General features: G+C 49.1%; 56 protein-coding genes (2 of these 56 cut by a window edge). 28 read left to right on the top strand and 28 right to left on the bottom strand.

Annotated features, from left to right (window positions below; translation table 11 throughout):
- A protein-coding gene (locus NZM01_07100; protein ID MCS6959801.1) for a hybrid sensor histidine kinase/response regulator crosses the window boundary here: on the top strand, positions 1 to 1,005 show its 3' portion. Its footprint begins 99 nt before the window's first position; 1,005 of the gene's 1,104 nt are visible here — the last part of the coding sequence; the start codon falls outside the window, past its left edge; its stop codon occupies positions 1,003 to 1,005.
- On the top strand, positions 965 to 1,534 hold the full coding sequence (locus NZM01_07095; GenBank protein ID MCS6959800.1) for a hypothetical protein: 570 nt from the start codon (positions 965 to 967) through the stop codon (positions 1,532 to 1,534). The genes NZM01_07100 and NZM01_07095 overlap by 41 nt, the downstream gene beginning before the upstream one ends.
- On the opposite strand, the gene NZM01_07090 is transcribed toward NZM01_07095, so the two are convergent.
- On the bottom strand, positions 1,515 to 2,159 hold the full coding sequence (locus NZM01_07090) for a Crp/Fnr family transcriptional regulator (GenBank protein MCS6959799.1): 645 nt from the start codon (positions 2,157 to 2,159) through the stop codon (positions 1,515 to 1,517). The genes NZM01_07095 and NZM01_07090 overlap by 20 nt on opposite strands.
- A gap of 52 nt (positions 2,160 to 2,211) precedes the next feature.
- On the bottom strand, positions 2,212 to 2,754 hold the full coding sequence (gene rfbC, locus NZM01_07085) for a dTDP-4-dehydrorhamnose 3,5-epimerase (protein ID MCS6959798.1): 543 nt from the start codon (positions 2,752 to 2,754) through the stop codon (positions 2,212 to 2,214).
- 62 nt (positions 2,755 to 2,816) lie between these two features.
- Here rfbC and NZM01_07080 point away from each other — a divergent pair, with 62 nt between their 5' ends.
- Both NZM01_07080 and sir read left to right on the top strand, forming a co-directional pair.
- The gene (locus NZM01_07080) at positions 2,817 to 3,485 is read left to right on the top strand and encodes a response regulator transcription factor (GenBank protein ID MCS6959797.1); all 669 of its coding nucleotides are present in this window, start codon (positions 2,817 to 2,819) and stop codon (positions 3,483 to 3,485) included.
- Positions 3,486 to 3,585: 100 nt separating this feature from the next.
- Entirely contained in the window at positions 3,586 to 5,469 is a 1,884-nt protein-coding gene (gene sir, locus NZM01_07075) for a sulfite reductase, ferredoxin dependent (protein MCS6959796.1), read from the top strand.
- Here sir and NZM01_07070 read toward each other — a convergent pair.
- The gene (locus NZM01_07070) at positions 5,438 to 7,465 is read right to left on the bottom strand and encodes a glycosyltransferase (protein MCS6959795.1); all 2,028 of its coding nucleotides are present in this window, start codon (positions 7,463 to 7,465) and stop codon (positions 5,438 to 5,440) included. The two genes, sir and NZM01_07070, sit on opposite strands and share 32 nt — an antisense overlap.
- 5 nt (positions 7,466 to 7,470) lie before the next feature.
- On the bottom strand, positions 7,471 to 7,824 hold the full coding sequence (locus NZM01_07065) for a hypothetical protein (GenBank protein ID MCS6959794.1): 354 nt from the start codon (positions 7,822 to 7,824) through the stop codon (positions 7,471 to 7,473).
- Between the two features lie 61 nt (positions 7,825 to 7,885).
- Between NZM01_07065 and NZM01_07060 the strand changes: the two genes are divergently transcribed.
- Together NZM01_07060 and NZM01_07055 are read left to right on the top strand one after the other, a co-directional pair.
- Positions 7,886 to 8,152 carry a PipX family protein gene (locus NZM01_07060; protein ID MCS6959793.1) on the top strand — a complete coding sequence of 89 codons (267 nt, stop codon included), beginning with the start codon at positions 7,886 to 7,888 and terminating at the stop codon, positions 8,150 to 8,152.
- 14 nt (positions 8,153 to 8,166) lie between these two features.
- A complete protein-coding gene (locus NZM01_07055) occupies positions 8,167 to 8,448 on the top strand; it encodes a hypothetical protein (GenBank protein ID MCS6959792.1) in 282 nt (93 codons plus the stop codon).
- Here the strand turns inward: NZM01_07055 and NZM01_07050 are convergent.
- A complete protein-coding gene (locus NZM01_07050; GenBank protein MCS6959791.1) occupies positions 8,445 to 8,786 on the bottom strand; it encodes a hydrogenase maturation nickel metallochaperone HypA in 342 nt (113 codons plus the stop codon). The genes NZM01_07055 and NZM01_07050 overlap by 4 nt on opposite strands.
- A 66-nt stretch (positions 8,787 to 8,852) precedes the next feature.
- Between NZM01_07050 and NZM01_07045 the strand changes: the two genes are divergently transcribed.
- Positions 8,853 to 10,199: an Ig-like domain-containing protein gene (locus NZM01_07045; GenBank protein ID MCS6959790.1), complete on the top strand. Its 1,347-nt coding sequence runs from the start codon at positions 8,853 to 8,855 to the stop codon at positions 10,197 to 10,199.
- Here NZM01_07045 and NZM01_07040 read toward each other — a convergent pair.
- Positions 10,196 to 10,918, bottom strand: coding sequence for a DUF4115 domain-containing protein (locus tag NZM01_07040; protein ID MCS6959789.1), 723 nt, complete (start codon positions 10,916 to 10,918; stop codon positions 10,196 to 10,198). The genes NZM01_07045 and NZM01_07040 overlap by 4 nt on opposite strands.
- A gap of 45 nt (positions 10,919 to 10,963) precedes the next feature.
- Positions 10,964 to 11,668 (bottom strand): rRNA pseudouridine synthase, encoded by a 705-nt coding sequence (locus NZM01_07035; protein MCS6959788.1) that lies wholly within the window; start codon positions 11,666 to 11,668, stop codon positions 10,964 to 10,966.
- Between the two features lie 3 nt (positions 11,669 to 11,671).
- Here NZM01_07035 and NZM01_07030 point away from each other — a divergent pair, with 3 nt between their 5' ends.
- From NZM01_07030 to purS, 4 genes are all read left to right on the top strand, one after another.
- Positions 11,672 to 12,313 carry a histidine phosphatase family protein gene (locus NZM01_07030; protein ID MCS6959787.1) on the top strand — a complete coding sequence of 214 codons (642 nt, stop codon included), beginning with the start codon at positions 11,672 to 11,674 and terminating at the stop codon, positions 12,311 to 12,313.
- Positions 12,313 to 12,912: an aminodeoxychorismate/anthranilate synthase component II gene (locus NZM01_07025; protein MCS6959786.1), complete on the top strand. Its 600-nt coding sequence runs from the start codon at positions 12,313 to 12,315 to the stop codon at positions 12,910 to 12,912. Before NZM01_07030 ends, NZM01_07025 begins: the two co-directional genes overlap by 1 nt.
- Before the next feature lie 306 nt (positions 12,913 to 13,218).
- Positions 13,219 to 14,109 (top strand): 2-carboxy-1,4-naphthoquinone phytyltransferase, encoded by an 891-nt coding sequence (gene menA / locus NZM01_07020; protein MCS6959785.1) that lies wholly within the window; start codon positions 13,219 to 13,221, stop codon positions 14,107 to 14,109.
- A complete protein-coding gene (gene purS / locus NZM01_07015) occupies positions 14,099 to 14,380 on the top strand; it encodes a phosphoribosylformylglycinamidine synthase subunit PurS (protein ID MCS6959784.1) in 282 nt (93 codons plus the stop codon). The genes menA and purS overlap by 11 nt, the downstream gene beginning before the upstream one ends.
- Here purS and NZM01_07010 read toward each other — a convergent pair.
- Positions 14,336 to 15,655 carry a 3-isopropylmalate dehydratase large subunit gene (locus tag NZM01_07010; GenBank protein ID MCS6959783.1) on the bottom strand — a complete coding sequence of 440 codons (1,320 nt, stop codon included), beginning with the start codon at positions 15,653 to 15,655 and terminating at the stop codon, positions 14,336 to 14,338. The genes purS and NZM01_07010 overlap by 45 nt on opposite strands.
- Before the next feature lie 102 nt (positions 15,656 to 15,757).
- On the opposite strand from NZM01_07010, the gene NZM01_07005 reads away from it, so the two are divergent.
- Positions 15,758 to 17,260: an FAD-dependent oxidoreductase gene (locus tag NZM01_07005; protein ID MCS6959782.1), complete on the top strand. Its 1,503-nt coding sequence runs from the start codon at positions 15,758 to 15,760 to the stop codon at positions 17,258 to 17,260.
- A gap of 24 nt (positions 17,261 to 17,284) precedes the next feature.
- On the opposite strand, the gene NZM01_07000 is transcribed toward NZM01_07005, so the two are convergent.
- Genes NZM01_07000 through efp form a run of 4 tightly spaced genes read right to left on the bottom strand, consistent with a single transcriptional unit; the run spans position 17,285 to position 19,506 of the window.
- Positions 17,285 to 18,250 carry a hypothetical protein gene (locus NZM01_07000; protein MCS6959781.1) on the bottom strand — a complete coding sequence of 322 codons (966 nt, stop codon included), beginning with the start codon at positions 18,248 to 18,250 and terminating at the stop codon, positions 17,285 to 17,287.
- Positions 18,250 to 18,492 carry a hypothetical protein gene (locus tag NZM01_06995; GenBank protein ID MCS6959780.1) on the bottom strand — a complete coding sequence of 81 codons (243 nt, stop codon included), beginning with the start codon at positions 18,490 to 18,492 and terminating at the stop codon, positions 18,250 to 18,252. Before NZM01_06995 ends, NZM01_07000 begins: the two co-directional genes overlap by 1 nt.
- 3 nt (positions 18,493 to 18,495) lie before the next feature.
- The gene (gene accB, locus NZM01_06990) at positions 18,496 to 18,939 is read right to left on the bottom strand and encodes an acetyl-CoA carboxylase biotin carboxyl carrier protein (GenBank protein MCS6959779.1); all 444 of its coding nucleotides are present in this window, start codon (positions 18,937 to 18,939) and stop codon (positions 18,496 to 18,498) included.
- Positions 18,940 to 19,506 carry an elongation factor P gene (gene efp, locus NZM01_06985; protein ID MCS6959778.1) on the bottom strand — a complete coding sequence of 189 codons (567 nt, stop codon included), beginning with the start codon at positions 19,504 to 19,506 and terminating at the stop codon, positions 18,940 to 18,942.
- A gap of 107 nt (positions 19,507 to 19,613) precedes the next feature.
- On the opposite strand from efp, the gene NZM01_06980 reads away from it, so the two are divergent.
- Positions 19,614 to 20,498, top strand: coding sequence for a 2OG-Fe(II) oxygenase (locus NZM01_06980; GenBank protein MCS6959777.1), 885 nt, complete (start codon positions 19,614 to 19,616; stop codon positions 20,496 to 20,498).
- A 92-nt stretch (positions 20,499 to 20,590) separates the two neighbouring features.
- Positions 20,591 to 21,475 (top strand): DMT family transporter, encoded by an 885-nt coding sequence (locus NZM01_06975; protein MCS6959776.1) that lies wholly within the window; start codon positions 20,591 to 20,593, stop codon positions 21,473 to 21,475.
- On the opposite strand, the gene NZM01_06970 is transcribed toward NZM01_06975, so the two are convergent.
- Both NZM01_06970 and NZM01_06965 read right to left on the bottom strand, forming a co-directional pair.
- Complete coding sequence (locus NZM01_06970) at positions 21,472 to 22,587, bottom strand: CO2 hydration protein (protein ID MCS6959775.1); 1,116 nt, start codon at positions 22,585 to 22,587, stop codon at positions 21,472 to 21,474. The genes NZM01_06975 and NZM01_06970 overlap by 4 nt on opposite strands.
- 23 nt (positions 22,588 to 22,610) lie before the next feature.
- Positions 22,611 to 23,216, bottom strand: a complete 606-nt coding sequence (locus tag NZM01_06965; GenBank protein ID MCS6959774.1) for a pseudouridine synthase — start codon at positions 23,214 to 23,216, stop codon at positions 22,611 to 22,613.
- Between the two features lie 23 nt (positions 23,217 to 23,239).
- Here NZM01_06965 and larC point away from each other — a divergent pair, with 23 nt between their 5' ends.
- Positions 23,240 to 24,397: a nickel pincer cofactor biosynthesis protein LarC gene (larC, locus tag NZM01_06960; protein ID MCS6959773.1), complete on the top strand. Its 1,158-nt coding sequence runs from the start codon at positions 23,240 to 23,242 to the stop codon at positions 24,395 to 24,397.
- Here larC and NZM01_06955 read toward each other — a convergent pair.
- A complete protein-coding gene (locus NZM01_06955) occupies positions 24,368 to 25,180 on the bottom strand; it encodes a hypothetical protein (GenBank protein ID MCS6959772.1) in 813 nt (270 codons plus the stop codon). The genes larC and NZM01_06955 overlap by 30 nt on opposite strands.
- A gap of 84 nt (positions 25,181 to 25,264) precedes the next feature.
- Here NZM01_06955 and NZM01_06950 point away from each other — a divergent pair, with 84 nt between their 5' ends.
- Positions 25,265 to 26,647: a site-2 protease family protein gene (locus NZM01_06950; GenBank protein ID MCS6959771.1), complete on the top strand. Its 1,383-nt coding sequence runs from the start codon at positions 25,265 to 25,267 to the stop codon at positions 26,645 to 26,647.
- Here the strand turns inward: NZM01_06950 and NZM01_06945 are convergent.
- Positions 26,630 to 30,391 carry a GAF domain-containing protein gene (locus NZM01_06945; GenBank protein MCS6959770.1) on the bottom strand — a complete coding sequence of 1,254 codons (3,762 nt, stop codon included), beginning with the start codon at positions 30,389 to 30,391 and terminating at the stop codon, positions 26,630 to 26,632. The genes NZM01_06950 and NZM01_06945 overlap by 18 nt on opposite strands.
- 104 nt (positions 30,392 to 30,495) lie before the next feature.
- Here NZM01_06945 and trpA point away from each other — a divergent pair, with 104 nt between their 5' ends.
- A complete protein-coding gene (gene trpA / locus NZM01_06940; GenBank protein ID MCS6959769.1) occupies positions 30,496 to 31,296 on the top strand; it encodes a tryptophan synthase subunit alpha in 801 nt (266 codons plus the stop codon).
- Between the two features lie 12 nt (positions 31,297 to 31,308).
- On the opposite strand, the gene NZM01_06935 is transcribed toward trpA, so the two are convergent.
- Genes NZM01_06935 through cpdA form a run of 4 tightly spaced genes read right to left on the bottom strand, consistent with a single transcriptional unit; the run spans position 31,309 to position 35,124 of the window.
- Positions 31,309 to 31,971 (bottom strand): DnaJ domain-containing protein, encoded by a 663-nt coding sequence (locus NZM01_06935; GenBank protein ID MCS6959768.1) that lies wholly within the window; start codon positions 31,969 to 31,971, stop codon positions 31,309 to 31,311.
- 40 nt (positions 31,972 to 32,011) lie between these two features.
- Positions 32,012 to 33,610 (bottom strand): NB-ARC domain-containing protein, encoded by a 1,599-nt coding sequence (locus tag NZM01_06930; protein MCS6959767.1) that lies wholly within the window; start codon positions 33,608 to 33,610, stop codon positions 32,012 to 32,014.
- Positions 33,611 to 33,643: 33 nt separating this feature from the next.
- On the bottom strand, positions 33,644 to 34,372 hold the full coding sequence (locus NZM01_06925) for a hypothetical protein (protein ID MCS6959766.1): 729 nt from the start codon (positions 34,370 to 34,372) through the stop codon (positions 33,644 to 33,646).
- Positions 34,369 to 35,124 (bottom strand): 3',5'-cyclic-AMP phosphodiesterase, encoded by a 756-nt coding sequence (gene cpdA, locus NZM01_06920; GenBank protein ID MCS6959765.1) that lies wholly within the window; start codon positions 35,122 to 35,124, stop codon positions 34,369 to 34,371. Before cpdA ends, NZM01_06925 begins: the two co-directional genes overlap by 4 nt.
- Positions 35,125 to 35,198: 74 nt before the next feature.
- Between cpdA and NZM01_06915 the strand changes: the two genes are divergently transcribed.
- A complete protein-coding gene (locus NZM01_06915; GenBank protein ID MCS6959764.1) occupies positions 35,199 to 36,437 on the top strand; it encodes an HD domain-containing protein in 1,239 nt (412 codons plus the stop codon).
- A 2-nt stretch (positions 36,438 to 36,439) separates the two neighbouring features.
- Here the strand turns inward: NZM01_06915 and NZM01_06910 are convergent, their stop codons facing one another.
- Complete coding sequence (locus NZM01_06910) at positions 36,440 to 37,060, bottom strand: NYN domain-containing protein (GenBank protein ID MCS6959763.1); 621 nt, start codon at positions 37,058 to 37,060, stop codon at positions 36,440 to 36,442.
- Between the two features lie 110 nt (positions 37,061 to 37,170).
- Complete coding sequence (gene metG / locus NZM01_06905; GenBank protein MCS6959762.1) at positions 37,171 to 38,688, bottom strand: methionine--tRNA ligase; 1,518 nt, start codon at positions 38,686 to 38,688, stop codon at positions 37,171 to 37,173.
- 112 nt (positions 38,689 to 38,800) lie between these two features.
- Here metG and NZM01_06900 point away from each other — a divergent pair, with 112 nt between their 5' ends.
- From NZM01_06900 to NZM01_06880, 5 genes are all read left to right on the top strand, one after another.
- Positions 38,801 to 39,289, top strand: a complete 489-nt coding sequence (locus tag NZM01_06900; protein ID MCS6959761.1) for a bifunctional nuclease family protein — start codon at positions 38,801 to 38,803, stop codon at positions 39,287 to 39,289.
- A gap of 118 nt (positions 39,290 to 39,407) precedes the next feature.
- Positions 39,408 to 39,746: an STAS domain-containing protein gene (locus NZM01_06895; protein MCS6959760.1), complete on the top strand. Its 339-nt coding sequence runs from the start codon at positions 39,408 to 39,410 to the stop codon at positions 39,744 to 39,746.
- A gap of 107 nt (positions 39,747 to 39,853) precedes the next feature.
- The gene (gene psbB / locus NZM01_06890) at positions 39,854 to 41,380 is read left to right on the top strand and encodes a photosystem II chlorophyll-binding protein CP47 (GenBank protein MCS6959759.1); all 1,527 of its coding nucleotides are present in this window, start codon (positions 39,854 to 39,856) and stop codon (positions 41,378 to 41,380) included.
- Between the two features lie 3 nt (positions 41,381 to 41,383).
- On the top strand, positions 41,384 to 41,497 hold the full coding sequence (locus NZM01_06885) for a photosystem II reaction center protein T (protein MCS6959758.1): 114 nt from the start codon (positions 41,384 to 41,386) through the stop codon (positions 41,495 to 41,497).
- Positions 41,498 to 41,562: 65 nt separating this feature from the next.
- Positions 41,563 to 42,204, top strand: a complete 642-nt coding sequence (locus tag NZM01_06880) for a CIA30 family protein (protein MCS6959757.1) — start codon at positions 41,563 to 41,565, stop codon at positions 42,202 to 42,204.
- A gap of 57 nt (positions 42,205 to 42,261) precedes the next feature.
- Here NZM01_06880 and NZM01_06875 read toward each other — a convergent pair whose 3' ends face one another.
- From NZM01_06875 to NZM01_06865, 3 genes are all read right to left on the bottom strand, one after another.
- A complete protein-coding gene (locus tag NZM01_06875; GenBank protein MCS6959756.1) occupies positions 42,262 to 43,581 on the bottom strand; it encodes an MATE family efflux transporter in 1,320 nt (439 codons plus the stop codon).
- Between the two features lie 75 nt (positions 43,582 to 43,656).
- The gene (locus NZM01_06870) at positions 43,657 to 44,538 is read right to left on the bottom strand and encodes a glycosyltransferase (protein ID MCS6959755.1); all 882 of its coding nucleotides are present in this window, start codon (positions 44,536 to 44,538) and stop codon (positions 43,657 to 43,659) included.
- 32 nt (positions 44,539 to 44,570) lie between these two features.
- Complete coding sequence (locus NZM01_06865; GenBank protein MCS6959754.1) at positions 44,571 to 45,473, bottom strand: DUF1517 domain-containing protein; 903 nt, start codon at positions 45,471 to 45,473, stop codon at positions 44,571 to 44,573.
- 92 nt (positions 45,474 to 45,565) lie between these two features.
- Here NZM01_06865 and NZM01_06860 point away from each other — a divergent pair, with 92 nt between their 5' ends.
- Positions 45,566 to 46,897, top strand: coding sequence for a TrkH family potassium uptake protein (locus NZM01_06860; protein ID MCS6959753.1), 1,332 nt, complete (start codon positions 45,566 to 45,568; stop codon positions 46,895 to 46,897).
- 66 nt (positions 46,898 to 46,963) lie between these two features.
- A complete protein-coding gene (locus tag NZM01_06855) occupies positions 46,964 to 47,458 on the top strand; it encodes a porin family protein (GenBank protein MCS6959752.1) in 495 nt (164 codons plus the stop codon).
- Here NZM01_06855 and NZM01_06850 read toward each other — a convergent pair.
- The 3 genes from NZM01_06850 to NZM01_06840 are packed head-to-tail and all read right to left on the bottom strand — an operon-like array spanning position 47,455 to position 51,411.
- Positions 47,455 to 48,174, bottom strand: a complete 720-nt coding sequence (locus NZM01_06850; protein ID MCS6959751.1) for a pentapeptide repeat-containing protein — start codon at positions 48,172 to 48,174, stop codon at positions 47,455 to 47,457. The genes NZM01_06855 and NZM01_06850 overlap by 4 nt on opposite strands.
- The gene (locus NZM01_06845; GenBank protein ID MCS6959750.1) at positions 48,128 to 49,456 is read right to left on the bottom strand and encodes an IctB family putative bicarbonate transporter; all 1,329 of its coding nucleotides are present in this window, start codon (positions 49,454 to 49,456) and stop codon (positions 48,128 to 48,130) included. Before NZM01_06845 ends, NZM01_06850 begins: the two co-directional genes overlap by 47 nt.
- Positions 49,444 to 51,411 (bottom strand): serine/threonine protein kinase, encoded by a 1,968-nt coding sequence (locus NZM01_06840; GenBank protein ID MCS6959749.1) that lies wholly within the window; start codon positions 51,409 to 51,411, stop codon positions 49,444 to 49,446. Before NZM01_06840 ends, NZM01_06845 begins: the two co-directional genes overlap by 13 nt.
- Positions 51,412 to 51,473: 62 nt before the next feature.
- Between NZM01_06840 and NZM01_06835 the strand changes: the two genes are divergently transcribed.
- From NZM01_06835 to rpoC1, 3 genes are all read left to right on the top strand, one after another.
- Positions 51,474 to 51,965 carry a hypothetical protein gene (locus tag NZM01_06835; protein MCS6959748.1) on the top strand — a complete coding sequence of 164 codons (492 nt, stop codon included), beginning with the start codon at positions 51,474 to 51,476 and terminating at the stop codon, positions 51,963 to 51,965.
- Between the two features lie 118 nt (positions 51,966 to 52,083).
- A complete protein-coding gene (gene rpoB / locus NZM01_06830; protein ID MCS6959747.1) occupies positions 52,084 to 55,377 on the top strand; it encodes a DNA-directed RNA polymerase subunit beta in 3,294 nt (1,097 codons plus the stop codon).
- A gap of 23 nt (positions 55,378 to 55,400) precedes the next feature.
- Positions 55,401 to 57,065: the 5' portion of a DNA-directed RNA polymerase subunit gamma gene (gene rpoC1, locus NZM01_06825; protein MCS6959746.1), read on the top strand. Its footprint extends 369 nt past the window's final position; 1,665 of the gene's 2,034 nt are visible here — the first part of the coding sequence; its start codon is at positions 55,401 to 55,403; its stop codon lies beyond the right edge, outside the window.

Genomic DNA, 57,065 nt, shown 5'->3' with positions numbered 1-57,065 from the left:
GCCCGCAATGGGCAGCAGGCGCTGGAAATTATCCCCAGGGAATTACCTGACTTGATTTTATTGGATGTCATGATGCCGGGTATGGACGGCTATGAGGTAACGCGGCGGGTGCGGGCGATGGAAAACATCCCCTTTATTCCCATTTTGCTGATTACTGCCTATGACCAACCCAGTGCCGTGCGGGGGTTAGATTTGGGGGCAGATGAGTTTATCCGTAAACCAGTGGAGGCAGATGAGTTGGTGGCACGGGTACGCTCTCTGTTGCGCCTTAAACACAGTATTGCTGAGCGGGATCGGATTGAGAAACAACGGCAGGATTTTGTCTATCGCTTGACCCATGACCTGCGTACTCCTTTGGTGGCGGCAGACAAGATGTTAGAACTACTGCAAGAGGGAGTATTAGGGGAAATTCCCCCGGAAGCGAAGGAAGCGCTGGCGGTGATGTCCCGCAGTAACCGCGATTTGTTGGAAATGGTCAATAAGCTCCTAGACATCTATCGCTACGAGTCGGGCAGTAAAACCCTCAATATGCAACCTATTGACCTACGGGAACTCCTAGAACAGGTGGTCAGCTCCCTTCATCCCATCGCTTTTTCTAAACACATTGATCTGTCTATGCACTTGCCCGATCGGTTACCCATGCTGCAGGGGGATCGGTTAGAGTTAATGCGGGTCTTCAACAATATTATTGGCAATGCTCTCAAATTTACAGATAGGGGCAGTGTGCAGGTGACTGTAGCGGCAACAGAGCGGGAAACCGTGGTGTCCGTCATTGATACTGGTCCTGGCATTCCCCTGGCGGAGCAGAAATCATTGTTCCAGCGCTTCCAGCAGGGCAAGCACCACAAACAGGGCAGTGGGTTAGGTCTATATCTTTCCCATTACATTGTCACTGCCCACGGTGGTAGAATCACAGTGCAGTCTACGCCCGGCAGCGGTTCCTGTTTCTCTATTCATTTGCCCCATGCTTGCACCCCAAGTCTTGTACGAAACTCTGCTGGCTGATTACTCCAATCACCAGGATGCCATCGATCTGTTGCGCCGTTACCGCCCCTATTTTGAACTCATACCTAGCCTGCGCCGTCCAGCGGAGAGTGTAATCAGTCTGCCCTTGCCAGTTGTGCGGGTGGTGCAGGTCAGCGATCGATCGAGTGTGCATCAACAATTAAGTTGTGACATTGCTCTGTTGCTCTGTGACCCAGAATGGAAGGTCAAAACTGACCATGAAATTTTTATCTTTATTCATCGCCCCGAAGAGGATTTTTCGGGTTTGTTGACCAGGTGGCGGCAGATTGAAATTTTAGTGGGGCAAGAATATTCCTGGGTAATGCCTTGGAAACATCGCCATATTATCAGCGAGAAGGGCAGGTTACATTTTCCCTTGTTTGTGACTATGACCTACACCCCTGAACGGATCAGGCGGGGTCTTGTAGGAGCGGGTTTACCCTTTGTCGATGTAAAAATGCCGGAGTTTCCTATCGCTACTCCCCCTGAGGACATCCCAGCAGAAACCTCTACGGAAGAACAAACTTAGGTGTGAGGATAAAATGACGGTCTTTATCGATGATGAGGCTGCCTTCCCTCTGCAGTTGTCCCAATAGACGGGTAACGGTCACCCTAGTGCTGCTGATGGCATTGGCAATAGTTTGATGGGTCAGACGGCAGGGCAGACGAACACCCCGTTCTACTTTTTGCCCTAGTTCCCTGTGCAACAACCATAGAAAATGGCGTAGGCGTTCCTCCACCCGCTGGCAGTTGGCAATGGCGAGAAAAGCTTCTGTCTGGCGCTGGCGATGGAGGAGATACCAAAATAAGCTCTGACTGAGTTTAGGGGAGTGGGCAATCTCTGTCACCGTCAGACTCATTAAGTTTACTTCCGTAATTGCCAAAGCGCGATAGGGAGACAGCGTAGTCAGGGGTAAGCCAAAGGGCATGGCAGGTACAGCAAAGCCCACAATTACCTCCTCTCCCTGCCAGTGGAGTGTACTCAACTGCACGATACCCCGATAGACTACCCAAACCTGACCCGGTAACAACTCAATCCCCGCCCCCGCGGCAAAGGGTTGTAAGCTCCGCCCTTGATAGACTTCCTCTAGGGACCAGCGCTCTGGCTCCGCCTGGCTTGCCCAGCTCTCCCGCAATACAGTATAGTAGTCCATAGGCGTAAAAATAATCCTAGTGTCATCTTATCGGGGTTAGATTAAGGTGAGGTTAAGGGTAGAGGTCAGCCTCTGTAAACAGCTTGCCTGCCTGGTCTTTGGCCGAGAGAATGGGATCGCTACAGCCCCAGTTAATGTTTAGGGTAGGGTCGGACCACAGAATACACCGATCGTATTGGGGGGCGTAGTAATCGGTAGTTTTGTAGAGAAAGTCGGCAAATGGTGAGAGGACTAGAAAGCCATGGCCAAAGCCAGGGGGAATCCATAGCATGCGTTTATTTTCCGCCGAGAGGATGACGCTTACCCATTGCCCACAGGTAGGGGAAGACCGCCGTAAATCAACTGCTACATCTAAAACTTCTCCTGTCACCACTCGCACTAGTTTCCCCTGGGGCTGCTGAATTTGATAGTGAATCCCTCGCAATACTTTGTAGACCGATCGGGAGTGATTGTCCTGCACAAAGCTGCAATTGAGTCCTGTCAGGGCGGCAAATTTCTGTTGATTAAAACTTTCTAAAAAGAAGCCCCGCAGGTCGCTAAAAACGATCGGTTGGAACAGGAGCACATCAGGGAGTGAGGTCGGGATTACTTCCATAGAATACAGAAGACATAAGTATGGGACAATGCCAGGATAGCCGATAATTATGCCCCTCTATCATGGCTGTGACTGTGCAGATTGTAGAAAGTAATCTTAATTTAGGCTCTCTCCTGCGCTGGCATCTGCAAGAGGCAAATTATAGGGTCTATCTTACCAGTAATATACAGCAGGCAAAGGAAGTATTTAGCAGCAAATTTCCTGCCGTAATTGTCATTGATACAGATTTAGCAGACGGCAGTGGTATTGATTTGTGTAAGTGGATATTTCCCCAAAATCGTGCTGTAGTCATGCTCATTTCTAATCAAACTAAAGAAAGTGACATTATCAAAGGCTTAGAGGCAGGAGCAGATGACTACCTAAAAAAACCCTTCGGTCTAGGAGAATTTCTCGCCCGGGTTGCTGTTTTAGCCCGCCGTGCCCGCCGCCTTGCTCCCCCTGCTATTTTAGAATTACCTAATCTCAGAATTGACCTCATCCAAAGGGTGGTGAAGTTCCGCGGCAAAACGATCGAGCTGACCCCCCAAGAATTCAGCTTATTATATGTTTTAGCCCAAGGGGGCGGTACACCCTTATCCCGCCAAGAATTATTGCAGCGAGCTTGGGATGGGACTGTGAAAAATCACCGCACCGTTGATAGCCATATCCAATCCCTACGCAAGAAACTAGACCCTAGCTTAATTCTGACAGTGCGCAATGTTGGTTATGCTTTCAACCATCAATCTAAGTAGCTGAGTATTTCTGCTATGTTAAGTAACATTTCTAAGTCACAAGTGGGGCATTCAGGTTATCCTATAATTTCCTAAAAATTTTGGCATTTTGGCAAAGGATATGACGGACACGGTAAGACGCTCACGGGAAGAAGGGATCAAAGAACGGAGTCAGTTCCTCAGGGGAACGCTGCCGACGGAGCTAAACGAGCCTACGCCTGCCTTTAGCCGCGATGCCATGCAGATTCTCAAATTCCACGGCACTTATCAACAACGGGACAGGGACCACAAGGGAGATGCGCCCTACATGATGATGCTGCGCACACGTACCCCTGCGGGTGTGGTTGCCCCGGAGTTGTATCTTACCCTGGATACCCTTGCCGATCGGTTTGCCAATGGTACTATCCGAGTTACGGACAGACAGGGCTTCCAGTTACATGGGGTGTTGAAAGCAGACCTCAAAACTGTGATTCAGGAAATCGTTCATCATATGGGGTCAACTTTAGGTGCCTGTGGCGATGTCAACCGCAATGTCATGTGCCCGCCGCCACCATTCAAAAATGCCCCTGCCTACAACTACGCCCGTACCTATGCCCGCAATATTGCTGACCTGCTCCGCCCCCAGACCTCTAGCTATTACGAAATCTGGCTGGATGGGGAAAAGTTTGCCACAGCGGAAGCCCCAGAGGTTACTGCTGCGCGTCAACAGATGGGGAGGGGGAGGGTCAATACTAACATCCCTGACTGCCCAGAGCCAATCTATGGTGTCCACTACATGCCCCGTAAATTCAAAACTGCCCTCACGGTGCCAGGGGATAATTCTGTGGATTTATTTACCAATGACCTGGGTTTGGTGGTGATTGTGGATGAACAGGAACAACTCAGGGGCTTCAATGTGTATGTGGGGGGAGGATTGGGACGGACGCACCGCGACGAACAAACGATCGTGCGCTTAGCGGATGGGATTGGCTTTGTCCCCGCTGATCGGATTTATGAAGTAGTCAAGGCAGTAGTGGCGTTGCAGCGAGACCATGGCGATCGTCTCAATCGCAAACATGCCCGCCTGAAGTACCTGTTACACGACTGGGGGGTGGAGAAATTCAAGCAGGTACTCAAGGACTACTATCCCGATGACCTAGAACCCTTGGTGGAGTTGCCCCCCTTTACCTATCAGGATTACTTGGGCTGGCATGAGCAGGGGGATGGCAACAAGTTTCTGGGTATTTCTATCGAAAATGGCAGAATTGCCGATCGGAACGGCTGGCAACTGAAAACAGCCCTGCGGGAGATTACGGAGCGCTTCCACTTGCCTATGCACTTGACTCCCCAACAAAATGTGCTGTTGTGTGATATTAGCCCTGAGATTGAAAAGGAAGTGCAGCGTATTTTGACCGATCGGGGGGTGTTGATGGCGGAGGCAGTTGATCCCATTGTGCGCCAGAGCATGGCTTGTCCCGCCCTCCCGACCTGTGGGTTAGCGGTGACAGAATCAGAGCGGGTGTTACCAAGTGTGCTGAGGCGGATTCGCGCTCTGCTGGAGAAGCTCAACTTGGGCAAGGAAAGCTTTGTGGTGCGGATGACAGGGTGTCCCAATGGCTGTGCCCGCCCCTATATGGCGGAGTTGGGTTTTGTCGGCAGTGGGATTGGTGAATACCAAGTGTGGTTGGGAGGTACACTCAATAGCACAAGACTGGCAGAGCCGTTTATCGATCGGATGCCCCTGGACAAGCTAGAAGCGACTTTAGAGCCCTTATTTGTCTGTTTCCGCGAAGAACGGCAACCAGGGGAGCTATTTGGCGATTTCTGCGCCCGCAAGGGCATTGCCTACCTGCAGGAGTTTGCCCAAAACTACGTTCCCCCCAAACCAAAGGATATGCGCCACCGCGTCACCCTGTCTCCCCCTGTGTATGAACGTCTTAAGGAGGCAGCTCGCACTACTAACCGATCGATGAAGGAATTAGTAGAAGCTGCTCTCAAGGAGTATCTAGGCAAATTGACCGACTAGACAACAACTCCCGCAGAGTTTCGCCAATTAGGGGAGCAATGGCTTCAGGGGTATACTGTCTAATAAAGTCATAGCCAGCCCTGGAAAGAGAACGCCAACGATCGGGGTCATCATACAAATCTAAGACAGTAGCGGCAAATTCTGGAGGAGTATCGGCAATCAAAACGTTCTTCCCCGCCTCTAAGCCCATGCCTTCCGCCCCGATTGTAGTTGTCACCACAGGCAACCCAAAGGACAGGCTATGACCAATTTTCCCCTTCATGCCCGCACCGTAGCGCAGAGGAGCGACAAACAGACGATGACTAAGGAAATAACTGGACACATCAGGCACATAGCCGGGCACAGTAAGGCGGGGGTCTTGGGCTAGGGCTTGCACAGAGGCAGGGGGATTACTACCCAGCAAAGTGACAGTGATGTCAGGGCGTTTTGCCCAAATGATGGGCATGATCTCGGTTGCCAACCAGATTACCCCATCAACATTAGGAGCATGGTAATAGCCACCGATAAATAATAAGCCCTTGCGCTGGACAATATCGGGAATTTCCCCGCTGTAAATCGGATGGATATTGGGAATGACCTTAATGTTTATTGCTCCATCTGATACTAATTGCTGCAGAATCTGTCGTTCCTTGGCAGTGACCACGATCGTTACATCTGCTTGCTGGGCACATTTGACTTCTAGCTGTTGCATCTGCTGCCATTCCCTGTCGTCTTTGCCCTGTAATTCTGCTTCCCGTTGGAGGCGGAGAAAATGTAAATCGATCGTGTCATAAATTAATTTAATATGACGATTTTGTTGCAGGAGGGGAAAATATTTAGCTGCCAATTCAGGGCGACAGACCCAAGCAACATCAATATAGTTAAGGCGCTGTTGTAATCGTTTTGCCCAGTCATATTGCTGATAGGTAAAATAAAGCACTTCGATACCCAAACTTTCCAATTCCGAGGTGTAGGGTTCTTGTTCATGCCCATAGTCAGGCAGAAAAATGACACTGTAACCCTGTTGGAGGAGAAGCAGTAAAATTTGATGCAGGCGAAAGGCCCCTGATTCCTTGTCGTAGGGGGGAACTAACGTATCAATCACCAAAATTGTTGGTTGCTTAATTGCTTTACGGGAATGGAAAGGTGGGCTAGGTGTACCCCAAAGGGACTGCCACAGCAAACGATCGGCGTTGTCAACCCCTGGCAGTTGGGCAGAGCGATAGACAAGCTGACTCTTGGGTTGATAGATGGCGGGGATATTGGCAGCTGCCAAGCGATAACACAAATCGGCAAAAGCATAGACAGGGCAGCAGAACTTCTCCCCCAGTCCCCCCACCTGCCAAAATAGACTAGCACGAATGGCAAACCCCCACGGGACAAGGGCTTCTGCAGGGCGGACATAGTTGTAGCAGGGTTCCCCTGGATAGTCCCGATCGCCAAAATACACAGGCGTTTCAGCCATGATCACCCCCGCACTAAGAAGATGGGTATGCTCCGAGATGACTTTTGCCCCCACACCGTAACCCCGCTCCAGGAAGGGGAGCAAACGATCGAGATAATTGGGTGTGACTTGACAGCGGTCATCTAAGAAGAGCAGGTATTGCCCCCTTGCCTTCTTTGCCAAATAATTCCATGCCTGCACTGCCCCCAGGGGGTAGGGAGAATAGAGCCACTGCACACCGCCAACAGTCAAAAGCTCAGAGGGGGGTGGAGTACCATCTAGCAAAACCATGACCTCTATACTGTGGTGGGCTGCCAAACACGCCTGCACATAGTAGAGACAGTTAAACAGTTTGTCCGCCCTGCTGTAAATGAGGACAGAAACAGTAGCATCCCAGGTAATTTGCAGTTGGAGGGGCTGAGGCGTAGCTAGAGGAGAGACAAAAGTAGCAACTGGCGCTGGGCGTTGGGCAGAGTGAGTAAGGGATAAAAACTTGCGCCAAGCGCGGGAAATCACACCCTTGACACCCTCTGTTTGCCAGACTGTCTGGAGTTTGTACCAGTAATTAGTCATCCAAACTAGTAACGGGTTCCTAGGGGTGTGTCAGCGAACAAAAGGGGAGCAAGAGCAGCTGCTGTAGCCAGAGTAGTATCGCGGTTTTCCTCTAGGCTATAGAACTGGTCAAGACGGTCACAAAGTCCTGCGGGGGTAAGAGTCTGGACACCATGACTGATAATGTAGCTCTGGGCAGGCGATCCCCGAAAGGCAGCAAAAGCTTGTCGACAATAGCGGAGTTGAGTGTCCCCACTCAGTTTTTGCCACTCCCAGCCTGTAATTTGCCCACTGGGTATAACAGGTTTAGCTGCCGCCACATTGCCCCCTACTAGACAGAGCAACAGAATTGTAAGGACTTGACAAATCCAGCGTCCCATTGTTGTAAAATGCAATACTAATTACCTCATATACTACTGCGAATAGAGTTTAGTTTAACCCGTGACGGAAACCTATCTCAATCATCCTACCTTTGGTCTGCTGTCGCGCATCTGCGTTTTGGATGAGCAGCGCAGTTTATTTACCACTTTATATGCCCACCGCCTCTTTTTCATTATCACCACTGCCAATGGTACTACCCAGTTTGAACCCTTGACACGGGGGGATGCTAAGATGCTGGTGGAAACAAAGCTGCGCAATTTACGTCGAGAGGGTAATCACACTGACTTGGAAGAACTCCAACATATTTTTAAGCGCACTTTTGCCTAGGAGGAAGTAGGGGAATGATCAAACGATGGATAGGATTGTTGCTCTGGAGTATAGGGGGACTAGCCTGGGCACAGAGCGTCACGATTCAGGACACAAAAACGGAAGCACAAAAAGCCCTACAGGAACAGGTGATTGACTTGTCAGGGAGCAGAAGCCTCAATGAGTTAATTCACCGCGCTAACCTTGCCAATCGCCGATCGTTACAGCAGTTTCAGGCTGACCAGGAGGAGTCCTTTCAGGAAGCAGTGAAAGCTTTCCGCCAACAACAAAGGGAGAGATTACAAAAGCAGCCCTAGTCGACTGTTTGTACTTCTACATCGATCGTGCCAGGAGGAGCAATTCTGGTAAATTTCCCCTGGCGGACTTCTAGGGGTTCACCGCAGGCGGGACAGATAAAGGAGTGGTCTTTCATAGCCGTGGAGATATGACCGCACACAGGGCAGCTAGCGGTGACAACTCGTGTGCGCAACCAGATTTGTAGCCCCAGGAGCAGCAGGATTGGTGCCAGGACTAACAGCAGGAAAATAAATAGCAATGATTGCACCAGCCAACCTAGCCCCAGGGTACCCATGAGGGTTACAAAGAGGAGCAATCCGAGCCAGAAACGGATGCCATCAAGTTGATAGTAGGACATAGCTGTTTTCCCGCAATTTCATCTATCATAGCCCCTGGAGAATTAGGCTGACCAAATTAAGAAATTATGAAGCTTTTACCCCTCGATCGGGCAGTGCTGCTGGTGAGTTTACTACTAACAATAGCGATCGGGGTATTGGGGTGGCAGGGAGATCAAACTGTACCCCAGGTGCGGGAATTTACGTGGCACAATCGCCAAGTTACGGGGCAGGCGGAAATGTTTGTGATTACTTTCAGTCGCCCCATGGACACTAAAAGTGTGGAAACAAACCTGCAAATTACACCACCATTACCAGGGAAATTTAGTTGGGCAGGGCGGCGCATGGCTTATACCCTTACTAGACCAATTCCCTATGGACAAAAATTTGAATTAAGCATAACAAATGCCACCGATCGCTATGGCTCAACTAGGTTGACAAATCGTCGTCAATTAAATTTTAGCAGCAGTTTTACCTCTCCCGATCGGGCTTTTGCCTATATTGGCACCCAGGGGGAAGAAGCGGGTAGACTTGTGCTCCACAATTTGACACAAAATAAACACACAATTCTAACGCCAGCGGCACAGGTAGTCACTGATTTTAGAATTTATCCCGATCGTGCTCACATTTTATATACAGCGATACCTAGGGGGGAAACATACAATCTACTCGACCAGGAATTGTTTACAGTTACTACAGGCATCGGCAATGTTCCAGGGCAGGTAGATAAGATTTTAGACAACAGGGAATACCAAATTTTTCGCTTTGACTTAGCAGGGGATGGGAGCAAAATTGTGCTGCAGAGATTAAATCGATCGGTGCCTGGCAGTTATGGTCTTTGGCAGATTGCTGAGCAAAAATTAACACCCCTACGCCAACCACCAGGGGGAGAATTTATCATTGCCCCTGACCACAATTCCCTTGCCATTACCCAAGGGGAAGGAGTTGCCATTTTAGCATTGACAGAGGGAGCAGAACCCCTAGATTTCCTCCCCAAATTTGGCAATATTTTGTGTTTTAATCGCAATGGTTCCCAAGCAGCTATGGTTAAATTTAATAAGGACTATACCCGATCGTTATTTCTCGTCACCAATCAGGGACAAGAGCAGGAACTAATGCGCATTCACGGCTCATTCCTAGGCGGACAATTTGATTTCACAGGTAACCTGCTCTATCTATTACTGACAAATGTGGCACAAACCCAGCCTATTTATCAAGAACACCCCTACCTGGCAGTGATGGACTTGAGCAAGCAAAGAGTAACACAGATTCTCGATCTCAAGGGGCATAAAAACGTCAGATTTCACCTTGCCCCCGATAACCAGGCCCTTTTAGTGGCCACCGATACCTCTCCCCTTCAGATGGTGCAGGCAGATGCCCCCTATACCATCACCCAGCTGGACTGGTGGGGAAAACAACCCCAATGGTTACCCTAGGGCTGGGGTCTAATACCCTTGCGATCGAAGACAACTTCGACCACTTCCCCTTCCGCACCCAGTACCTGGGGAGGAGCCTGATTGAACTGCAACCGGACTGCTGCGGCATTGCCCACCCTTAAATTCAACTGTTGTGCTGCTGTCCAGGTCTGGCTAGTTCCCTCTGTTAAAATGCCTTCAAACAAAACATTGCCATCGGCGGTCACTCGCAGCCAGGATTCCCCTTGCATTTCCACCTTGACATTTACAGGAGCTAGGGCATTCGCAGGGGAAACAGGGGGTGACAGAGTCTGGGGTTGGGATTTCGTTTCGGTGACGGGGGGGCTAGTCCTAGCACGGCGGGGAAGGGGTTCCTGAAAAAACACAGCCAGCAGGCTGATCGAAGTAACCACGAGGGCTACATAGAGGGCGTAGAGATGCCAGGGGCGCAGTTCAGGTCTGCCCTGGGGCAAATCTTCTACAGGGGTTACAGCAGGCGGAAACTCATCGGCAATATCGACTATGCCTACAGCCTGACCGTACTTGCGGATAAACCCCTGGACATACACCAGTTCGGGTAGGTGGTCGAGGTTGCCCTCCTCGATCGCCTGCAAATGGCGTTTAGAGATCAGGGTTTCCGCTTGGAGTTGCTCCAGGGTGAGGTCTTTGGCTTCCCGCACCTGCCTTAGTTGTGCGCCGATCTCCGCTAATTTTGCCGCTAGTTCCACTTGGTTTGTCACTGCCCATTCCACGATCGCGCCTATTTCTAGCTTAGGAGATAGCGGTTAAATTGCCAAGATTTGACTAGGGGAGAGCACCCTATAGTGCCCACTAGGTATACCCGCGATGGAGAGATGTCCGATTTGGGTACGGTGTAACCTGACCACAGGATGCTGTAGTAGTGCTGCTACACGGCGGATTTGCCGATTGCGCCCTTCCCGTAATACTATGTATAGAAGGGTTTGCCCCCCCTGGTAATCCAGAATTTCTACGTCAGCGGGTAGGGTTAAACGATCGTCTAACATCACTCCTGCCCGCCATTGTGCCACTGTAGCAGTAGATACCTTGCCTCTCACCCAGACTTGGTAATGCTTGGGGATGTGGTGGCGGGGGTGAGTCCAGCGGTAGGTGAGGTCGCCGTCGTTGGTCAGTAACACAGCCCCACTACTGTCCCTGTCTAGCCTGCCCACGTAAAACAAATGGTGCAACCTAGTAGGGAGGAGGTCATAGATAGTTTTGCGCCTCTGGGGGTCATGGCGGCTACAGATTACGCCCACAGGTTTGTGGAGCAGGACGTAGCAGAGTTGGGGTAGCGGTTGTAGAGGTGCGCCATCAATTTCGATCGAATCCCGATCGGGGTCAGCGGTTGTCCCTAACTTGGTTACGATTTCCCCATTGACCCGCACTCTTCCTGCCAGAATCATTTGTTCAGCGCGGCGGCGGGAATTTACCCCATAGCGGGCTAAAATTTTCTGTAACCGCTCGGGCATACTATGTCTAACCTCACTCTCTACTTTTTACGGCACGGCGAAACCACCTACTCCCAGGTGGGGGGCTACTGCGGCAATCTCGATCCCCATCTTACTGAGGCAGGCACCGAGATGGCACAGGCATTTGCTGACTTCTATGCTGATTTCCCTTGGACAGCTATCTATGTCAGTCCTATGACCCGCACGATCGAGACTGCCCAACCCCTCTGTGACAGGATCGGCAAGGAGATGATTTTACGGCAGGGACTAAAAGAGATTGCCTACGGGGAGTGGGAGGGGATGATGCCAGAGGAAGTGAAAGAAAAGTACCACGATGCCTATTTGCTCTGGTTAGCTGACCCTGGCTGGAATGCTCCTGTGGGGGGAGAACGGGCGGTGGATATTGCGCGGCGGAGTGGAGCAGTGATCGCGGAAATTCAAGAGACATTTACTAGCGGCAATGTGTTAATTGTTTCCCATAAAGCCACAATTCGCATTATGCTGTGCAGTTTGCTGGGAATTGATGTGGGACGCTTTCGCGACCGCATTGCTATTCCCGTTGCTTCCGTCAGTATTGTGGAGATGGCAAAGCGTGGACCTCTAGTGCAGGTGATGGGCGATCGTTCCCATCTACCCCCCCATTTACGCCAAAGGGAAGGACACTAATGCTCATCGTCATTGACAATTACGACAGCTTCACCTACAACCTGGTGCAATATTTGGGGGAATTGCTGCCTGAATTTCCCCACCTCCAAAACATTCTGGTCTATCGCAACGATGCTGTCACGATCGAGCAGATAAAAGAGCTACAACCCCTGGGCATCATCATTTCCCCTGGTCCCGGACATCCCACCGAGTCGGGTATTTCTCTCGATGTGATTCAGCAATTGCGGGGACAAGTACCAATCCTGGGAGTATGTTTGGGTCATCAAGCCATTGGTCTTATGCACGGTGGACAAATTACCTCTGCCCCCACCCTCATGCACGGGAAGACTTCCCAGATTTTCCACAACGATCGGGGTGTATTGCAGGGGTTACCCAATCCCTTTATTGCCACCAGGTATCACAGTTTAGTGATTGACCGTAGCACCTTACCCGTCGAGTTAGAACTCACTGCCTGGACGGAAGATGGGACAATTATGGCAGTCCGTCATCGCTACTACCGCCATTTGGAAGGAGTACAATTCCACCCAGAAAGTATTTTAACGACGGCGGGCAAACAAATTTTACGCAACTTCCTACGAGCCACCAAGCCAGAGGGATAACCTATATCGAAAGGTAGTACAGGCGGGAAGTGCTCAGGTGCATGACCAGTTGTTAACTTGCCAGACTGCTTTATTGTCTTCTGCCACAGGACTTTGCTAATGCAGACACTTTTAAGTGTTACCAAGTAGCTTTAGCAGGACTTCTGTTCAATTTCTCTCTGCTTGTGTATTTCCGCTAACCACACTCACTTGGGCAAGTACACATGAGTTTTGCTATCTTTCCACTGTCCATAGAGATATATCTCAGTAACCATGCCCACCTAATCTTTCGGATATGATTCAATCATGAGAGATTACCAAGTTCTAATGTTAACAACCGATCGGCGTAAATTGTGGCAAGCAGCAATCAAGCTCCCCATGTACAGTGTGGCAGTGATGCCTATTGGTTTGGGTAGTGCACTGGCTTGGTATGATAAAGGGGTTTTCCATTGGCAGAGGCTAGTTTTGTTTTTGCTAGCAGCTGTTTTTCTGTTAGCCTGGGAGAATCTCTGTAATGATGTCTTTGATGCTGAGACAGGGGTAGATGAACATAAATTCCATTCCGTGGTGAAGTTGACAAATAACAAAACAATCGTTTTTACTATCGCCAATCTGTTTTTAGTCTTGGGTCTTTTATGTTTAGGTGGGTTGGTCTGGCAACAAGGGGATATAACTGTCCTGACCTTGGGTTTGCTCTGTTGTTTGTTGGGGTATGTGTATCAGGGACCGCCCTTTCGTCTGGGTTATCAGGGAGTAGGGGAAATCCTGTGTTTTTTGGCCTTTGCCATTGCTGTAGGCGCGGCTTATTACAGTCAGGGGCAGTCTTTTAGCCCATCTTTGTTTCTCCCCTCTGTTATCAATGGTTTGACTACTAGTTTGATTCTCTTTTGTTCCCACTTTCATCAGGTGGAAGACGATCGCAAAGCTGGCAAACTCTCCCCCATTGTGCGTTTGGGCACAAAACGATCGGCGCAGTTAATCCCCTGGTTCTGTGGGCTTATCTACGGCTTGGCACTAGTAGGTATTGGCGGAAAGATGTTGCCCTGGACAACGATCGGGATGTTGCTGAGCCTGCCCTTTGCCTGGCGACTAATTCAGGTGACTGCTAAGTACCATGATTGTCCGCCCCAGATTCAGGGCTGTAAGTTTATCGCCGTTGCGTTACACTTCTGGAGTAATTTAGGTCTAATTTTGGGTTTACTTTTCCATGCTCTATAAAGCCCGTATCTACGTCACTCTCCAAGAAGCTGTCCTCGATCCCGCTGGTACTGCTGTGCAAAAAGCTCTGCAAGAACAGATGGGTATCAAAGTCCCTGTAGTGCGCATTGGCAAATTCATTGTGGTTACTCTGGAAAGTGACGATCGTCCTACTGCCGAACAGACTGTCCACAAGATGTGTCAAGAATTTCTCGCTAACCCCGTGATTGAAGATTACTACTTTGAGTTAGAAGAACTCCCTGGGGTCAGTGATCTTGCCGGTGATAGCTGAAGCAGCCGCCGTAAAGGGGGAAGCCAGATAAATTTGTGCCTCTTTGCTCCCCATGCGCCCAGGAAAGTTGCGGTTGGTGGTGGAAACACAGACTTCTGCTTGGTTCATTCTACCAAAGGTATCTTTGGGACCTCCTAGACAAGCGGCACAAGAGGGGGCTGCTGGCTCAATACAACCCGCCGCTATAAAGATTTCCGCCAAAGTCATGTCGTCTATTTTCTCTGTGAATAGGTCATCATAGACCTTTTGGGTAGCTGGTACGAGATAGGTGGGCACTTTCACCTTCTGTCCCTTGAGTAACTTCGCAGCGTTGATAAAGTCTTCTGTTTTACCACCCGTGCAAGAACCAATATAGACCCGATCGATGGGTGTGCCCTGCACTTCCCTGACTGTCGCCCGATTATCAGGGGAATGGGGTTTAGCTACTACTGGTTCTAGCTTACTCACGTCATAAATCCTGTGGCAGTAGTAATTGGCATCCCTGTCAGGATAGAGAGGCTCAAACGACTTGTCTGTCCGCGCCCGCACATAGGCAAAGGTAGTTTCATCGGGGGGAATTATGCCATTCTTGCCACCCGCCTCGATCGCCATATTGCACAGGGTCATGCGCTCCTCCATGTTCATGGCTGTAATCGTTTCGCCATCAATTTCCAGGGCCCGGTAGGTGGCTCCCGCTACGCCAATATCCCCAATCACTTGCAAAATCAAATCCTTGGCTAACAGATAGGGGGGCATTTCCCCCACAAAGGTAAAGCGCATCGTCGCTGGTACTTTTAGGAGTAACTTGCCTGTTCCCATAACAAAGGCAGCGTCCGTATTCCCAATCCCTGTGGCAAATTCGCCAAATGCTCCCGCATTACAGGTGTGAGAATCAGTACCAAAGAGCACTTCCCCTGGTCTAGTATGTCCCTCTTGGGCAAGAGCAATATGACAAACCCCCTTGTAATCTGGATTAGCCTTGAAGTTACTCAGGTCCGTGATGTCATAGAAATACTTGATACCCTGCTCTTTAGCAAATTCCCGCAGAATTTCCAGGTTGCGATTGGCTCTGGCATCACTAGTAAAAATGTAGTGGTCGGGAATTAATACTACTTTTTCTGGGTCCCAGACTTTGGCATCGGCACCAAATTCCCGTTTGAAAACACCGATCGTGCCTGGACCGCACACATCATGGGTCATTAATAGGTCGGCATTCACCCAAATATTTTCCCCAGGAACGACATGACTACGACCAGAAGCCCGCGCTAGAATTTTTTCCGTCAATGTCATTCCCATATAGCCAACTTTTCTCCTACAAACTGCTGCAGTTATTATAGCCTATTTCCCTGGGGGTACTAGTGCCCCTATCCTAGCTTATGGAGAGGGTCGAGAATTGTTATGGGACGTACACCGCTGTGGCGATTCTTACGCCGTGCCTACCGTCTAGCTCGACGAGAAGCAGGAATTTCCCGACGACGCACTTTGCAGTTAGGATTATTTGCGGGAGGATTTCTCGCTACGAGTGCTTTACACAGTTGCAGCCAACCCCCTTGGGTGCGCCGAGATGACCCCATTTTGATTGTAGGGGCAGGAATAGCAGGGCTAACAGCTGCCTACCGTCTTTGGCAAAAGCAAGTGCCCATCAAAATCCTAGAAGCCAGCGATCGAGTAGGGGGACGGATTTTTTCCTTAAACAATGCCCTCAGTACAACCCAGACTGCAGAGTTGGGGGGGGAATTTATCAACAGTGACCACCAGAATATCCGTACTCTGGTGGAAGAGATGGAATTGGAGTTAGTGGACTTGTACAAAGCAGATGAAAAAGTAGAAGATGAAATTTGGTTTTTCAATGGCAAAAAGATCACTTTTGCTGATGTGGCACAAGCTTTTATGCCCCTCGCTCAACAAGTAGTGAAAGACCGTGCTGCTATCGGGGGTTATTCCTACCAACATTCTAACCCCATAGCCCAAAAACTCGATCGTTTATCGATCGCTGACTATCTCAAACAATACACCCGTAATCCTGTTCTAGAAGAGCTATTGTCTGTTGCCTACACGATCGAATACGGCAGAGAAGTGGAAGAGCAGAGTAGTTTTAATTTAATTGTGCTCCTAGGGGATGATGAAGAGTCAGCAATTTTAGGTGAGAGTGATGAACGGTACACAATTAGAGGCGGCAATCAACAACTACCACAACGGTTAGCGGAAAAGCTGAGTAACTTTATAGAGCTGAATTCCTACGTGGAGTCCATTCGACGATCACCAGATGGTCGTTATCAAGTAAGTTGGCGCAGGGATAATGCTAGTAAGCAAAGTAGTTTTTCCCGTGTAGTTTTAGCTATACCGTTTACAGTCCTAAGAACAATAGACTTGCGAGTGAATTTACCACCCCTCAAACTGCGAGCGATCCGAGAATTGGGCTATGGCTATAACGCCAAGTTGATTACTAGTTATCGGGAACGCCTATGGCGGACAAAGTATCAATCTAACGGCAAGGTCTATACAGATTTGCGCTGGCAACACACTTGGGAAACAGGAAAGTATGCCCCCACCACCACAGGATTAATCACTAACTACATGGGCGGTAATCGCTGCCTCCAACTATCTACTAATCCGTCCCAAGAAGCCCAAGCCTTTTTGCAGAGTTTCGCCACAGTTTTCCCCGGCATTGACCAGGTTTACCATCAATCTCTCCTCATTAATTGGTATAAGTTACCCCTCGCTCGTGCTTCCTATTCAGGGTATTTAGTGGGGCAAACCACTCTATTTGGTGGTATTGAGGGCGAACCCTTCCAGAATCTATTTTTTGCTGGTGAACATTGCTCCCCTGACTACCAGGGCTACATGGAAGGAGCTTGTGCCTCAGGCAATCGAGTCGCAGAACTAATCCCAACTAGCTAAAATCTCTCCCATAATCAGTTTGTACTAGGGAACTGATATTTTTAGGCGTACTCTACCCATTTCTTCTGGGGGAGTCCAATTCTTGAGCAGCTCTGTCCAAGGGGTACTGTCACCCCCCTCTACTGTTACCGCCGCAACTTTGCCTGCCTCGATCGTGACATCGATCGTTACCTGTCCTGGGGGTGGAGACTGGGACCGCAGATAGGTCAGCAGGCTGTCAGAGAGAATTTCCGAGGTAGCAATTTCTACCGTGAGAGAAGGCGGGGGTGGGCTGGCTATGTCATGCATACTAGCGATCGGTGGCATGGCTGTAGTTTCGGGGGCTGGCTCACTGAGACCACGATTAACAGAGCTGGGTTCTAGGGGAGATTCTACTTTTTCTGCGGGCGGGGGAGCAGGGGGACGGGGGTAGACACGGATGGGGGGCAACTTCTTGGTTGATGGTTGAGTTTGGGGCTGGGGACTGGGGGAGGGAACTTCCCTTACCACTATGGGAGGAGAGGGAGCAACTTCAGCCGTAGGAGCTGGGGCAACAACCACAGGGGAACTAGGAGCTAGGCGCGGTGAGCGAGAGGCTAACCACATTCCTGCTACTGCTCCGATCGTGAGGGAGGCAATTGCCACTGCCGCAGTTTTTAGAGTTTCCCACGGTTGTCTGCCCTGGACTACAGCAGGTAGTAACAAGACTTCTGCCCTGAGAGCCTCGATCGCGTCACTGACATCTACCAACTGGGCACTGCTGAGTTTCAAGCCTAACAGGTGATGGTACTCAGGTAAATCTGTCCCCTTAAGAAAATTCTGCAAATAGATGTCGATGACCTGTATCAGGTCTGCCAAGCGGGCTAAGTCTCCTGCCAAGACTTGGTTGTCACTAAAACTCAACCTAAAGCCCAGTTTTTGCGGCACTAACCGATCGTTTAGCACTAATTCCTCTTCCCACCAAACCTGGAGGACACAGGAGGGCTGCACATAGGAACGTTCTTGCCGCACTACTCCAGAGGTTGACGATTAGAATGGGCTAATTCTTCCGTTACCGCATCAATAGCGGCGTTCAATTGGGCAATTTTTTCCTCTAGGGTACGTGCCACGTCCTTTGGTTCGGTTTCCTGATTTTCTCCCTCCTCTTCTACCCCCGCTGCACGCCAGTTAAGGGCGACAATAGCCCCGATCGTTGCTCCTATAGCCGTCCCCAGGAAGAATCCCCCCCAGAAGTTGTCCCCCTTACCTGCCATAGGCTAGACCTCAATGCGCATCAATACCTGACCAAACTCGATCGGCTGGGCATTTTCCACCAGAATCTCGGCTATGCGCCCCGATACCTCTGCTTCAATTTCGTTCATCAGTTTCATAGCTTCTATGATACAGACTGTTTGCCCCTTTTTCACCACTTCACCCACCTCTACGAAGGGAGGCTCACCAGGAGCAGGGGAGCGGTAAAAAGTCCCCACCATAGGGGAGACCACATCCACTAACTTGCGGCTATCAGGTGTAGGGGGAGAAGGAGCGGTTTCCGCTACAGGGGTGGGGGCAGGCGCAGCCCTGCTTGGGACAGCAACGGCAACCGTCTCACTTTTGCGCACCTGTAGTTTTAGGTCCCCCGACTCTAAAGTCAGTTCCGTGATGTCCGTCTCGTTGAGAATTTTCAGTAATTCCCGTAGCTGGTCTAAGTTCCAATCCACCTAATTTTCCCGTCCTAGATAAGAATCATCCCGTGTGTCAATCTTGATCCGATCCCCCACATTGACAAACAAGGGTACAGAGATTATAGCTCCCGTTTCTACCTTGGCAGGTTTGCTGCCACCCGTAGCCGTATCCCCCCGAACGCCAGGGTCAGTCTCAATTACCTCCAAGACAACCGTGTTGGGCAGTTCCACATCGATCACTTGGTTATTTTTGTTCCAGCGCACCACACTGACTTCCATGCCCTCTTTGATGTACTTGACCTTGGGACCAATTTGTTCGGCGGTGAGGGTAGCTTCTTCGTAGGTGTTCATGTCCATAAATACATAGTTTTCTCCGTCCTTGTAGGTGTGTTGCATCACACTTTTTTCCAGGATGGCTTGGGGCACCATTTCCCCAGCGCGGAAGGTCTTTTCTAACACACTCCCCGTCTGGGCGTTTTTTAACTTGGTGCGCACGAAAGCTGCTCCCTTGCCAGGCTTGACGTGGAGAAACTCCACTACTTTCCAGACGCTGCCATCTATTTCTACGGTTGTCCCAGGGCGCAAGTCGTTACTAGAAATCATGGTGCTCATACTGATCTTAGCCTCAGTATCTTAGCAAAAAAGGTGAACGCTATAGCAAATGTCTGCCTAGTTGGTAAGATCAAACTGTTTCGGTACCCGTTGCTGCTATGAAGAGTGCTGCTCATGCCAAATCTTTTGCCCATCCTACTAGGGCTACCGCTGCCCCCGTTGACCTCCAGCGACTGCTCCAGCAATTGGAGTTGGTACAAAAGTTTGCCAAAGAAGGGTTTTGGTTGACCACAGTTGAGCTAAGTAATTTATTGGAAATTGACCCCCAACAATTGCAGGGACAAAGACAGTTTGCCTGGCGCAATTTTGTCTGCCATTTAGTGCAAGGGGAATTTTGGCAGATTTCCCCCATAGGCGCTCTTGTGCCCAAAACAACTCCTAAACAGGAAAACAAGATATTCCCCTCTGTCTATGCCCAGATTGAGAATTTTCTTACCCATGCCCAGTGGCAGGAATTGCTGGAGTTTGTCTATACCCAAGAAAGTAATTTTGTCCCCACCTCTACCACTACAGGGGAGTCGGATTACCGCCGCTCTATGATTCTCTACCACTTCCCTCGATTTAGTGACCTCATGCTCCAACGGGTCAAACAAATTTATCCCCATGTCCTCACCTATTTGCAGCATCCCTACTTTGAGGTGAGCACGATCGAGTGTCAGTTGACTATGCACAATGACGGCAATTATTATCGCATTCACAATGACAATGGCAGCCCTGACTGTGCTACACGGGTACTAACTTATGTGTACTATTTTTATCGAGAGCCTAAGGGATTCACGGGGGGGGAACTGCGTCTGTACAATATGAAGGAAGAAAATGGTTATTTGGTCGCAGCTGACTCCTATACTGATATTCAACCATTGAATAATAGTGTTGTCTTTTTCCTCAGTAGCGTGATGCATGAAGTTTTACCTGTCCGCTGTCCTAGTCGCCTATTTGCTGACAGTCGGTTTACTATCAACGGTTGGCTGCGCCGAGCTTGATCTTTCTGGGGTGGGAGAGGAATTTCTATCTGGGAGTGAAGTAAAATTTGCGTATATTTTGTTACCATAGCCCCTGAATTCTGTAACATTTTATGACATTTCTTGGGGATTTGCGGGGGCAACTGGCGGCATTATCAGCGGCATTTCTTTGGGCGGCAGTCTCCATTTATTACACCCGCTTAGGTAAGCAACTTTCTCCCCTAGTATTAAACTTGGCAAAGGGTATTGTTGCTCTCTTTTTGTTTGCTGTCACGATCGTTGGGCGGCAGGAATCCCCACCTGTGGTGCCTTGGGAGACTTGGCTATTTTTGGCTTTGAGTGGTATAGCGGGGATTGGCATTGGTGATACGGCTTTTTTTGCTTCTTTGAATGCCTGGGGTGCCAGGCGCACTTTACTGATGGATTCCCTCTCCCCTGGTATGACGACAGTGTTGTCCTGGTTATTTTTGCAAGAACAGCTGGGAACAAAGCATTTGTTAGGAATTGCTCTGGCAATCAGTGGCGTGGCGATCGTGGTGGGCGACCGCAGTGCGGGCAAGGTGGATCAGACAGACCAGCTCAGGGGACTGGGATATGGCTTGCTGTTCGTCCTAGCACAGGCGATCGGGGTGATCCTGTCACGGGCAGCTTTGGCGGGTTCGGCAATTTCCCCGCTGTGGAGTACGACAACCAGACTGACAGCAGGGGTAGCAGTGTTACTAGTGTGGACAGTGGTGCAACAATCAGCAAAACCAAAATGGGACCGCGAAACGGTGGGGGGTGTGGTAGTTGCTGCTTTCTTCAGCACTTATCTGGGCATTTGGCTACAACAGACTGCGTTGAAATTTGCCCCCGCTCCTATTGCTCAATCCCTCAGCAGCATGGGACCTGTATTTATTTTGCTCATCGGTTGGTGTCTGGGAGAAACCGTCAATTACCGTTCTTGGGTCGGAGTCGCCTGTGCCGTGGCAGGGGTAGTCCTCCTCCTGCAATCCTAACTGGTTTGGACACTTAACAGACGGGAAGCATACAAGCGTTGTAACCAACTGTGGAGATAAGCGCGATTCTCTGCTCTGGCTTGGGGGTCAGTAGTATGAATGGGATGGGGAGCTAATCCCACAATTGCTGCTGTCGTCACGCAAAACATGGACTTTTGAAAGGAAATGCAGATTTGAATCCGTTCATCCTTGCCCTGGCGGTTGTTTTGCCGATAGTAGTTGCGCAGATACTCAGGTAAGAAATGACGCATGTCCTGCATTAAGAGGGTGGGGGGAATACCAGCACCCCCGATCGGTAAGGGGTCGGCATAGAGAGCGCCGTAGTTAAAGTCCCCTAGGTTGGGGGAAATGGCATGGACTTGGGCATTGTAGCTCACGGTACCGCGGAAGGGAAACGATCGGAAAAATACTGCTTCCACATAGGGCACGGCGGCATCCATAAGGAAAGTAGCTCCCACCGCCTGGGGCAAAATCTCGTATTGTTTACCCTTGATCTCCACCTGGTAGAAGATGGGCTTATCGGCTGCCTCCACCAAACCTTGCAAAATATGTTGCACTACTTGGGGAATTGTGGTTATTTCCCCCCGATCGTAACGGTTGCTCAAAGTGAGAAAAATAGGGGACATCACTGACCAAAACTGACCCAGGACACTGTAGTAAACCAGCATCCGCACCTGCTCTAACCACAAAGGACTCAAACCTCTGCCCACTAATTGCCCAAACTTAGCGGTAATTGCCCTCTGGGCTAGCTGTTGGAATTCTTCTGTATCTAAAAACCGATCGACCTTGCCCCCCCCATGGACTAGCATTGCCCGCATACAGTATTCAGCAAATTCGTAATTAATGCGATCGTGGCACCAATGTCGCCAAAGCTTTGCCCAGGAAAATTCGCCATTGAAATATTTGAAGAAGGGAAATATCTCTAGAAATTGGTGTTGGGCAATGTAGCAGAGATTACGCCAATAGGCATCTAGGACTACCCCATAACTTTTGAGAATACCCACTACTTCCATCACATTCTGGGGTGAGTCGGGTAGAAGAGCACCTCCTTGTTCTAATCGTGCCAGGATAACTTCAAGTTCACCGATCGGTTTTGTCTGGGTAAGGGGCATAGCATGGTAGCATCTCTGTTCGTTTATTTTGCCATACTTCCTGAGGCAGAACGGAGACAGGCAAGTTCCACAGAAGACAAATCCCGCCATTGTCCTGGGGGCAGGTCACCCAACTCCAAGTCACCGATTTTTACCCGCACTAATCGCAAAGTCGGCAACCCCACCTGGGCAGTCATACGGCGAATCTGGCGATTTTTCCCCTCCACGATCGTAATTTGCAACCAACTGGTGGGAATATGGGCACGGTAGCGGATGGGGGGAACACGATCGGGTATGTTTACTTCTATTGGTTCCACATGGGCAGGGAGGGTGTGATAGAGTTTGCCCTTAAAGTTGAGGGTGACACCCTGGCGTAGTTGTTCTATTTGGTGGGGTTGGGGGATACCTTCCACTTGTACCCAGTAGGTTTTGGGATGCTGGAATTTGGGGTCAGTGAGGCGGTGTTGTAACTTGCCGTCATTGGTCAGCAGGAGAAGACCTTCGCTATCTTGGTCTAGTCTACCTACGGGATAAACAGCGGGAACCCGAATGTAGTCCTGCAAAGTGCGATCGTTAGTCGGAGTAGGAGTGAACTGACAAATTACCCCGTACGGCTTGTGCAAGACTAAATAGCGGTAACGTTGTATCATAGGAAGACTGACGGACCTGATACATGAAAATAGCTTACTTTGATTGTCCGACGGGCATTGCGGGGGATATGTGCCTAGGGGCGCTGTTGCACTGTGGGGTACCCTTCGATTATCTCCAGAGTGTGCTGACCAGTCTAGGTATGGCTGAGGCAATTAAAATTACTCCCCAAACAGTTCGGCGCCAGGGACAAGCAGCTACCTATGTGCAGGTGGATTTTCCCCACCAGGAGTATCACCACCACCGTCATCTAGCAGAAATTCAAGAAATTATTAACCGATCGGACTTACCTGACCCCGTCAAAACCAACAGTCTCCAGGTTTTTCAGGAACTGGCAGCAGCAGAAGGCAAAGTCCACAACGTTCCTCTAGAACAAGTCCATTTCCACGAGGTAGGGGCGCTAGACGCTATCTTGGATATTGTGGGTACCTGTGCAGGGTTGCACTGGTTAGGGGTAGAAAAAATCTACAGCTCCCCCCTGCCCAAGGGAGGAGGCACTGTCCAGTGTGAACATGGGCGCTTACCTGTCCCCACGCCCGCCGTTTTGCAGATGTGGCAAACACACCGAGTCCCGCTCGTGGATAACGGCATCCCCAGGGAGCTAGTTACTCCTACTGGCTGTGCGATCTTGACCGGTTTGGGGGCCCAGTTTGGTGAGTTTCCCCCGATGCAAATCGATCGTTTAGGTCTCGGTGCAGGCACCCAGGAATTGCCCATCCCCAATATTTTGCGCCTTTTGGTAGGTGAGGCTTTACCAACACTGGCACGGGAGACAATTACAGTATTGGAAACCCAGGTAGATGACCTCTCCCCCCAAGTGATTGCCTATACGGCGGAAGAGCTATTACACCATGGGGCATTAGATGTCTTTACCCAAGCCGTAGTGATGAAAAAGGGGAGACTGGGCACTTTGATTACCGTCCTATGTTATCCCGATCGTGCCGCTGTGCTGGAAGCAATTCTTTTTCGGGAAACTTCCACCCTCGGCATTCGTCGCCGTCAGCAAGAGCGCACCATCCTAGAACGGGAACACAGTCAAGCTGAGACCCCCTGGGGTAAGGTAGGCGTAAAGATTGCTCACCGCCCTGGTCGTGTCACCCGTCAACCCGAATATGAAGACTGTGCTCGCCTTGCCCGCAGCCACAATGTGCCCCTAGGAGATGTTCTCCGTGCCCTTGAGTAGGCGAATTTGTGCCACTAGAAAAATCACAGGAATGATGCGACTGTAGTTGGTAGCAATGCCCCGCCAACCTAAATCCGCTAGGAACAGTAGCCATAGAGCTGGTCCCATAAAGGCAAAAATGCCCCTCACCAAGCCATAGTGAGCGGTAGCAATAGCCATCCCCCGTTTTGCCAAAGCGGCTGTCACATAAGCTTGGAGCCGTTGGGCGATTGCCATTCCCCCTGCCTTAAGAGCTTCCCGACTGACCTGATACCTAGCAAAATACCAAGCCACCTTCTTTGCCAACAAATGCAAAACCATCGGCTGCACGATCGTTGTGAATGCCAGTACCCCTGTCCCCTTGGCGGCTAGAGCGGCTAGTTGTGGATTGCCCCCTGTCTTGATCACCCGCACTAGATCAGCTTGCACCTCCTGGCGCTCTGAGGCTGGTAACTTTTCTATACTGCGGTGCCACAAATGTAGGTACAACTCGGATTCCAGTTGGGACGTAGAAGCTGTGGGTTGGGGGCGCATTTGCAAATAAAAGAACACCCGGTGTAGGACATCGCGGTACTGGAGTTGGTTGGTTTTGCCCCGCAGCACCGTCATACCATCAGCAGCCAGAAACTGGAACCGCTGCACAATTTTAGCGATCAACTCCCCCCGCTCCAGGCTTTGCACCTCAAGCACAGGGGGTAAGGTCCAGTGATCGAAGGGATTGAAACCCCGTTGGAAGAGAATATGGGCAATCTGGCACAGTTCTTCATCACTGGCAAGGTGAAGCGCAGCCACAAAATCATCCATAGGTACTCCTTAAGGATTAGTTAATTTTGCCCAACAGCTACTAAATTTTAAGTTACGATAAATTGGTTAAATCAAGGGTAGCAGATGTTAACAGAATACCTAGTACCAATTTTCCTACTGTTGTCTACCCTCACGCTCCTAGGATGGCACTACCTAAGGGGGAAGGGCATAGGCAATTGGCAGCAGATACTGGTAATTCTTCTGCCTGGTATTGGTTATTTTGTCCTGAGTTTAGGGGGCATTCATATCAACCCAGAGCTGTTTCTACCCCTTTGTTTAATTGCCATTGGTATTTACATTTTGTTAGGAAACTATCCTCCCCCTAGGGAAGCAAAGGAGGTCAAACCGATGGTGACAACCAACCCGATCGAGAACAAAGACGACCTCAAACAACTGCAGGGAATTTTTGGCATAGAGTCCTTTTATCCTACCTCTTCCCAGCCCTTTCGGGATGGTTATCTGTTCAAGGGAAATTTACGCACGGAGCCAGAGCTTGCCTACAAACAGTTATCAACCAATTTAGAGGAGAAGTTTGGCAATAAATATGAGCTATTCCTGGTAAACGGTCAGGATGGCAAACCGATCGTGATTATTTTACCCCCCCAAACTATTCCTGAGCAGCCCTGGTGGCAAAATGTAGCAGCAGTTGTCCTGTTGGTGCTGGGAATTTTCAGTTCTGGTGTGGTAGCGGGGGAGTTTTTACATTTAGATTGGAGAGAGCATCCCCTGCCAATTTTGGCCTACAGTTTAGGAATAATTTTGTTCTTAGGAGCGCGGGAAATTACTCAGCGCTATATTGGTCGTCAAGCCAATCTCAGCATTACTCCCCCTTTTCTCCTACCCTCGTTACAGCTAGGCGCATTTGGTTTATTCAGTCGGGTTTTATCTCCTTTCCCCAATCGCAAAGTGCTATTTGATTTTGCGGCTGCCCCTGCCATAACTGGTATAGTTATATCGACAGTTTTGTTGATGTGGGGATTAGGGCTGACTCCTAATTTAGACCAGGGGATTGAGGTTCCTAGTCAGATATTTCAAACTTCAATTTTGGTGGGCACGATCGCTAAGTTACTCTTAGGTAAATCCCTAGCTACAACTTTCATTGTTGTCCATCCCCTGGTGCTTTTTGGTTGGTTAGGGATGGTAATCACTGCCCTTAATTTATTACCCGCAGGGCAACTAGAAGGGGGACGGATTATGCAAGCGATGTTTGGTCGCCAGGTGGCGGGATGGGCAACATTAGTGACGCTGTTATTTCTAGCAGCTGCCTCCATTATTAATTCCCTCGCTTTATACTGGGCAGGTCTAATTTTCCTCCTACTTAGAGACCAAGAACGCCCTATGCACGATGAATTGACAGAATTAGATAACGATCGGGATGCCCTGGGCTTATTTCTCCTGTTTTGGACAGCGGTTACTCTGTTACCAATGAGTGGAGAAGTGGCAGATTATTTAGGTATCGGCGGTTGAAGTAAAGTTGGGCAAGACCAGGGTAAATACCGCGCCATTGTCATTGCGGTAACTAATTTTTCCCTCTAGTTGCTCCGTTAGGTCAGCGACTAAAATCATGCCCAGAGTCTTGGCTCTGTGGATATCCAAATCAGCAGGTAGCCCCACCCCATTATCTGCTATGACAATCTCGATCCCTGTGTCAGTCTGGGTGACTTGAATTGTAAATTTACCCCTACCCTCAGGAAAAGCATACTTGATTGCATTAGTGATGAGTTCATTCAGAATTAAGCCCAGAGGAATCGTCTTTTCCAGGGGGATACTAATGTCAGGAATCTCTAACACCGTTTCTATATGTTTCGATCGCTCTTGGTAGGTACCAAAAATTGTCTGTACCAACCTGTGGACATAATCTCGCATATTGATGGCAGCGAAATTATCAGTTCTGTAGAGTTGTTCATGGACAAGTGACATGGCATAAATTCGGTTTTGCGCATCATCAAGAACAGGCAAAAGCGCCTTATCCACTTTGCGGGACTGCATCCGCAGAATACTGGACATAATTTGCAAATTGTTTTTCACACGGTGGTGTACCTCTTTAAGCAAGGCATTTTTCTGGCGCAGTTCCGATTCCATTTTGTAGTAAAAAGTTAAGCGATCGATGGCTAAGCCTAACTGGCTGGTAATCTGGGTCAGTAGTCTAATCGTGGTAATATTCCATTTAGTGGGCAAACAATTAAATACAATAACAAACCCCCAATTCTTGTTATTTTGGATAAGGATAGGCAGGATAAGCTTATGACTATCTTGATAGTAGTTACCCTGGTTAAATCCCACTAGGAGTGTATCACAGTCAATTGCAGTAATGGGACTATCGCTGGGGGACTGAAAAGAGCGAATAACTTTACCATCTCTGACCTGTACAATGGAGACCCGATCTGCTTCTAAGAAGTGCCTAATTTCCGTTGCTGCTAGGATTAAAATTTCGTGAATGCTACCCGACCAGCGCACCTGCTCTGAAATTAAATTGATGAGCTGCTCCTGTTTTAGTCTCAGTTCTAGGACTTGATTTAATTCAATTAACTGATTAACTTGTCTTTCCAGACGCTGATAGAGATCAGCCTGTTTAATCCCCAGGGCTAGAGAGCGACTAATGCGCTCTAACAGTTTGATTTCCGTGGGCTGCCAAACCCGCTCCTGGTCGCACTGATGTAAAATTAATAAACCCCACAGTTGTTCAGCCAAAATTAGACCAATCACCACTACCGCTTTTACCCCCAAGGAGTTCATAAATTCTCCTAGACAGGGAGTCCGCACCTCAGTCGGATTATTAATAATAGAAATTCTCCCTTGGACAAAGGCGCTGTAACAGTCAGGGGGAAATACTTCTGGATTAAACCGCATACCCAACAAACTGGGGGTATGTTTATCTACTGCTTCTGCCAGAACTTGTCCCGTACCATCAGGCATAAGTTGATAAATCAATACCCTATTTGTTTGCACTAAGTCTCGCACCTCCTGCACCGTCGTTTGTAACATTGTTGTTAGCTCAATGGTGTTGCGAATCCGATCGATAATTTTATTAATTAATTTATCTTGTTCATACTGTGTTCTCAGCAGCAGTTGGGATTCTAGGAGGGCATTAGTACGATTGAACACTATTTCCTCTAGCTCATCATTTAAGCGTATTAATTCCTGCTGCATGGATATACGACTCATGGTTGCCTGATAGTTTTTAATCCCTACCGTCAGTTGATCAACGATCGTTTGCATAAACTGTTGCACTTCTTCTGTTAGGATTACAGATGCACTAGTTTGCAGGGTCAAACACCCCCATAATTTATCATCTATCTTAATTGGTACCAGCAATCCCTGTTGATCAGCCTCAGTAAGTGTGGTGATTTCTCCTTCTAGCAATGAAGCCTCGACTGCAGTAGTGGGATTAATGTAGTTTGTACAGCTAGGAGGATAAAGGGACTGTTTAGACCAGGTAGAGGTTTGGCTATCATACTTTTGAATAGTGACGATATTCCCCTGATAAAACCTGCCAATTTCTGTAGTGACATAGTCAAAAACTCTCTCTATCTCTACGAAGTCTTTAATACAGCTAGCAATCCGATAAAGGAGCTGAGACTGGGCGAGTTGCTTCTGTAAATTATGGTATAGGTTGGCTTGATAAATAGCTATCCCTAATTGTGTACTGACAGTAGCTAAGCATTGCCTGTCTCCCTCTGTCCACTGCCGTGGTTGTTGCTGCTGGATAAAAATGCCCCCCCATAGTTGTTGACCGCACCATATCCCCACTACCATCTGCGCTCTAATCCCTTGGTCTAGTAAAAATTGTCTGTAGCTACTACTGTAGCCAGAATTAGTAATATCGCTGCTTGTCATTACTGCATTCGGCTGCCAAACATGCTCCTCTATACACTGCAGACAAATATGTTGCGCTACTGCTTCTATGCCCTCCCCTACTGTGGCACTAACTAGTGTGGCAATGCCATGACTTTGAAATTCATATGCCAACACCCGATCGCACTGCCAATAGCCATGCAGCAGTGGTAAAACCTCAGTTAAAAATTCCTGGTAATCCCGATTACGCAGTAATATATTAGCGATCGTAGCAATTAAATTATCCTGCTTTCTCTGCTGTTCCAATTCCTCCTGGGCAAGTTTTTCAGTGGTAATATCACGGCAGGTTATGACTACACCCAAAACCTCTTTCCTGTGATTGCGATAGGGGGAATAGGTAACACTGATGTAACGACGACCTACACGGGGATAATTAAACCAATCAGCAAATGTGACAAATTCTCCCTGTAAGCAGCGCTCTAACTTGGGCTTTACTTTGTTAAACTGTTCTGCACCAATTATGTCAGGGAAATAAGCATGGATTACTTCTTCTGCTGACTTGTCAAACTTGGCTAAAAAGAGATTGTTAGCAAACTGAATGATGTAATCCCGATCGAGATAAACAACAGCATCAGAAATGGACTGAAAGATGTTAGTAAATTGTTCTCTGCTTTTTTTCAGAGCTATTTCCACAGCTTTTTGATAGCTAATGTCTTTGGCAATATAGATATAGTATTCCTGACCTTCTATTTCTAGGGCAGTTACTATCACTTCCGCATCATAGGTAGAACCATCCTTGCGATGATGGACTGCCTCGTAGACATTGGCACCAATATTACTGGATCGGATACGGTCTCTAATTGCTGGCTCCCAGTCTTTCGGTGTTAGTTGTAGTAACTCCGTCATAGTGTAACCGAGCATCTGGGCCAACTTAAGGTTGGCTTCAATCACCCGATCGTTATGCAAAATAGCTACACCATTGAGAGAACTATTGAGAATAGCTTGAATGCGTTTAGAGAGATTTTGCTTTTGCTGTTCCGCTTCCCTTTGGGCAGTAATGTCCTGGCAAGTAATTACAACAACTACTACTTCCCCGTTGTCATTACACTTGGGAATAGCATCCATCAAAAACCACTTTTTATGGGGTTGATTGATCCCCAAAATAGCTTGGCGTACAGGTTGAGCAGTATTGATAGCTTGATAGAAAGGCAATTGTTCGGGCAATAATGGTATGCCATCTATCCCCACCACGCTGTTATGAAAGGCAGGATGACCAACTATCTTCTCGGCGGACACTCCCAATAATTGACAACCCCACTCATTAACCCACAAAACTGTGCCCAGAACGTTGATAACAAAAACACCAAGTGGTATTTTTTCCCACAGTTCAATATCAAGCAATTCCTTAATGTCCATTGCAAGTAGTTAGGTGGTGCATCTGTTATTTTAGCCTAGACATTATCTTGTTAACTGGAAGTAAAAGTTATATCATAACTCAAAGTTTTAACTCACTGTTATAAATGATGACGGTATCGGAAAAATTTAAGCTGCTACGGGAGAAGGGGGAAGCCGCTCTCATTCCCTTTATTACAGCTGGTGACCCTGACCTAGAGACTACGATTGTGGCACTACAGGCACTCGATCGCCAGGGAGCTGATTTTATTGAATTAGGGATTCCCTATGCTGATCCCTTAGCGGACGGTCCTGTAATTCAAGCGGCAGCTACGCGGGCACTACAGCGGGGAACGAATTTTGCCAGAATTTTAGAAGTTTTAGAAGAGGTAAAAGATAAAATCAATGCGCCCCTGATCATTTTTTCCTACATTAATCCTATCTTGCAGCTAGGGGTCTCTCATTTTTTGCAGAAGATATACGATCGGGGGGCACGGGGTTTAGTTGTCCCTGATTTGCCCTTGGAAGAAGCCCAAATTGTCCTGGCACCAGCGCAAGATATTGGTATTGAGGTTACTCTCTTAGTTGCTCCTACTACACCCACAGAGCGGATGGCACGAATCGCTCACTATTCCCAGGGCTTTGTTTATTTGGTCAGTACAACGGGAGTGACAGGCATGCGCGCCCAGGTGGGTAAAAGGGTGCAAAAGATGTTAGCAGACTTGCGAACAGTAACAGACAAACCAATTGGTGTGGGTTTTGGTATTTCCCAACCAGAACATGCGAGACAGGTAATTGCTTGGCATGCTGATGCGGCGATTGTGGGCAGTGCCATGGTCAAACGGCTATCAGAAGGAGGGGTGCAAAGTATGGCAGAATTGTGTGCCGCCTTAAAGAAAGCTATTAGATGGGAAACAACGATCGGCTAGTTCTTTGACAAACTACAAGCTCATTTCTTCTTTTGCGGATTGATACATTTCTTCTGCAATGCGCCAGAGTTCGATCCCTGTGTGCAGATGCCGATCGTCCAAGTTGTTGGTGAAATAGTACAACTCCTCTATGCCGTCTCCCAGTTGATTCAAACAGTGAAAGAGATATTCCGCTACAGCGGCTTTGCAGCTGGGATTGGGAAATTGCCGGAATAGACGTTGCGCCTGACTGTAGCCAGAGCGGCATGTCGCTAAATAATCCAAAAAAACGGACATCAGTTGATCATCAAAGGGGTCGTCCGCTAGGGCATCAATCTGGTCCTGCAATTGCGGGAGGGTTTTACCTAAAAACTGGCAGATTGGCTCATAGACTTTGGTTATCCACTCCTGTACTCTTTCATCTTCCGTCTTGCCCCTAGTTTTCAGACCTCGCTGGGATACATTTGTATTATTTTGGGAAGATACACCAATACTAATATCATAGGAAGCACGACTCTTCGGGTTACTCAGAGTTTCATAGGCAACATTAATTTGAGCTATTTTTTCATGATTATCTAAACCGTGGTTCAGGTCAGGATGATATTGTTTGACTAGCTGTCGATAGGCTCTTTTAATTTCATTTTGGGGAGCAGTATGATGTACCTGTAGTATGGTGTAGTAGTTGGGAGTTTTCATGTCTGACAGCACACGATAAACTACAGTATAATTATACCCCCTAGGAAGCTTCACGATCGAGCCAGAGACCTAACAAAACCAAATTATTTTCCAGGCATTCACTGGGCGTTAGTTGCCCAAGGATGGTTTGTAGGTCATGGGGATTAGTATTAGTTTTACTTAATAGAGCATAGGTTTTATCTTTAATCGGTTTTAGGATTAAGCGAATCTGTACAGCACGGATATTGTCAGGCGCAGTGTCTTCTACAAGAGGGAACCGTTGCAGAAAGTACATGGTATTTATCTGCTTGTGCTCAATTATGGATGTCAGCTCTAGGATAATTTCTTCACTCAGTTTTTGATTGACATATTTCATCACTACTGGCTCTAGGGTAAATTTAACAGGCTCATCATTTGTTTTCTCAATTAACGACCGCCACCGCAAAGATTCTAATGCATCAATTAACTCCGAACCTGTAGCAGTGATTGCCATGGCTGACCGTAATTCCTGTAAATCGATCGGGCGGCGCTTCAATGCTAGCCAGTATAAAATTTCTTTTTCTGACTCTGATAGGCGGTTAAACTGTTCATATAATAAACTACGGAGGACATCCCCTAAACCCAGAGCGGTTTGCCGCAGAAATTCTGTGACATTGCCATTAAATAATTCTTTGATGGTCAGAGCAACTAGTTTAAGAGCGGAGGGATTCCCCCGATATTGTTGAATTAGCTCATTTACGCCTGGCAAGTTAGGGTCAAATCCTTTGGCGCGTAGTAATTCCTTGGCTCCTTCTGGCTGCATTCCCCTTAGTTTCAATGACCGCACGGGTAATTCTTCCCCCTGTAATAACAATAGTTCTTTGGGATGTTCCCGACTGAGGATGACCACACAACTCTGATGTCTTTCCGCGCCCAATCTTCTTATTAAAGTGCCGTAACTTTCGCAGCCTAAGCGATAAGCCCCTGCTAGTTCTCCATCTTGCAATACTGCTTCAAAGTCATCGATAACTAACAGGCAGCGTTGTTGTTTGAGGGCACCTAGTAAATCTCCTGTGTCATTCCCCAGTTTTTTACTCCATCCTTCTATCACTTGGGATAAAGGTAAAACATACCGTAAAGACCGCCATAACACAAAAGTAAAATGGTGATTGATCTGTTCCACTAATTTGACCGCCAGGGCAGTTTTGCCAATGCCCCCCATCCCCCAAATCCCCACGACACGACACCGGTCATGCACGATCCACTGCTGTAAGGTTTGTAATTCGTCCCTCCTGCCGAAAAATTGCCGTACTTCGGGGGCTTCTCCCCAATCGATGTGGTGAGCTGGTGGTGCGGCTTGCCGATCGCTATACCTGTACTGGGCTAACCATTCACTGATTTTTTCCCAGCGCAGGGTGTTGGGTGGTTGTCCTGTCAGTGCTTCAATGTGGCGATAAAGCCCCTTGTTTAGTTCCACCCGCAGTGCCCCTGATGTCCAGGCTAGTTTGTGGGCAATTTGCCCAGGGCGGTAGCGGCAGAGGAGTCCCCGCAGACAGGCTTTCTCAATTGGTTTCAGTTCCTTAGCACTAATTTTTTCTAAATCACTATAGAGACGCTCTAAATCCCATTCCTGGGCGGCTTCTGCAAAAGCTTGGTCGATGGGGTCAGAAGTTGCCAGCATGGAACTTGAGGAGACGCTAGAGGCATTCTAGCACTACAGGGTGGGAGTGACATCTAGGACTACACCTTCCCATTTCGACTTGTTTTTCTGTGCGACATAGAAGGCTAGGTTGAGATGATGTCCTGGTTGCAGTTTTTCTTCCTCTTCCTTGTAGCTCCGCCAAACAAAGGTAGTACCCTTCACACGGAAATCCTTGCCAAAGGGAGGAGGAACAGCGGTAAGACAAAAGATGGGTCTTTCTGTTAAGAAGGGATAGACCAACTGATAAAAATCGTACCAGTCCCTTGCTGTGAGAGCAGAATGACAGAGAGTAGCTTCTATCATTAGGTGTAAGGGGGAATGACTACTGCGATATTGATTAGCTAGCCGTCGCCATAACTGGAGAGTCTGGGCAATTCTGTCGGCTTTCACTGTGAAATGACCATCTCTGTCCCATTCTGTCAAAAGAGCAGCAGCTTGCTGTAGAAACAGAGACCGTTCGGGAGTCGTCACTCCCTTACCCGCCGCACCAATTAAAAAGACAGGACAGTCATATTCCCGAGCGAGTTTGTGGCTTACTGCTCGCAGAGCTTCTCTATCTGTCCACTGGGGATGATAAAGGGCAATGGGAGGACGGGGCACACCTGTCAGCATATATTTTGCCTCCAGGCGATACTGGTGGGCAATACCAGAAAGAGGAGAAAAACGATCGTTTAGGCGTTTTGTAATTGCTGCTTTATCAGTAGGGAATGTCAGCCCCGAATACACCCAGACAAATTTCATTTAACTCTTTCAACAATGGTTGTGAATTTGCCGTTGGATTCAAGGGTGAGGCGGCGACAGCCAGGGGGAAGGTTGTCAGTGGCAAATTCGGGACTGTTGGGTTGGAATTGAGCACAGGTAGAAGGAGTAACTAGGGAGCGCACCATACCCTTGGCAGTAAATCGCCATACCTCATGCTCTTGGTGGGCGTGTCCTGCAATCACTACCTTGACCTGGGGATAATTACCACAGATTCGCCAAAACTCTTCACTGTCCTGTAGACCAATCCGATCGAGCCACACCGACCCAACCGGTAACACAGGATGGTGGAGGGCAATCAAAGTAGGTAGGTCAGGGTATTGTTGCAAAGCCCGTTCCAGCCATAGTAAGGTACTACTACCGAGTTTCCCTTCCACTAAACCGGGTACAGCCGAATTCAATAACACCAGATGCCACCCCCCTGCTACCACCGATCGATTAATGGCGAGGTTCTCCGGGGGGATAGTTTCCATCATTGCCTCCAGGTCATCATGATTCCCAGGTAAGTAGTAAGCAGGCACGTTCAATTGGGTCACTTTCTGGACAAGGCGGCGATAGGAAGGCTTACCCCCGTCCTGGGCTAAATCTCCTGTCAATAGCAGTAAATGGGGTAAGCTTTGGCGGATACAGGAGAGGACACGATCGAAACTTTTATCGGTGTTCACCCCTAGTAGGACTTGGTTAGGGTCGTCGCACAGATGGATGTCTGTCAGTTGCACTATTTGCAGGGACATAGGAAGGCTTGGCAGCCAGTAGATATAGTTGATAAATATGGTAACCTAAGCGTATTCCCTCTTCCATGATCTAGATCACTGTGCCCAAATCCCGCACTTACCATGACCCTATCCACGGCGCGATTACGTTAGAGGGAGCTGACCCGATCGAGGAGATGTTAATCCGTTTGATTGATACGCCAGAATTTCAGCGGTTACGACGGATTCGGCAGCTAGATACGGCTTTTTTGACTTTTCATGGCGCTGAGGGTTCACGTTTTACCCATTCTTTGGGGGTGATGGCTTTGACACGCCGTGCTTTTGATACCATTGCTGACCGCTATCCCCAGTTGCAATCTCACCGCGCTGTAGTGCTAGCTAGTGCTTTGTTACATGACCTGGGACATGGTCCTTTTAGCCACGCGGGAGAAGAAATTTTCCATAACCACCATGAGCAGTGGACTTGTCGCCTCATCACTAACTCCTCAGTCACAGACATTTTACAGAGCTATGACCCCGACCTTCCTCACCAACTAATTCAGGTAATGCGGCATCAGTATCCCCTCCCCTTTGTCTATCAGTTAGTCTCTAGTCAAATTGACTGCGATCGGTTGGACTACCTGCAGCGGGATGGCTATTTCACGGGAGCACAGTATGGTCATCTTGACCTCGATCGGATTCTCCTTGCCATTACCTATGATCCCCACACCCAGGAGCTAGTAATCACCCGCAAAGGTTTAGTGGCAATCGAGCACTATTTGACCGTCCGCTATTTCATGTACAACCAAGTTTACAATCACCCCAAAAACCTGGCGGCTCGCTTTACCCTGGGTAAAATTTTCCAGCGCGCTCAGGAACTGCTACGGGCAAGCAAACTGACAGCTGACCCGGTCGTGACCCGCTGGCTCCTAGAAGACCCCAATCAAATGGATGTGCCCACCTACCTGGATGCGGACGATACCAACTTTTTATACGCTATCAAGCAATGGCGCCATCACCCTGACCCCATTCTCGCCGATTTATGCCGCCGCTATCTCGATCGGGACATTTTTAAGGCAAAAGACATCAGCGCCTTGCCAGACTTAGAGCAACAACTTTTGCTCCACCAGACCCAGGAACTCCTTGATAGCCTGGGCTACAATCCTGAGTTCTACTGCGGCATCCGCACCACCCTCACCAAAGGTTACACCCTCTATCAAGGCGGCATCCCCGTCTTACTAGAAGACCAGCTAGTAGAAATATCCCAAATCTCCCCCCTGATTAATGCCCTTACCCAACCCAATCACCGCAGCTGGCTGATTCATCCCCGCTTGCCCAAATACCCCTGGCAATAAAGCTATTTGTTATCCGAACTGTGATTGTGGTCGAGGTTATCAATCGTGTTCACAGTGGTAATTTGCCGCATGTGGGAGCGGGGCACCTTTTGAATGTCATCGCGGATGGATTCCAGGTCAATATAACGATCGGCAACGTTAATGAGATGGTCACTGGTCATAGAGCGCAGGCTTACCACTTCCACCCGTACACCACGGTAACTGGCAGCATCCACAGCATAGGCTAAATCCCCATCTCCACTTACTAGCACCGCCGTATCATAGGAGCCAATCAACGCCATCATATCCACAGCAATTTCTACATCTAAGTTGGCTTTCTTGGAACCATCGGGCAACTGTACCAACTCCTTAGAGATCACTCGATAACCATTGCGCCGCATCCATAGCAGAAAACCCTGCTGTTTTTCATTTGTCCGATCGACCCCCGTATAGAAAAATGCCCGTAACAGCCGAGAATTACCTGTCAAGCGCCGCAGTAATTTGGTATAGTCAATCTCAATGCCCAACTGCAGTGCTGCATAAAATAGATTGGAACCATCGATAAAAATAGCAATGCGACCACGATCCTCCAGCGTATGGTCTGGGGAATAGCCGAAATCGTGATCACCAGGACTGTTGAACATGGCTTACCTTAAAACTCGTTAGTCAGAACACGCTCCCTTAAACACGGCATACCCATCTTAAGTATAAATGCTCAAGTTCACTTTAGCAAATTTTAGTAATAGACTGCAACCTATTGTTTTATCTCTATCCGCTCAAAAATAGGCTGAGGTTTGGGTAGTTCTTTACCTGGCTCTAATCCCCCCCACACCGTTTCTGTCCAGGTAAACCGCGGTGCCAAGTGCAACTGCTGCCAGATTTTGGTACTCAGAGTAGGCGTGATGGGATAGAGACAGAGACCTACCAGACGTAGAGCTTCCAAGACACTGTAGAGAATTTGCTCTACCTCTCCTTGGGCACCAGCTTTGTAGAGTTTCCAGGGAGCACGATCGTCTATTAACTTATTCCCCTCTCGCACTACCGCCAACACCGCCTGACACACCTCCTGGAAGGCTAGTACTTCATAGCTCTGACGTACTCGTTGCACCATTTGGACACAGGAAGTAGATAGATCATACCCACGGGCAGGCACTTTGCCATCACAATACTTAAACACCATCCCCAAACTGCGATTTAAGAGATTCCCCAAGCTGTTAGCCAAATCTGCATTGAGAATTTCCACAAAACGCTGTTCACTGAAGTCGCCGTCTTTGCCAAATTCAATCTCCTTGAGGAAAAAATACCGCACCGCATCTGCCCCATACTGTTTGACCAGGGCAAAGGGATCGATCGTGTTCCCCAGCGTTTTGCCCATCTTCAAGCCATCCTTCGTCAGAAAACCGTGCCCAAACACTTGACGCGGTAAGGGCAAGCCTGCCGACATCAGCATGGCGGGCCAATAGACAGCATGGAACCGCAAAATATCCTTACCAATGATGTGCAGATGAAAGGGATACCAAGTCTTGAGCGCATTTGCTAAGGTGGGTGGGTCATCAGGTTCTAGGAGACCCGTCAAATACCCCAACAGAGCGTCAAACCATACATAGAGAGTCTGACTGGAGTCAATGGGAACAGGAAAGCCCCATGGCGTATAGCGAGAGATAGAGAAATCCCGCAATCCCTGTTGCACAAAGGCAATCACCTCATTGCGGCGGCTCTGGGGTTGGATAAAATCGGGTTGGGTGCGATAGAGCTCTTCTAGGGCTTCCTGATAGCGGGACAGACGGAAAAAGTAGTTAGTTTCATCCCGCCACTCGCAGGTCACCGTAGGATGAATGGGGCACTTATGATTTTCTAAGAGTTCCCGCTCCTCTTTGAACTCCTCGCAGGCGACGCAATACCATCCCTGCTGTTGTCCTGGGTAAATATCCCCCCGTTCGTACACTCGCTGGAAAAACTCCCTGACAATGGCATGGTGCTCAGGGGCAGTGGTGCGCACAAACCGATCGTAGTGAATATCCAACAACTGCCAGAGGGACTTAAAGCCCTCCACCATCAGATCGCAGTGTTCCTGGGGCGTGCGGTTAAGTTTAGCGGCTGCCTGCTGAATTTTTTGCCCGTGTTCATCACAGCCTGTTACAAACAGGGTCGGCGTACCCGTCATGCGATAGAAGCGGGCCAAGGTATCAGCAGCGATCGTGGGGTAAGCACTCCCCATGTGGGGCAAATCGTTAACGTAATAGAGGGGTGTAGTTAGGGCAACCGCTGGCATACTGATATTCTAAAATATAAGAAAAGCAAAGTATATTATCCATGTACCCCATTCTATGCCAGAGTAGAGTACAACTGGTAATATACCCCTGGAAAGACTAAAAGGTGGCACCATGATTGAAATGAAGGTGGCAGGTATTGCCATAGACGCTCTCAGTCATCATCCCATTGTTTTCCTCCAAGATACTGCCGATCGCCGCGCACTCCCCATCTGGATTGGTGAAGCAGAGGCAAAAGCGATCGTGGCTGCCCTTGACCCTAAGCCTTCTATTCGCCCCATGACCCACGAGCTATTCGTGCATATGCTGCAGGCGTGGGGGATGAAACTAGAACGGGTAGTCATTCACTCCCTCAAAAACAGTACTTTTTACGCTGTCCTCACCGTGTCCCAGGGGGAGACCAAAAAAGACATTGATTCTCGTCCCAGTGATGCCATTGCCATAGCTTTGCGAGCAGGTTGCCCCATCTGGGTAATGGAAGAAGTAATCCTACAGGCCTCTGTACCTGTCAACCAGGACGCGGACGAAGCGGAACGCCGTGCTTTTCGGGAGTTCTTGGAAAATCTCAATCCCAGCGATTTTGCCAAGGGTATCCAAGGTTAAAAACTACTAGACAACTGGCGGAATTCCTCCTAGAATATATCCGCACTTTAGGACTGAGGGGGAGGTTGTTATTTCTGAGCAACTTGACCTAACCGTTAGTTTACGCGGGCGGCGGGACATCCATGACAATTATCAGGTACTACGTTTTACGGGTCTTCTGGATGCCTTCTCGGAGCCAGCCTTTCGTAAGGCAGTGAGTAAGTGTATTGAAGAGGGTCCCAAGCACGTCATCCTCGATTTTTCCGCTATTGATTTTATCGACAGCTCGGGACTGGGTATTTTGGTGCAAATGGCGAAGAAGTCCCAAGCCAGTGGTGGTACTCTGCAAATAGTGAGCAACCCCAGAGTTAAGCAGACTGTAAAGTTAGTACGCCTGGAAAAACTACTTCCCCTCCAACCTTCTCTGGAAGAGGCGTTGACAGCAATTGGGGTCAAATCTTCCGAGATCAACCAGTAAAGAAAATTGCGAGGTATATGCCCCTAGAGCGGTAACATGGACTATGATAAACGTAAAGAATTGTATTCTTATAAGATAACTTGTTACCCCTAGAGGAATAGTAAAAGATGGGACTACCTTGGTACCGAGTGCATACTGTACTCATTAATGACCCTGGACGCCTAATCGCTTCCCACTTGATGCACACTGCATTGGTGGCAGGTTGGGCAGGCTCCATGGCGCTCTACGAAGTAACTACCTTTGACCCCAGTGACCCCGTATTTAATCCTATGTGGCGGCAGGGGATGTTTGTCATGCCCTTTATGGCGCGCTTGGGTGTAACTAGTTCCTGGGGCGGTTGGACTGTAACCGGGGAAACTGCTCTCAACAATGGTTTCTGGACGTTTGAGGGTGTGGCGATCGCTCACATTGTTCTTTCTGGGCTGTTGTTCTTGGCAGCGTGCTGGCACTGGGTGAACTGGGACTTAGAGCTGTTCCGTGACCCTCGTACTGGCGAACCGGCTTTGGATTTGCCTAAGATGTTCGGTATCCATTTATTCCTGTCGGGCATTTTGTGCTTTGGCTTTGGCGCATTCCATCTCACTGGTCTATTTGGTCCCGGGATGTGGGTATCTGACCCCTTTGGTCTGACAGGACATGTGGAACCGGTAGCGCCCGATTGGGGACCGAATGGTTTTAATCCCTTTAATCCTGGTGGTGTAGTAGCTCACCATATTGCGGCAGGGATTGTGGGGATTTTGGCGGGTCTATTCCACTTGATTGTGCGTCCGCCGGAAAGACTGTACAAGGCGCTGCGGATGGGCAATATTGAAACCGTACTCTCTAGCAGTATTGCTGCTGTTTTCTTTGCTGCTTTCGTAGTGGCAGGGACAATGTGGTATGGCTCAGCGACAACCCCGATCGAGCTATTTGGTCCTACCCGCTATCAGTGGGACAGTGGCTACTTCCAGCAGGAGATTCAACGCCGTGTCCAAGCGGAACTCAACAATGGCGCTACGCTATCTGAGGCATGGTCTTCTATCCCTGATAAGTTGGCTTTCTATGACTATGTGGGCAATAGCCCTGCTAAGGGTGGTCTGTTCCGGACAGGTCCCATGAACAAGGGGGATGGTATTGCCAAGAGCTGGCTGGGGCACATTGTCTTCAAAGATAAGGAAGGACGGGAGCTATTTGTCCGCCGTCTGCCTAACTTCTTTGAGACTTTCCCTGTTGTACTGCAGGATGCCGATGGCATTGTCAGAGCAGATATTCCCTTCCGGCGGGCGGAATCCCGCTACAGCTTCGAACAAGCTGGTGTAACGGCTGAGATCTACGGTGGTGCCCTCGATGGGAAGAAGTTTACTGACCCTGCGACGGTGAAGAAGCTTGCCCGCAAGGCCCAGCTAGGGGAAGCCTTTGAGTTCGATACGGAAACCCTCAACTCTGACGGTGTGTTCCGCACTAGCCCTCGCGGTTGGTTTACTTTTGCCCATGCGGTATTTGCTTTGCTCTTCTTCTTGGGGCATATTTGGCACGGGGCACGTACGCTCTTCCGCGATGTGTTCGCTGGTATCGACCCTGATTTCTCCGAGGAGCTGGTAGAATGGGGCGCATTCCAAAAGGTTGGTGACAGAACGACAAAGGTGGAGGCTTAATCTATGGAAACTATCACCTACGTTTTCATCTTTGCTTGTATTATCGGTTTATTCTTCTTTGCCATCTTCTTCCGCGAAGCTCCTAAAATTGAATCCGATCGTTCAAGCAAGAAGTAGTTTTTAACAGGGTGTTCCTTCGGGAACACTTTTTTATCCGATTTAGTTGGACGGTTGATTGATTTATGGGCTGGGATCTCAAGCGATTTGCTGATACTCTCAACTTTTTTGGTGCACTCCCGATCGTCAATTTGTTCCAGCCAGTTCCCAATTTGTCAATCACAATGTCAGACAATGTGATTTTTGATTTCACTAAAGCCAATCCCGATTATGCTTCACTATGGGGTTCTTTAGATGATGTGGTCATGGGGGGTGTCAGTCAAAGTAGCTTTGTAATTAGGGAAAACAGTGCTCTTTTTACGGGCATGGTTTCTACTGCTAATTCTGGGGGCTTTGTCTCTGTGCGGACTCGTAATTTTAACCCGCCTCTCGATTTGTCACAATCTAGTGGTATTGCCCTTCAGGTTAAGGGGGATGGCAAACGCTACAAGTTCTTTTTGCGAGATAGTACGGGGTGGGATAGTATTGCCTATTGCTGTGGCTTTGATACGATCGCTGGGGAGTGGATGAATGTAAGGTTGCCCTTTAAGGAATTTGTCCCTGTCTTTCGCGCTAGGAGTGTTCCTGATGCCCCTCCCCTTAATCTTGGGTATATCCGATCGATGCAACTGATGTTGAGCAAATTTGAGCTGGATGGGAAACTAAATCCTACCTTTCGACCGGGAGCTTTTGCCCTGGAGATTGCTAGTATTACTGTAGTGCCTTAACACCATGAGGAAATCTGTTGGTAACTGTGAGTGAGAAACAGCGTTAATATCCATTTCTTAACTCCTGTATCCCAACATTTGTTGATAAGTTCTAGGGAAGTTTATTCCTAGGGCAATAGTCAAGCTCACCATATAAAAGGTTAATGCCCCCCAGAGAATATGACTGTTTTGGTAGTAGAGGGATAGAAGAGCAAGGGGTAAGAATCCTCCAAAAAAACTGGATACAGCTGAGTTGCGCAAGACCTCTCCCTCCTTCAGTCCAATAAAGTATCCTTCCAGCATAAAAGCCAGCGCCGTAATCACTAACAGAGGTAAAAGCCAGATGTCATAGTTGAGAATAGCTGTTTCAATTTCCCTGTGGTTGGTCAGTAATCTAAACACCTGGTGGGGGAAAATAATTGTCAGGACAGCGATCGAAATTGCAATCGTTGTACTCGTTAAAATTGACACTTGCAGCAGGGGCAGAATCTGATTGACTTTGCCCTCTTTTTGTAAGTTGCCCACTAGGGACTGTGTCGTCATACCTATGCCTTGAATAGTAAACTGACTGAAGAGTGCAATCTGGATGAGCAAGCCATTTTGTGTCAGAGTTTCTGTTCCCAGTTGGGCGCTGACATTGGTAAAAATAGCATAGACAGAAATTAGCAACACAAAACGGATTAAGATGTTAGCCTTCAGAGTAACCGTGGCAGTAAAAGCTTCCCTGGCAAAAATTGCCCGCCAACTCAAAGACTTAGTTGACCACTCGATCGTTTTAAGCGCTACCCCACTGCCGATGAAAAAGGCTGCGTATTGACTAATAGCCGTGGCTAAACCTGCGCCCCAACTGCCCCATCTATTGATGAAATAATAATCTAAAATGACATTGGCTCCATTGCCCACCATCGACATTAACAAAACAGTGCCAGTTTTTTCTCTCCCTAAAAACCAACCGATCAGCACAAAGTTGGACAGAACAGCCGGTGCTCCCCAAATTCTGCCATCAAAGTAATTCATGCCTGCTAGTTCAATCTCAGGGGTGCTGCTGAGTAACCAAAAGCCCAAAACTTTGATAGGATACTGCACTAATAGGACAGTAAAACCGATCGTCAGGGCCACAAATAAGCTGCGCAACAATACTTTTAATTCGGTTTCTCGATCCGGGGCACTGGCAGTAAGGGCGTTGGTACTGGAGCGTAAAAACTTGAGGATGCGATAGAGATAATCAAATAAAATTCCCCCTAAAATTGTCCCCCCTAGCTGATTGATGTCTGCTAAATGACCCAGAAAAGCCGTATCCACTAACCCCGCCAGGGGTACCATCATGTTAGAAAGGACACTAACTATTGCTATCTGACTAAATCGTGGCAAAAAGGGGTACTGCTCCAGTAAGTTCACGTCGCTATGCCTATCTTTCCTCTAAATTGTAGACGAAACACAACCGCTGCAGGGGAATTCCTGCTAAATATGTACCTAGGCTTTTAATAGTAGTCGCCACCAGTCCTGTACAATAGCGGTGAGAAATCCACGGTGAAATTGTTGGTCTAATTTGTCTCCTTGCCAGGCTTGTTTCACATGAGATTTGAGATTTCTTAGTATGTGTTTTCTGCCAAAGTGCATTAACTCAAATAATCCTTCCGATCGTCCTTGCCAGTAGAATCTACGCTTAAACCATTCGTAATTTAACCGATCGCCTCTGATACAGTGATAGACTTCGGCGTAGGGGACATATAAAATCTGAAACCCTGCTTTTTCAAGGCGGTAACACAATTCAATTTCTTCATAGCCCATCAGGGATTTGCCCTTGCGTCCAAAACAATCTAAAAAGTAGCCAACTTTAGAAAAAACTTCCCGACGAAACGCCATGTTCACTCCCCTGGGATATTCGTTGTAGTAAAGGGGCATAATTTGATTGCCGTGGTCAAAATTGCTGATATAAACACCTAAACGCTGGTCTAGCCAATCGGGGGGGGGAGTAGTAAAGCGGGCTATCACTTTGCCACCTAAGGCGTAGGCGTTAGGATAGTTCTGGAAGGTTTGCACCATAACTTGCAACCAGTGGGGAGGCACGATCGCATCGTCATCCAGGAACAAAATAAACTCCCCTTTGCTGTGCCTGATGCCAGAATTACGGGCATTGGATAAACCTAATTTGTTTTCCCGTACATAGACTAAACGATCGGGATGTTGTTGTTGTATTGCTTGCAGCAGTTTTTGATTGGGGGGACTGGAACAATTGTCTACTAAAATGACTTCAAAGTTATCATAATTGAGGGCTAAAACAGAATCGATCGTGGCTGTAATTTCTTCCCCCCGGTCTTTGGTGGCAATGACAATAGAGGCAAAGGCTGACACAGAGTTTCATCCAACCAATGCCCCCATTGTAACTAAATGCGCACTAGTTCGGGATAGACTGCAATCATGTCATCGGCAGTGAGAGTATAGGCAGGGGATTGGGGTTCCCAAATTACTTCTACCGCTAACAAATTGTCTGCTCCTACGGAGCCAACTGTGGTAATAGCTTGCCGTAGGTCCTGCGCCGAGCGAATAGTGGGCAATTGGGGTAACCCCGTAGCCGCTACCATGATAGTTACGACAATGTACTCGCTGGGATCGCCTGTGCCCGTCAGTGCCTGTTGTTCCTGCCGACGATTGTGGACATTAGATAGAACTTCTACTGCTTGCTTGCTCCGCTCGCCAATTGCCAGGGCATTGAAAGTTTGTTCCGCCCGATCGAGGGCTACGGTCTCTTGCTTGACACTGCCGTAGACCCAGTACTCAGGATGGCGCAACAGAGCCAAGGTGGTTTCCTGGAGGAGCTGCCCTAAACCACTAGGGGAATTGGTGTCAGACTCCAGGGCTAGGCGGTTGAGGTCTGCCTGTAACCCCCGTGCGCTAGCGAGTAACCCCACTTGTACCTTGGCAACTGTGACTTTGCTTTGGCTATTGAAGATACCAGAGTTGCGGAAGCCCTGCACCAGAATACCACCAATGGCAACTAGCACCAGCAGGGACAACAGACTACCGCCACCTCCCCCCAGGAGGAAGGGGAACCAAAACCAACTACTGGGAAAGGGAGAACTGTAGTAGTAGTTGTAACTGGGATGGGAACGGCTGGAGAAGTTGTTTGTCTGACGACGGGGCTGCGCCCGAAAGGTACTGCCTCCCACTCTGCCACTGGCACGCTTTGCCCATGCAGGTTGCCCTGCCCCAAAAATAATCACCATCACTAAAAGGCACAGGGAAAATATCCCCGCTAGGCGACGGATTACAGAACGCAGTCTTGCCATAGATTTCTCATCGTTACGCTAGGTATTACTATCTTATACTCTTGCCTGTAGTCCCTCAGAGTAGTATTGTCTGTAATTATGGCTAAGTCGCTATGACTCCTGCTAAGACAATCTGCTTAGGTTTTTTAGGACTGATTGCCCTAGGTACTTTTCTTTTAAGTTTGCCCCTTGCCACTAGGGATGGTACTTGGAGTAGTTTCACTACTGCTTTATTTACTGCTACTTCCGCTGTGTGTGTGACGGGTTTATCAGTGGTGGATGTGGGGCAATACTACAGCCATTTCGGTCAAGTTGTCCTCCTTTTACTCCTACAAATTGGGGGACTGGGCTACATGACGACAACTACTTTTCTCCTCCTTTTGATCGGACGGAAGTTTAGTTTGCGGGATAAATTAACTCTGCAGCAAGCCCTCGATATTCCTGGCATCAGGGGGGGCATAAATTTGGTGCAATCCATTATCGCCACTACTCTGATTATCGAAATCACAGGTATCTTTATTCTACTGCTGGGATTTGCCCCCGCCCATGGCATCGATCGGGGTTTGTGGCTGGCAATTTTCCATAGTATGAGTGCTTTTAATAATGCAGGTTTTAGTCTGTTTTCTGATAGCTTGATGGGATATAAGCGATCGGTTTTGGTCAATTTAACTATCTCAGGGTTAATTATTGCCGGCGGGATTGGCTACCAAGTGTTACTGGAATTTTTCCTATGGTTACGGAGCAAGTTATGGCGCTCCCAGGAGCGGATTATTTTTAGCTTGAATTTTCGGGTAGCAGTCAGCACTACCTTAGTTTTATTGGTAGTTGGTACAATTCTCTTTCGTATGTCAGAGGCAAATTCCCCCGCCTTTCAGGACTTAAATTTCTGGGAGAAATGGTTGGCAGCTTGGTTTCAATCAGTAACTACACGAACCGCTGGGTTTAACACAGTTGACATCAGTAAACTTTCCGTAGCAGGGCTGTTTATCACCATTGCGTGGATGTTTGTGGGGGCATCCCCTGGTGGTACGGGGGGTGGTATTAAGACAACAACAGCACGGGTTCTATTCGCTTGCACAGGGTCAGCACTCCAGGGTAATGAAGAGGTGTATATCTACGAACGACAGGTTCCCCATGTACTGCTAGTGAAAGCGATCGGGGTAGCCGTAGGTTCCCTCTTGACAGTGATCTGTTCGACAATTTTGCTATCAATTACTGACCCTCAATTTCGCTTTATTGAAATTTTGTTTGAATGCGCTTCCGCCTTTGGGACAGTGGGTTTATCGATGGGTATTACACCGCAAATTTCCCCCCCAGGACAGCTGGTGTTAGTAGCTACTATGTTCGTGGGACGGGTGGGAGTAATGTTGTTGATGGCAGCCCTGATGTCCGCACCAAAACCGAAAATGATTCAGTACCCTGAGGAAACTCTGCTGGTGGGTTGATGTCAGAAATGGTCGCTTTTTGTAAGGATTTCTGTTAACATGCTCCTATGAATGTGAGGTGTGATTATGGGGAAAGGTCTGGCGATCGGTTTGGCTGTCTGCAGCTTGTTGATAAGTACGGGGGTGGCAGTGGCCCAGCCTGCCTATGGTAGCTATATTGGTGTGGGTTTAGGGGTAGGGGTATCTGAGGGTAGTGTCCTAGATGGAAATTCCCGTACAGCGGCGGGGTTGATTGCTCTGCGCTATAAGTTCTTGGAAATCCCACTCTCTCTACGGACACAGGTACTGATTGGGGACTCGACAGCCGTTGTGCCCACCATCTCCTATGATTTGCCCTTGAACTTTAACACCGATTTCTATTTGGGAGTGGGAGCGGCTATTGCCAATAACATCACCCCTGTCGGCAATAAGAATAGCTTTGTTCTACAACCTGGGGTAGACTACACAATTCCCAACAGTAACTTGGTGATCTTTGGTAACGCCATTTTTGCCTTTGATGCCTATCGCAACTCCAACAACACCGCCACTTCTTTGCAAACGGGGATTGGGTTTAGGTTCTAGCAGTCTCGATCGGATTGGGTGCCATCGGGCAAGATTGTCTGACAGAGTTGGGCGTCCCTGAGTTGAGGGGCGGTAAGGAGAGCACCCCTTAGGTTGGCTTGGCGAAAGTTGGCTTGCCTGAGGTCAGCGCCCCGAAGGTCGGCATTGGTGAGATCGGCGGTTTGCAGGTCTGCGCCCCTTAGGATGGCTCCTTGGAAGTTGGCACTGGTTAGGTCTGCCTGCCGCAATTGTCCGCTCAAGAGCATTGCCCCCTTTAGGTTTGCTCGCTTTAGGTTGGAAAGGGTAAGTTTGCTATTGGTCAAGACCGATCGTTGTAAGTTAGCTCCTCCCAAGTCAGCCCCTGTCAGATCAGCCCCCAAAAGGATAGCTCCCCCCAGATTTGCCCCTGTCAAGTTCGTACCTTGTAGCAGCGCCCCCGCTAAATTCACCCCCTGTAAATCCGAACCGCTGAGGTTAGCATTGGTTAAATTAGCTTGAGATAATTCCGCCCCCCGCAATTGGGCATCGACGAAGAAGGCTCCCATCAATTGGGCACCACTCAAGTCAGCATTTTGCAGATTAGAAGCCACCACTGTCACCCCCTGCAGATTTGCCCCCCGCAGATTTGCCCCTATTAAGTTACACCGATCGCACATCCGCAATTCTTGCAACCGCTGTACGTCTCTAGGGTTAGCCGTTTGCGCCATCAGGGTCAACCACACCAGAGCTAGTTTCATTTTGCTTCTCCCCTACCATAACTAGAGCGACCGCTAACCACCATAACACCTGCACCTGGGGACGATACCACACGGTATCCCCTAGACCATGGACTAACATCCCCACAACGATACTCAACCCCGCTATTCCCCAAAGACTAGGTTCCTTTCTGATTGCCCCTAACCCCCGCCCTATGACTACTGTTACCAGCCAACCGTAGGTCAGCAAACCCACCACTCCTGTCTCAATTAACATCTCCAGGGGCACGGAATAGGCACCCAAAGCACTGTGGCGCGCCTTCTGAAACAGGGGATAAACCAAGTTAAATGCCCGATTGCCTGGACCAATACCTAGAACCGGGTAGTGTTTTACCATCGCGATCGCCCCCTGCATCACCCGCAAACGAAAACTGATACTCTGATCGACATTGCGATCGAAGACAGAAAAGATTGACATTAACCGCAATCGCAGGGCAGGTTTACTGATCACAGCCCCCGCCATTGCCCCTCCTAAACCCACTGCCACCGCAGGCAAAGCCCACAGGGATAGACGGGGAAAAGCCCAGTACAGCAGTGCCAGGGTCAACACTAAAACTTCTGCCCCCAAGCCCAGCCATGCCCCCCGACTGTAGGAATAAATAATGCACAACAAGGACCCCAAAGTGGAGAGAGCAATTAGTAACTTCCATGTCCACCTTTTAGTCAGAATAATTGACACTACTCCCAGGGGAATTGCTGCTAATAAATAGCCCGCCAACAGGTTGGGATTGCCTAGAAAACTATACACTCTCGTCAAACTGGATAGTTCGGAAGTCGGGTCCCACCAGGTCGCCAATTGTTGAGCACCAAAAAATTGCTGCCGTAAACCCACTACCACCACTGGTAAATTAGTTAAGATATAAGCCCCCACTAGATAGCCCCGATATTTTGGTTGGACAGTCACCACCCGCTCGATCGCTAGAAACACAACAAAATACAACAGCAACTTGACTAGACCATCCAAGGCAGCCGAGCGGACAGGGGAGAAAACTGTCGATAAAGTAGCTACCAAGCTATAGGCAAGTATGGGTAATTGCAATGTACTGCGTTGGGCCAGGGGCAGATAAAACAGAGTAATGGCAAGCAAAAACAGCCCAATTTGACTAGTGGATAGGTAGGGTAAGCCCAGGATCAAAACTATCAGCCAAACTGCCAGAGCGGGCACAGAAACTAACAGACTGTATTGCGATAAAGACTGCCACCCCACCCACACCCTGCTGAGCAAACTATAGTGCCACCAATTATTTATATTCACAGCCGCCATATGTTAATAACACCATCCTCCCCACCACTGTAGAGCCATTTGCCATTGGGACTAATCGCTAAACAAGTTACGGCGGCCTTGTGCCCCTTTAACACCAACAGTAATTTGCCTGTGGACATTTCCCAGATGCCAATTCTCCGATCGGTGGCGCCACTAAATAGTAATGATTTGGTAGGATGCACTACCAGGGTTTTCACTTCCCCTTTGTGCCCTATGAAGGTCCTGACTAGCTGCCCCGTCAGCCAATCCCAGCACTTAATTGTTTGGTCAGCACTGCCACTGAACAATTGCTTACCGTCCCTGCTTAGAGCTAGGGCTAACACTTCCTGCTGATGTCCTAGGATGACTCGCTGGGGAATATTTTTATCAATACTCCAGACCTTGATTGACCGATCGGCACTGATAATCTGGTGATCAGGGGTGACAACCACGGCATTGACCTCCTGTCCCAAGTTATTGATTGTTTTCAGGAGTTTGTAAGTCCGCAAGTCCCACACCTTGAGGGTTTTGTCGTTACTGCCGCTGACTAGCCAACTTTCATCCCCTGCCACTGCCAAGCAAGTTACACCCAGCTCATGCCCTTCCAGGGTTTCCAAGGGTAATCCCGACTGACACTGCCAGACCTTGATGGTTTTGTCCCCACTGCCACTCAAGATTAGTTGCCCCCCTGGTGTCACCACCACACTGTAGACCCAATCCCCATGCCCCACCAAGTTATGCAGTCGTTGTCGAGTTTTACTGTGCCAAACCCTGACTGTCCGATCGCCCCCCGCTGAAATCAAGAACTGCCCATCGGGAGTCACAGTTAGAGCAGTATTAGTTTTAGCATGGGCAAGGAGGGATTGCTTGAGCCTAGCACCCACCTTTGTGTAGTTGTAGCTGGCATATATCAGCCCCAGTCCGACTCCTGCCCCCACCACTGCACCCTTTGTGCCCCTGAAGTACCACCCTATAGCCGCTAAACTGACACCCACCGCCAGGAAAATCCCCTGCCAGGGGAGCCGTTTCTGCCCAGGAGAAGGCAGGGAGGCAGTTCCCGTTCCCGATTGCTTTACCACCCTTTCTACCAGCTCTAACTGTCGCAGGAGGGCTTTAGCATCAGCAGGACGATCCCCCGGCTTGCGGTTCATCATTTGATCGAGCAGGTCAGCAAAGGCAGGAGTAATCCCAGGAGCGTGGCTGCGCCAGTGCAACACATCCCGATCGGGGTCATACATATCCAAAGGATGCTTCCCTGTGAGGAGGTGGACGAAAGTACGCCCTAGGGCATAGAAATCTGATTGGGGGACTGCCCTGCCATTGGTCTGTTCTGGAGCAGTATAGCCACTGGATACCACCGCCGTCATGCTGCGCCCCTTGTCAATATTGGCAATGTAGGTAGAAGTGACATCCCTGGCAGTGCCAAAATCTATCAACACTAGCTTGCCCTCTGGTGTGAGCATGATATTGGAAGGTTTGATGTCGCGGTGGAGAAAGCGGCGTTGATGAACTACTCCCAAAACTTCCACTAAGGCTTTGAGCCACTCGATCGCCTGTTCCTGGGCAAGGGGTTGGTAGCGTTTCTGGACTTGCCATTCCTCCAGATTCATACCAGGAATTTTTTCCATAACCAGGCAATGCAAAACCAGTCGCCCCGCCACTGTATGGGTAAAATAGCCATCGATCTTGGGAATACCAGGGTGTCGCAGCTTACTGAGCACTTCTCCTTCCTGAACAAACAGTTTGACCGCCTTGCGACTGGTGTTATGTTCCACCCTTAGGACTTTGAGAATTTTCGCTTCTTTACCTGTGGAGGCACGGTAAACCAGGCTAAACCCCCCCTGGTCACTAAGCAAACCCTCTACCCGATACTTTCCCGCAATAACTAGAGGCGAACCGCAACTAGCACAATGGGCTTTCTGTCTGTTTTCAGGATGGTTAGGCAGAGCACAATGGGGATTTATACAGTAGCTCATAGGATTGGCAAAGGGACAATACAACCTCACTGCGCACTGCTTTAGAATGGTATTGTACCTGATTGAGTGTTGCGGTGTTTGCCCAGTTTCGCAGCCAATATCCGCAGGGGAGTATCCAGACGGAAATGCTACCCAAACAGGAGGGCAAGTTCATTTTCCGTGCTACTGTGAGTGTCAATCAGGTTATCCTCAGTACTGCCACTGCCTGTGATAGTGACCTGGAAAGAGCAGAAGAAAAGGCGATCGAGCGTGCCCTCACCTTCGCGGGGCTTAACCAAGTAGTAGCGCTTACCACCGTAGCAACACCAACTCCCCCAGAAAGCTATAGCTCGCCTCCCGAGTTTACCCTCACTCCCCCTGGCAATCACCACCCCGAAGACCTGTCCAATGAAATTAGCCAAACCCAGGTGGAGATGGAACGCTTAGGCTGGACAACCAAACAAGGGCAGGAGTACTTGATGCGTACCTTTGGCAAAAAATCCCGCCACCAACTCACCCCCAGCGAACTACGCCAGTTCCTCGCCTACCTGCAATCCCAACCTAGTCGTTTTTAGCACAAACTTTTGCCTATTGTGTGTAAAATAACGTATAATAGAGTTCCTATGCCTTCGGTTCGTGAGATAACCGAAAGAAGCCTAGGCACGCCTCCATAGAAATAGTAGCTACAAGCGCATGAACAAACAGTTATCCGCTACCCCTGCCTTTGTCTTACCGGACTTGGTGGAGATTCAAAGGGAGAGTTTCCGCTGGTTTCTAGCAGAAGGGCTGATTGAAGAGTTAGAGAGTTTTTCCCCTATTACTGATTATACAGGTAAGCTGGAGCTACACTTCCTGGGGAAGGACTATTATCTCAAAGGGCCGAAGTACACGGTCGACGAGGCTAAGCAACGGGATGCTACCTACTCCCTGCAGATGTATGTTCCCACTCGGCTGATTAACCGGGAGAACGGGGAAATCAAAGAAATGGACGTGTTTATTGGGGAGCTGCCCCTGATGACTGACCGCGGTACGTTTATCATTAATGGCGCAGAGCGGGTAATTGTCAATCAGATCGTCCGCAGCCCCGGCGTTTATTTTAAGGCAGACATCGACAAAACCGGTCGTCGTACCTACAACGCTAGTTTGATTCCCAATCGGGGGGCATGGCTCAAGTTTGAGACGGATAAGAATGGTCTGGTGTGGGTGCGTATTGATAAAACCCGCAAACTGTCGGCACAGGTGCTCCTCAAAGCGATGGGCTTGACTGACCAGGAGATTTTTGACTCCCTGACCCATCCGGAGTTTTTCCAGAAAACGATCGAGAAGGAGGGACAATTTGACGAGGAGGAAGCCCTCAAGGAACTCTACCGTAAACTCCGCCCTGGTGAACCGCCCACAGAGACGGGGGGCAGATTACTACTGGAGTCCCGCTTTTTTGACCCCAAACGCTATGACCTGGGGAAGGTAGGGCGCTATAAACTGAATACTAAGTTGCAGCTCAATACCCCAGAAACAGTACGGGTGCTGACTAAGGAAGACATCCTCAAGGTGGTTGATTATTTAATCAATTTGGAGTTTGATATTGGCACGGTAGATGACATTGACCATCTGGGGAACCGCCGGGTGCGATCGGTGGGTGAATTGTTGCAAAACCAAGTGCGGGTCGGTCTCAGTCGCTTAGAGCGTATCATCAAAGAACGGATGACCGTATCTGATGCCGACAGCTTGACTCCTACTTCCCTGGTCAATCCCAAACCCCTCGTGGCAGCGATTAAGGAATTTTTTGGCTCTAGCCAGCTGTCCCAATTCATGGACCAGACCAATCCCTTAGCGGAATTGACCCACAAGCGTCGTATCAGTGCCTTGGGACCGGGGGGACTGACTAGAGAGCGGGCGGGCTTTGCCGTGCGGGATATTCACCCTAGCCACTACGGACGCATTTGTCCCATTGAAACTCCTGAAGGTCCCAACGCAGGGTTGATTGGTTCCTTGGCTACCCATGCCAGGGTTAACAGCTATGGCTTTATTGAGACCCCTTACTACCGCGTGGAAAATGGCAGGGTAAGGCGGGACTTGCCCCCTGTATATATGACCGCTGACCAAGAGGACAAATACCGTTTGGCACCGGGGGATATTCCCACAGATGCGGAGGGGAACATTACGGCAGACTTAGTACCAGTGCGTTATCGTCAGGAGTTTGATACTGCTCCCCCTGAACAGGTGGACTTTGTCAACGTTTCCCCTGTCCAAACCATCTCTGTAGCTACTTCCCTGATTCCCTTCCTGGAACACGATGATGCCAACCGCGCACTCATGGGGTCCAATATGCAGCGCCAGGCAGTGCCTTTGTTGCGCCCAGAACGCCCGCTGGTGGGTACTGGTTTAGAAGCCCAAGCTGCCCGCGATTCCGGTATGGTGGTGGTCTCCCGCACTAACGGCGAGGTGGTCTATGTCTCAGCTACGGAAATCCGCGTCAAGGACGACGAGGGCAAAATCCATACCTATACCCTGCAGAAATATCAACGATCGAACCAGGATACCTGCTTAAATCAAAGACCGATCGTGTTTGTAGGCGATCGGGTGCTAGCGGGACAAGTGATGGCAGACGGCTCAGCAACAGAAGGAGGGGAACTAGCCCTGGGGCAGAACGTCCTGATTGCCTATATGCCCTGGGAAGGCTACAACTATGAGGATGCTATCCTGGTTAGCGAGCGGTTTGTGTACGACGATGTCTACACTTCCATCCACATTGAAAAGTTTGAGATCGAAGCGCGCACTACCAAGTTAGGTCCTGAGGAAATCACTAGGGAAATTCCCAATGTGGGAGAAGATGCGCTGAGGAATTTAGACGAGCACGGCATTATTCGCATAGGTGCTTGGGTAGAGGCGGGGGACATTCTGGTGGGGAAAGTGACCCCCAAGGGTGAGTCCGACCAGCCGCCAGAGGAAAAACTACTGCGGGCAATCTTTGGGGAAAAGGCGCGGGATGTACGAGATAACTCCCTGCGGGTACCCAACGGCGAAAGAGGCAGAGTGGTGGATGTACGCATCTTTACCAGGGAGCAGGGGGATGAACTACCCCCAGGTGCCAACATGGTAGTCAGGGTCTATGTTGCCCAGAAACGCAAGATCCAAGTGGGGGACAAGATGGCAGGTCGCCACGGTAACAAGGGAATCATCTCCAAGATTTTGCCCAAGGAAGATATGCCCTACCTAGAGGATGGTCGCCCTGTTGATATTGTCCTAAATCCCCTGGGGGTACCGTCACGGATGAATGTGGGACAGATTTTTGAATGTCTCTTGGGCTGGGCCGCCCATAATCTGGATGTTCGCTTTAAGGTCGTTCCCTTTGATGAGATGTATGGCGAGGAGGCTTCGCGGCAGTTGGTGCATGGTAAGTTGGAGGAAGCTCGCAAAGTGACTGGGGAAGACTGGATTTTCTCCCCGGAGCATCCTGGTAAACTCAAGGTCTACGACGGACGCACAGGGGAACCTTTTGACCAACCCGTGACTGTCGGTATTGCCTACATGCTCAAGCTGGTGCACCTAGTCGATGACAAGATTCATGCCCGATCGACGGGTCCCTACTCCCTTGTTACCCAACAACCCTTGGGTGGGAAAGCCCAACAGGGGGGACAGCGATTTGGGGAGATGGAGGTATGGGCACTGGAAGCCTACGGTGCTGCTTACACCTTGCAGGAAATTCTCACAGTCAAGTCCGACGATATGACGGGTAGGAATGAGGCGTTGAACGCGATCGTGAAAGGCAAACCTATCCCCCGTCCAGGCACACCGGAATCCTTTAAGGTGTTGATGCGGGAGTTACAGTCCCTTTGCTTGGATGTGTCGGTGCACAAACTCTCGGAGGACGGCAACCAACAGGATACAGAGGTGGACTTGATGATGGATACCACCCAGCGACGGATACCCCCCCGTCCTACCTATGAAGCTTATCGCGGCACCCTCGATGACGACAGCGAAGATTAAATAAACTTGGCAGGAGACTTGTGATGACCAGAATGGAACAGCGGTTTGACTACGTCAAGATTGGCTTGGCATCGCCGGAGCGCATTCGCAAATGGGGAGAACGGACTCTACCCAACGGCAACGTGGTAGGAGAAGTCACCAAACCGGAAACCATCAACTATCGTACCCTCAAACCGGAGATGGATGGCCTATTCTGCGAGCGCATTTTTGGTCCTGTAAAGGACTGGGAGTGCCACTGCGGAAAATACAAGCGGGTGCGGCACCGGGGGATTGTCTGTGAACGTTGTGGGGTGGAAGTAACGGAGTCACGGGTACGCCGCCATCGCATGGGCTACATTAAGTTAGCTGCCCCTGTCACCCACGTTTGGTACCTGAAGGGGATTCCCAGCTACATGTCCATTTTGTTGGATATGCCCCTCAAGGATGTGGAACAGATTGTCTATTTCAATTCCTACGTGGTGATCAACCCTGGCATCAGAGCAGCGGAGGCAGGAACTGTAACTAGTGCTACTCTCAGTGAGATCAGGGTCAAGGGGGAGGGGGGAACGGAAACTGTCTATCGTCTCCATCCCAAGCAGGTGCTGACCGTGGCAACGGGAGATGTGGTGGTAAAGGGGCAGGTGCTCGCCACAACCTACAATTTGGAGTACAAGCAACTCCTCTCAGAAGACCAGTGGATGGAAATCGAGGAGCAAATCTACAGCGAAGATGAACCCCTGGACGGCATTGAGGTCTCGATCGGTGCTGAAGCCATCAAAAAACTGCTGCAGGACATCAACCTGGAACTAGAGGCGGAAAAGCTACGGGAAGAGATCAGTCAATCGAAGGGACAAAAGCGCACTAAGCTGATCAAACGCCTGCGGGTGATCGACAATTTTGTGGCGACGGGGGCAAAACCGGAGTGGATGGTACTAGATATTATTCCCGTGATTCCCCCAGATTTGCGTCCCATGGTGCAGTTGGATGGGGGGCGGTTTGCCACTAGTGACCTAAATGACCTTTATCGTCGGGTGATCAACCGCAACAACCGTCTAGCTCGCCTGCAGGAAATTCTTGCCCCCGAAATTATTGTCCGCAATGAAAAACGGATGTTGCAGGAGGCGGTAGATGCTCTGATTGACAACGGCAGACGGGGCAGAGTGGTGGTAGGAGCAAATAACCGCGCCTTGAAATCTCTCTCGGACATCATTGAAGGGAAACAGGGGCGCTTCCGTCAAAATCTTTTGGGCAAACGGGTGGATTACTCTGGACGATCGGTAATTGTTGTTGGTCCTAATCTAAAAATCCATCAGTGTGGATTGCCCAAGGAAATGGCGATCGAGTTATTCCAGCCCTTTGTCATTAATCGGTTAATCAAGCTGAATTATGTCAACAACATCAAAGCCGCCAAGAAAATGATTCAGCGGGGCGACCCTTTAGTGTGGGATGTATTGGAGGAAGTAATTAGCGAACACCCTGTGTTGTTGAACCGGGCACCTACCCTACACCGCCTGGGGATTCAAGCCTTTGAGCCGATTCTGGTGGATGGGCGGGCAATTCAGTTGCATCCCCTGGTCTGTCCTGCCTTCAATGCTGACTTTGATGGTGACCAAATGGCAGTGCATGTCCCCCTTTCCCTGGAAGCCCAGGCGGAAGCGCGGCTATTGATGTTAGCTTCCAATAACATTCTCTCTCCTGCTACGGGCAGA

This window comes from Pseudanabaenaceae cyanobacterium SKYG29 (assembly GCA_025055675.1).
GTDB lineage: Bacteria > Cyanobacteriota > Cyanobacteriia > Pseudanabaenales > Pseudanabaenaceae > M5B4.
The sequence above is the reverse complement of the archived record's forward strand: the minus strand, read 5'-3'. Positions and strand labels throughout refer to the sequence as shown.

What these genes read in the sequence shown, in the direction of transcription:
- NZM01_07095 (MCS6959800.1), top strand. Translation starts at nt 965, where the DNA reads ATGCTTGCACCCCAAGTCTTGTACGAAACTCTGCTGGCTGATTACTCC.
- NZM01_07090 (MCS6959799.1), bottom strand. Translation starts at nt 2,159, where the DNA reads ATGGACTACTATACTGTATTGCGGGAGAGCTGGGCAAGCCAGGCGGAG.
- rfbC (MCS6959798.1), bottom strand. Translation starts at nt 2,754, where the DNA reads ATGGAAGTAATCCCGACCTCACTCCCTGATGTGCTCCTGTTCCAACCG.
- NZM01_07080 (MCS6959797.1), top strand. Translation starts at nt 2,817, where the DNA reads ATGGCTGTGACTGTGCAGATTGTAGAAAGTAATCTTAATTTAGGCTCT.
- sir (MCS6959796.1), top strand. Translation starts at nt 3,586, where the DNA reads ATGACGGACACGGTAAGACGCTCACGGGAAGAAGGGATCAAAGAACGG.
- NZM01_07070 (MCS6959795.1), bottom strand. Translation starts at nt 7,465, where the DNA reads ATGACTAATTACTGGTACAAACTCCAGACAGTCTGGCAAACAGAGGGT.
- NZM01_07065 (MCS6959794.1), bottom strand. Translation starts at nt 7,824, where the DNA reads ATGGGACGCTGGATTTGTCAAGTCCTTACAATTCTGTTGCTCTGTCTA.
- NZM01_07055 (MCS6959792.1), top strand. Translation starts at nt 8,167, where the DNA reads ATGATCAAACGATGGATAGGATTGTTGCTCTGGAGTATAGGGGGACTA.
- NZM01_07050 (MCS6959791.1), bottom strand. Translation starts at nt 8,786, where the DNA reads ATGTCCTACTATCAACTTGATGGCATCCGTTTCTGGCTCGGATTGCTC.
- NZM01_07045 (MCS6959790.1), top strand. Translation starts at nt 8,853, where the DNA reads ATGAAGCTTTTACCCCTCGATCGGGCAGTGCTGCTGGTGAGTTTACTA.
- NZM01_07035 (MCS6959788.1), bottom strand. Translation starts at nt 11,668, where the DNA reads ATGCCCGAGCGGTTACAGAAAATTTTAGCCCGCTATGGGGTAAATTCC.
- NZM01_07030 (MCS6959787.1), top strand. Translation starts at nt 11,672, where the DNA reads ATGTCTAACCTCACTCTCTACTTTTTACGGCACGGCGAAACCACCTAC.
- NZM01_07025 (MCS6959786.1), top strand. Translation starts at nt 12,313, where the DNA reads ATGCTCATCGTCATTGACAATTACGACAGCTTCACCTACAACCTGGTG.
- menA (MCS6959785.1), top strand. Translation starts at nt 13,219, where the DNA reads ATGTTAACAACCGATCGGCGTAAATTGTGGCAAGCAGCAATCAAGCTC.
- purS (MCS6959784.1), top strand. Translation starts at nt 14,099, where the DNA reads ATGCTCTATAAAGCCCGTATCTACGTCACTCTCCAAGAAGCTGTCCTC.
- NZM01_07010 (MCS6959783.1), bottom strand. Translation starts at nt 15,655, where the DNA reads ATGGGAATGACATTGACGGAAAAAATTCTAGCGCGGGCTTCTGGTCGT.
- NZM01_07005 (MCS6959782.1), top strand. Translation starts at nt 15,758, where the DNA reads ATGGGACGTACACCGCTGTGGCGATTCTTACGCCGTGCCTACCGTCTA.
- NZM01_06995 (MCS6959780.1), bottom strand. Translation starts at nt 18,492, where the DNA reads ATGGCAGGTAAGGGGGACAACTTCTGGGGGGGATTCTTCCTGGGGACG.
- efp (MCS6959778.1), bottom strand. Translation starts at nt 19,506, where the DNA reads ATGATTTCTAGTAACGACTTGCGCCCTGGGACAACCGTAGAAATAGAT.
- NZM01_06980 (MCS6959777.1), top strand. Translation starts at nt 19,614, where the DNA reads ATGAAGAGTGCTGCTCATGCCAAATCTTTTGCCCATCCTACTAGGGCT.
- NZM01_06975 (MCS6959776.1), top strand. Translation starts at nt 20,591, where the DNA reads ATGACATTTCTTGGGGATTTGCGGGGGCAACTGGCGGCATTATCAGCG.
- NZM01_06970 (MCS6959775.1), bottom strand. Translation starts at nt 22,587, where the DNA reads ATGCCCCTTACCCAGACAAAACCGATCGGTGAACTTGAAGTTATCCTG.
- NZM01_06965 (MCS6959774.1), bottom strand. Translation starts at nt 23,216, where the DNA reads ATGATACAACGTTACCGCTATTTAGTCTTGCACAAGCCGTACGGGGTA.
- larC (MCS6959773.1), top strand. Translation starts at nt 23,240, where the DNA reads ATGAAAATAGCTTACTTTGATTGTCCGACGGGCATTGCGGGGGATATG.
- NZM01_06955 (MCS6959772.1), bottom strand. Translation starts at nt 25,180, where the DNA reads ATGGATGATTTTGTGGCTGCGCTTCACCTTGCCAGTGATGAAGAACTG.
- NZM01_06950 (MCS6959771.1), top strand. Translation starts at nt 25,265, where the DNA reads ATGTTAACAGAATACCTAGTACCAATTTTCCTACTGTTGTCTACCCTC.
- NZM01_06945 (MCS6959770.1), bottom strand. Translation starts at nt 30,391, where the DNA reads ATGGACATTAAGGAATTGCTTGATATTGAACTGTGGGAAAAAATACCA.
- trpA (MCS6959769.1), top strand. Translation starts at nt 30,496, where the DNA reads ATGATGACGGTATCGGAAAAATTTAAGCTGCTACGGGAGAAGGGGGAA.
- NZM01_06935 (MCS6959768.1), bottom strand. Translation starts at nt 31,971, where the DNA reads ATGAAAACTCCCAACTACTACACCATACTACAGGTACATCATACTGCT.
- NZM01_06930 (MCS6959767.1), bottom strand. Translation starts at nt 33,610, where the DNA reads ATGCTGGCAACTTCTGACCCCATCGACCAAGCTTTTGCAGAAGCCGCC.
- NZM01_06925 (MCS6959766.1), bottom strand. Translation starts at nt 34,372, where the DNA reads ATGAAATTTGTCTGGGTGTATTCGGGGCTGACATTCCCTACTGATAAA.
- cpdA (MCS6959765.1), bottom strand. Translation starts at nt 35,124, where the DNA reads ATGTCCCTGCAAATAGTGCAACTGACAGACATCCATCTGTGCGACGAC.
- NZM01_06910 (MCS6959763.1), bottom strand. Translation starts at nt 37,060, where the DNA reads ATGTTCAACAGTCCTGGTGATCACGATTTCGGCTATTCCCCAGACCAT.
- metG (MCS6959762.1), bottom strand. Translation starts at nt 38,688, where the DNA reads ATGCCAGCGGTTGCCCTAACTACACCCCTCTATTACGTTAACGATTTG.
- NZM01_06900 (MCS6959761.1), top strand. Translation starts at nt 38,801, where the DNA reads ATGATTGAAATGAAGGTGGCAGGTATTGCCATAGACGCTCTCAGTCAT.
- psbB (MCS6959759.1), top strand. Translation starts at nt 39,854, where the DNA reads ATGGGACTACCTTGGTACCGAGTGCATACTGTACTCATTAATGACCCT.
- NZM01_06885 (MCS6959758.1), top strand. Translation starts at nt 41,384, where the DNA reads ATGGAAACTATCACCTACGTTTTCATCTTTGCTTGTATTATCGGTTTA.
- NZM01_06880 (MCS6959757.1), top strand. Translation starts at nt 41,563, where the DNA reads ATGGGCTGGGATCTCAAGCGATTTGCTGATACTCTCAACTTTTTTGGT.
- NZM01_06865 (MCS6959754.1), bottom strand. Translation starts at nt 45,473, where the DNA reads ATGGCAAGACTGCGTTCTGTAATCCGTCGCCTAGCGGGGATATTTTCC.
- NZM01_06860 (MCS6959753.1), top strand. Translation starts at nt 45,566, where the DNA reads ATGACTCCTGCTAAGACAATCTGCTTAGGTTTTTTAGGACTGATTGCC.
- NZM01_06855 (MCS6959752.1), top strand. Translation starts at nt 46,964, where the DNA reads ATGGGGAAAGGTCTGGCGATCGGTTTGGCTGTCTGCAGCTTGTTGATA.
- NZM01_06850 (MCS6959751.1), bottom strand. Translation starts at nt 48,174, where the DNA reads ATGAAACTAGCTCTGGTGTGGTTGACCCTGATGGCGCAAACGGCTAAC.
- NZM01_06845 (MCS6959750.1), bottom strand. Translation starts at nt 49,456, where the DNA reads ATGGCGGCTGTGAATATAAATAATTGGTGGCACTATAGTTTGCTCAGC.
- NZM01_06840 (MCS6959749.1), bottom strand. Translation starts at nt 51,411, where the DNA reads ATGAGCTACTGTATAAATCCCCATTGTGCTCTGCCTAACCATCCTGAA.
- rpoB (MCS6959747.1), top strand. Translation starts at nt 52,084, where the DNA reads ATGAACAAACAGTTATCCGCTACCCCTGCCTTTGTCTTACCGGACTTG.